Raw genomic sequence first — 57,671 nt, forward strand, 5'->3', positions numbered from 1 at the left:
GCCCCTCATGCAAAACAGAACGCCATTGATTTGCCAATTCACGGGCTTGTTTTAAAGAGACATGTCTTAAAGCACCCAATCCCATTTCACGACGGCGCCCGTGAAGGGTATACCGTAAAATCCATTGAGCACCTCCATCTTTACGCTTATGAAGTAACAAGCCGGCACCATCATTATATTTGCCAGCCCCCAATGTTGCGACAGATCTTGCATTAAGACGGTTCATAAGAGCCATTTTTAATCCTTTCTTATACAAATTTGATCCACACACTCATCTCACTTGTTATGTGCAAATGAGTGGTTTTGATTGATTCAAGATAAGCAGGTTTGAAATGAGAGAATCTTACGTTATTCGAGACTCTCATTCAATATGAATAACGCTAGATTATCATTATAAATCAATATTTTGCCTACAAATGTAGGCGCAACAATTTATAAAAATATCTATTTCAATTGTAATCAAAATATTGAGAATAATTATAAGCATAACATTGATAATATATGATTTTAGTAGTAATTTTGCTGTATTTTTTATACACTGCCGAATGGCATAATCATCGGGAAAAGGTAAATGATATAAAGATTGATAATGTCCATTATTGTTTTGGAAATGAAAAACAGCATGAAAATAATTTATAGATTGTTTCGTAATATCAAAATTATTCAAGGATAGGAAAATGAAGCAGATTTTAAAATTATTAAGCGGCATAGCTCTATTTGTTATTGCTGGATGTTACCCAGAGCAGCCTTCTCGAGCAGCTGTAGATACATGGGAAAAGTCCGGTGCGGATCAACTTGAGGTCAAAAAAGCTCTGTTGGAATGCGGAATGCAACATCTTGATGGTCGTCTTGATACAGAAAAAAGTACAGATGAGAGATTCAATGCAGAGGAGTCTGTGAATGCATGCATGATACGAGCAGGTTTTCAGGACAAACTGGGAAGGGTGAAGTGGTGTGAGAAATATGAAAATCTTCCAATTTGTCAGCCTGATGCTATTATTCCTCAGCGAAGTGTAGAGAGGCGTTTGAATAGTCCTCATTGTGAAGAGCACAAAGAACAACCGGAATGTCAGCCTTAAGTGTTGAGGTTGCTGTAATCAAAAATCCTTACATTCTTGTTTTTGATGGGGGAATTGTTTTTTCAACGTCTATATGCTAGCCGAGGGCTTTCTTGCATGTGAGCCAATATTAGCAGGCTTATCAGTTTTTCTATTGTAAATATTGAAGGAGGGGGAAATGAAGAAAATATTGAAATTATTGAGTGCTATAATTTTATTAAGCTCTGCTGGATGTATTAGTAAACCTCCCCCATCGACTTTGGCATTATGGGAAAAGCCCGGTGTCAATAAGTCTGTGGTTCAACAAGCACTGTCGAAATGTGGCTGGAAACCAATCTACGCTTCTTCTGAAAATATGGATTCGCGTGCAAGTGAGTTTGCAGCAGTTTATGAGTGTATGACTAAAGCAGGTTATCGATACAAATTGCAAGATTCAAAGGGAATCTATTTTTCAGCAGCGCCGCGAAGTGATTCATTTTTAGTCAATTTAATGGTAGCAGGGTATCAGCAGGTTATGGACAATGATACTTTTGGTGTAACCAATTCGACAAAACAAGAGCGAGATTTGATGTTGCGTCTTGAGAATGATAAAAAACGCCAGAGAATAAAAAAAGCTTTGAAAAAGTGAAATATTCATTTTTAAAGCAATAATTGAATGAAAAATATTATGGAGGAATGGGAGAGAAATACAGCTCTTTTTCCTCCTGATAGACTGGTATTCATCGGCTCTAAGAATGCAATAATGTTATTGTCAGATGATAATATCGGGGAATGTTTATAAATTTATTCAATATAAAAAGTGGCAGAAAATAGCTTTGTTAAAATATCTAATTTAATGACAATAAGCAGATTACTTTCATAGAACTGATTTTGATGAAATTTGATTTTTGTGCTTTTCAATTTCAGGATAGTGAGTGTTTCACTGTATTTTAGTTTTTATCTGAAGATTAAAAATGTTATACAGGTGACTTTGATGTAAATAGCTTTTCATTTTATAATCTTTTTTGAGATGATATCTTCTAAAGTATTTCATTGATTCATTTAAACCCATTGATGATAGGGCTTAAGAGAAATTTTGTTTGTTTATTTAATTTTTTTGCTAGATAGCTGGCACCTTTAATGTAGGATTTTTTTTTACATTTAGCTTATATTTCAGTAAGTTTTTCTTCAGGGGTTTGTTGTGGGTGCAGAAATGATGCGGTTATAGATTTTACTGTATTTCATTGTGTGATATTTTTATTAACATATTTTGGTCGTTTGAATCTTAAAAATTATTCTCATTTTGTTGTATTTTTATTTTTGAGAAATGAGATAAATTAAATATTATATCTCTCCAAAATTTACATTTCTTTGCGTTTTTTTTGAGCCTAAATTTTCTGGTGCTTTATGTTTCACATTTTTGTGGATGAATCTTTAAAGAGATCGTCATCCTCAATGATATTTTTAAATTGTTTGTTCTTTCTTTACATAAAATACAAAACCTATTATTAAATGCTTTCATTTATCAGAAAAATAATAAAATAACTTTGTTTATTTTATTCTTATTGTATTTAATTTTCAGTTTATTGTTTTGCTAGCATTTTTTGTTTTTGTTGGAAAAAGAAAGTTTTGAAAAGCAATGATAATCAAAGTATCTAATAATCGCTTTTATTCGTGTGTTTTTACAGCAGCTATTTTTTCTTTTTCGTTAAACATAAATATTGAGGCACATTCTCGCTCATTTGTATCACTGTCATGTGATGAAAACAAATTACCCTATGAATGCAGTGATGGTGCAAAGCATACAATTAGTGATAAAATATATAAATTCCCGGCATCTGTTAAACCAAAGAATGAGGAGGGGAGTTTTCTCACTTTGCCTGCTGCTATAGGAGTACAGAAGCCAAATACAATTATTCAGGCAATGCGTATAGAGGTTGAAGGTACTGCGAGTATAGAAGATATTTATGGTGCTGTTGTATCAAAAGGGGGAAAAATTATCTTGAGTGATTCCGCTTTAAAAAATGTGTCAATAGGTCTTAAAGCTGATGGTGGAATAATTGAGGTCAATCGTGGAAAAATTGAAGCTACTCAGGTTGCTGCTTATGCAGAGAAGGTAGGAGCATCTGTTACGTTAACGAATACAAAAATTAAAGTGGAGGGTCAGGGTATTGGTCAAGAGAGCGCTCTTTTTGTTAATGCTGATGCGGATATTCAGATGAAAGGAGGATTTATTGATGTGAATGATGCCGCTGCGCTTTATGTGGGGAGAGGGGGGCGTGCAACTTTAGATAATGTTACCATTACTTCAAAACGTCAAAAAACAAAAGATAGAGAAAATACAAATGAAAAAACTGCATATACAGTTTTCAATGTAAAACAGCAGGGTTCTGTTTATTTAAAAAATACGAATATTGTTTCTACGGATGTTCATGTTTTAACAGTTGGACAAGATTTTAACACACAATCTGGGGACGGCTGGGAAGAAAATATTTTAATTTCGCGGGTTAATATTGAAGATTCAACAATTAAGGCAACAGGTAATAAACATGGTATGCATTTTGAAATGGGAGAGGAAAATAATGTATACAAACAGGGACTTGTTTTTTTGAAAAAGACAGTTTTTGAGATTCCAGCTGGAACAGCTATTCATAGTCATAACAGTCGGAGTTATATTGGAGTAACAGAAGGCACAAAAATTTCTGGTGATTTATTATTAACAGCTGAAAAAGGGGGGAGTGTGGCAGTTTTGGCTGATTCTTCTTCATTGATAGGAGGGACTCGTGTTGATGATGATTCTATTGCTGAGCTTTATTTGACAAGAGGATCAAAGTGGTTTTTGACAAGAGGAAGAGAGATAGATTCGCACGTTGCAAATCGTACAAGTTCGTTTATTTCATTTATAAAACTTTCTGATAGTTTTATTGCTTTTGAAACGCCAATATTGCACGAGTATCAGACGCTTTATATTGGGAAGGGGGAAAAAGAAGTTTATAGTGCACAAGATAGGGCGGATATTTATCTCAATACACATCTCAGGAGTGATGGTTTGCTTGATCATACAAAGACCGATCGGCTTTTGATACAGGGTGATGTTTCTGGGAAAACGACAGTTTATGTGCAATTTGTTGTAGAAAATCAGGGGGAAATAGCAACGGGTGAAAATGCTCATAGTATTTCACTTATTCAGGTTTCTGGAAAAGCAGCAGAAGATTCTTTTCAGTTAAATCATGCTTATATTGCATTAGAGGGCTCGCCTTACCAGTATTATCTTAATGGCTATGGTCCAACTTCTTCTCTTGGACAAGCAAAAACTTCTCAAAGATTGGTTGAAGGAGAGGGAGATTTTTGGGATTTCCGCCTTGAAAGTAAATATATTCAGCCTGCTTTAGGGACGTCTGTTATTCCTCATTCTGAGTTAAAGATTAGGGAAGTTGTTCCACAAGTCCCGACCTATCTTCTGTTACAAAATGCTTTGTTTCATGTGGGGATCATCAATATCAGTAATCAACAAAAGCAGTTGCAAGCGAAGCATTCTATTTCTCGTAAGTTATTAGAAGCTGAAGGGAATTTTGCTTTATCTGTTCGTGGTTATGGTGGGAGTTATCGTTATGTCTCAGATCTTTCTGCCTTTGAATATGGGTATGATGGTAGTGTTGATTATAACGCTATAGAAACAGATATTTTACTCAAAACAATAGAGAGGGCACATAGTACGACATCTTTTGGGATTATGGGAACCTATGGAAAGCTTTCCTTACAACCTTGTGATGTAGAACAAAGTCAAAAAAGTTCGTTTAATAAATGGTCATTTACGACATACGGTAGTGTGGAACACAATACTGGTTTTTATGTAGACGGTCTTTTATCTTATGGTTTTTTTAAAGGGGATGTTCTTACGTATGCTAGGGGTAAGACGGCGACATTAAAAGCAAATCCTCTGAATGTTTCGTTATCTGCTGGTAAAGTGTTTATGACAGGACATGAGGATCTTATTTTTGATCCGCAGATTCAGATTATTTATCAACACCTTCAATTTGATAAGTTTCGTGATATTGATGGATTTGATGTTGAGATGAAAAAAGGGGATCAGTGGTTGATGCGTATTGGAGGATATTTAAGTAAAACATTTACAGCATCTGAAAAGGATCGTATCATTTCTTTTAAGGGCAATATTCATTTTGCACATCGTTTTGGTGAAAAACAATTTGCTCACCTAAAAGATGTTTTCCAGTTAGGTGCTTTTGGTTCTTCTTTAGAAACAGGTTTGGGTATTAATGCGCAATTTCCCTCTAAAGTTACACTTTACAGTGATCTTAGCTATCAGCATAAGCTAACCAAGGCAGGTTTTTCTGGCGTGCGTTTTTCTGGTGGATTACGTTATCATTTTTAATAATTTTTTATTAAAAATAATCCATGTGTTTTGATAAATATAAAAGGATCACGTTGTTTTGAATTTTTTGTCTCATTGATAAGGGGCTCGAATGCTTCGAAAAGAATGTGTCAATGAAACTCTAAATTTGTTTGTGTTGTTTTGGCTACCAAGATATTGATTTTTAATTGAGAGCTTTTGCTGTTAAGCAAAGGTGGATGATGCGTAAAATGCACCATTTCGTATTTTTTGTGAAGTGCACTTTTCTGCTTTGCATTATATTCTGTGAGGAATATCTTAAAAATATGTGAGAGTATATGTTTCTCTTTTTAGATGGAAAGTGTGCAGGGTTGTGGGTGAATTATCGCTATCAAATTCAATATCTTCAGTTTTTAAATCGAAATAAATTCTTTCAAAAACTAGAAGCTGTTGTTGAATATATGAACAAGATCATTGTTTTGTTTGTTAAATAGATAGAAATATAATTCTTAAATCAGGGGGGGGGGAGGGTCTTTTTTTTCTGTTGAAGCGTGGAGAGAAGAGGATGATCATGTCGAAAAAGCCGATTATAGGTCGTCATTGTTTCTAATATAGAAATATTAAAGAGTTTCTATTAAAATGCGCTGTAAAAATAGGTTATAGTTTTTCCAATCCTTTAGATTCTGAAATATGCATCTTTAATAAAAAAGTGTTTGCGAAATTTTAGAAAATCGCCTTGTGATTTCGTCTGTATCGATGGAATTTATATCAAAGTTGAGGGGCGGTAGAAATATCTTTATCGGACTATTGATAAACATAGTGTTTCCATAGGATGCTTAAGGTGTCATCGAGCCATTTATGGTAATTGCGTGCTTCTTCGTTTGAGTTATGAACAGAGAAAATAAAACCAGGATATCCACCAAATGCTGGTGGAGGTGGTGAAATATGATTAGGTTCAAAGAAAATTATAGTTTTGGTGGTTTGAGGATGCTGTGCAACCTTATCTAGACCTAAAAATCCAGAAAACCGTCCATGACCACGAAGAGGAATAATGTAATTTGCAGCCACTTTTTTAGCTGGGAGTATATCGGGAAGGTCTAAGTTTTTTTCAGCTAAAGCGGCATTCATACATAGTTTTGCAAATGAAATCCCTGTACCTTGCTCAACAATAAAATGGGAGACACCCGATCCACCTATACGAGCACCGATCTCAATTATATAAGGTAAATTATTAGCATCTAGACGTAGCTCTACATGGGCAGCACCCATATTTATGCCAAGAGCTTTAACTCCAGAGCATGCAGTTTGACATAAAGCAATAATTAAAGGATCATCTATATCACAGCGTTGACGATAAATTGTTTCTTCAAACCATGGTCCCTCGGGGCTTCCCTTGTCTCCAACGGCCAGAACGTGTACACCTGCTGTATCAACAAAGCATTCTACGACAAACTCTTTTCCTGGCAAATACTGTTCTACGACTAAACCTACAGGTTTATTTTTATCATTAAAACGTGCCATGTCTTTATGCTGAACATTCCATACGACTTTAATGAGATCAGGAAGTTCGGCGGAGTTTTTAGCTAACATTACGCCTGCACTGGCCCATCCAGAGACGGGTTTAATAACGAGTGGATAATCCAAGGCTTGTATTTGTGATAGGTCTTCTGGATTATCTATATAGAAGAATTTTGGTGTTCTTAAGCCTGCTTTAGCAAAAGCTTGACGCATGAGATATTTGTTTCTGGTTAATGCTGCTACTTCTGGTTCAATACTTGGAGTATTGATTTTTTTTGCAGCCAAAGCTGTCCACAGAATGGCTTCTTCGCGAAGGGTCATAACCCCACGAATATTGCGTTCTTTTACACCTGCTGAAAAAGTATCTAAAGCCGCCTCTGGATTATCAAAAACAGGAAGTTGCCAAGTTGAAGTTACTGCTTCGGGGTGTTGAGAGGGAACGCTTTCAGCGGTATCATAGATCATGACTAATTCAATATTAGCTGCTTGTGCTGCTTCAAATATAAATGGTAATTTTGCATTGCGCTGGCAAACTAACGCGAGTTTTTTCATTTTGGTTCCTCATTAAATTTGGAATTTTGAGAATGGCGTTTCTGTTGCCATGTAGATACCTTTGATGCATCTATAAATAGTAGTGTCATCCCTATAACAACTATAATCATAGCAATTATTTTGATAATATTAAGAGAAGGGTTAAAGCCAATTATCCATTCACATGCAACTACTGCAAAAGGGGATAATACGCCGATAGTATTGGCGTATAATACGCCTCCTTCGGCTAAAACTTTTTGATATAATACGTAAACTGGTGCCGAGCAAACAGTTCCTAAAATCAATATTTTAAATATATCTTCTAACTTAAGATAGAAGAGTGGGGCAGGATCAAAAATAAATAATGGTATAAATGATGCTGCAGAAATTGTCGTGATCCAAGCCAGTGAGGTGAGCAAAGGTAAATTTTTAAGATAACGTTTAGACAATAAACCATAAGCAGAGTAAGAAAGCGCTGCTGTTAAAGCAAGAGCTATTCCTATTAGGCTGTAATATCCACCCTCTGCACTGTTTATATTAAATGCTATAGCCGCTACACTGACAATGATCATACCGATAAGTTTTAACCATGAGAACGTAAGGCTATTCGTCAGTGCACCCAATATGTAGGTAATACCTGGAATAGTAGCGAGCACCATAGTTAAATCACTGGCTTTGAGTGATTTTAATGCACCAAAACTGCATACAAAATACAGCGAGAATCCTAACACTGAAAGAATTAAAAAAGAAGGTATCATGGAAAGCAATGGTAGGGATCTGAAAACAGCTTTCTCACGAAATACTGCAATCAGCCACAAGGTGGCAGCGGTGGCAAACAACCTAAGTCCAACCGCATGCATGACTGGTATATTGCTAACCAAATTTTTAGATAATAACCAACTTATGGAAAACAATGCTAGAATGGCAAAAGTAAATAGGAATAACCGTCCTTTTAAGAAACTCAATGATTTAATCCCCCAATAACTCGCTGTGCATAAGATGAAGTTGAAAAATTAAATCTTGACTGTGAAGTTTGCGGCTTTCCAAGATTATTTTGGATATAATCTTTAGCTCCTGCCAAATAAGCGTCATCATCTAATGTTTCAAGTGCTTCTATATCTGTAATTGCCAGTGATATTACTTGCTTAAGAGGCTCTAAGTCAAATTGAATATAACCTTGATCTCTTTCAATTAATGTTTTGTTACGTATCAATATTTCAAGAAGCAAGATATGAGAAAAACAAATTCTTTAAAAAAATTATTCTAACAACTGTTTTTAGAATATATAGACAAAATCGTTGTTTTGTTTGTTCAATAAAGGATATATTTTAAAATCAAATTTGGATTTGTAAGCTTTTTTTCTTTCTTTAGGATAGGGAAAGAAGTCGATTTAACCTTAATCAGATATATAGAGCTTTGAAAAGCCGTCATTTTTTGAAATATCAGAGGTGAAACAATATGCGTGAAATTTTGAATCGTTTTGATAGACCCTTAAATGAAAATAGTTCTGTTCAGAAGACTCAAAATCTTTTACGCCAACCACACCCCAAACGGTTTTATAGGGAAGTGAAAATTTCTTGTGAGGAGGGTGGCTTTACGATTTTATTGGATGAACGTCCTGTTAAAACGCCTGCAAAGCGCCATTTTCTGGTGCCAACGGAAGTATTTGCTGAATTCATTGCTCACGAGTTTGAGAGCCAAAAGCACGTTGTTGATCCAACAAAAATGCCAATGACGCGTCTGGTGAATACTGTTATTGATGGTATCGCTGATGATATGCAGGTTGTTTTTGAAGATTTATTGCGTTTCGTTGCCTGTGATATGATCTTTTATCGTGCACAAACACCTAAAGAGTTGGTGCAAAAACAATCTGAACAATGGGATCCTTTATTGGATTGGGCAGAAGAAAAACTGGGTGCACGGTTTTATTTAACAGAAGGGCTGATGCATGTGGAACAATCACCAGAAGCACTTCAAGCTGTGAGTCATTATTTGCGTAGCGTTGAGTCTCCTTATATGCTTGCTGCACTTCATATGATGACAACCTTAACGGGATCTGCTCTTATTGCTCTTGCTGTTGCTGCGGGAAAAATTGATGCGGATCATGCTTGGTCTATTGCCCATTTAGATGAAGATTGGATGATGGAACAATGGGGAACGGATAAAGAGACAATAGCACGCCGTGCTCACAAAAAAGTTGAGTTTAAGGCTGCTGCTACAATTGTTACAACCTGTTTATAAGTTTTCTTTTTCCCCTACAGTATTTTCGTAATTTTTTGAGGATTGATTTTCACTTTTTCAAGTCCAGGAAATACTTCATCGATTATATTTAAGATTGCTTCGTCATTAGCTTGGATAAAATACCATTGGTTATTATGAAGAAGGGCAATAATTTCAGTTTGAATAGAGCATTTTTTTCCAGCATTTGTTGTGGTTACAAGCTCTACGGGTATAACAAAATAAGGAATGCCATTATCAAGTGTACCTTCACGTTTCTGTTTTTGGTCAATGTGGATACTTTCAATCTTATAATTTTCTGCCAACTGTTCGATTTGGCTTTTCATGATTTGCCGAAATTGTGATTGACTAAGATTTTTTTGGGCGGTTAAGCTGTTGATGATTTCGGGAGGGATAGCATTTAAGATGGCATTTGCATCAGCATTTTTAAGTGCTTCACTATAAGCAGATGTTGCTTTCTCAAGGGCAATGAGTTTGGGGTTTGTAATTGTATGTGCTTGCGTTGTTGATGTGATAAGGGCAATGCGTAAAAAAATGGAAACGAGAAAACAAATTCGCAGCATTAGAAACCTTGTTAATTCATTTGAAGAGATTCAAAATGATTATAAAGGAAAAGTAGATAAGCAAAAAGCCTCTTGCACTCTTGCATGAGAAGAATATCCACAAAAATGGAGGCTTTTACCTCCATTTTAAAAATCAAAAAAATGCATATGATTGTTTAAACAGAATAGTACATATCAAATTCAACAGGATGGGGCGTTGTTTCGTAACGCAAGACTTCTTGCATCTTTACTTGAATGAAGGAATTAATCTGATCATCATCAAAAACATCGCCAGCTTTAAGAAAGCCACGATCTTTGTCGAGTGCTTCAAGTGCTTCACGTAGATTTCCTGAAACGGTAGGGATTTCTTTGAGTTCTTTTAAGGGAAGATCATAAAGATCTTTATCCATAGCATGTCCAGGGTGAATTTTGTTTTTGATTCCATCAAGACCAGCCATTAAGAGGGCTGCAAATGCCAAATAGGGATTTGCTGTTGGGTCTGGAAAACGAACTTCTACGCGTTTTGAATTTGGCGAAGAACTCATTGGAATACGGCAAGATGCAGAACGATTACGTGCCGAATAAGCAAGAAGAACAGGCGCTTCATAACCAGGAACCAAACGCTTATAGGAGTTTGTGGATGGATTGGTAAAGGCGTTAATTGCTTTTGCGTGCTTAATGACACCACCGATAAAAAATAAACAGGTTTCTGAGAGTCCGGCATATTCATTTCCCGCAAAAATTGGTTTGCCATCTTTCCAAATAGACATGTGAACATGCATACCTGAGCCATTGTCCCCAAAAACCGGTTTTGGCATGAAAGTTGCTGTTTTTCCATAGCTATTTGCTATTTGATGCACAACATATTTAAAAATTTGCATCTTATCAGCTTCACGAACGAGCGTATCAAAACGAATACCTAATTCATGTTGACCCGCTGCCACTTCGTGATGGTGTTTTTCCACTTGTACGCCCATATCTTTGAGTGCTGTGAGCATTTCAGAACGCATATCTTGGCAGGAATCAATCGGCGGGACGGGAAGATAGCCTCCCTTTATTCGTGGGCGATGTCCGAGATTACCTGTTTCATATTCCGTATCATCATTGGAGGGAAGTTCACTTGAATCGAGTTTAAACCCGGTGTTGTAAGGGTCCGTTTTATAGCGCACATCATCAAAGATAAAAAACTCTGCTTCTGGGCCTACATTGATTGTATCTCCAATACCTAGAGATTTCATATAAACCTCAGCTCTTTTGGCGATAGAACGAGGATCTCTACGATAAAACTCACCAGAGACAGGATCAAGGATATCACAAAATATGACCAAAGTAGACTGAGCAAAAAAAGGATCAATATGCGCTGTTTGGGGATCAGGCATTAAAACCATGTCAGATTCATTAATTGTTTTCCAACCAGCAATTGAAGAACCATCAAACATAACACCATCACTAAAGGTATCCTCGCTGATCTCCGCGATATCCATTGTAATGTGATGCAATTTTCCTCGTGGATCAGTAAAACGTAAATCAACAAAACGGATTTCGTTGTCTGCAATCTGTTTGATAATATCTGATGCGGTTGTCATATTCAATTTCCTTAATATGGCTTTGAGGGTGATAAAAGGTGAATTTTTCGTTGTTTATTCAAAGAGCATCGATCCCGGTTTCGTCAGTGCCTATACGAATGGCATCATCAATGGAAAAGACAAATATCTTTCCATCTCCTATATGCTTTGTTTGCGCTGCTTTACGTATTGCATCAACAGTTTGTTCCAGTTTTTCATCGGATACAACAATTTCAATTTTCACTTTAGGTAGAAAGTCAACAACATATTTCGTACCACGATAAAGTTCTGTATGTTCCCTTTGACGACCAAAACCTTTTGCTTCTGTTACTGTAATACCATGTAGTCCAATTTTTTGAAGCGCTTCTTTTACTTCATCAAGTTTGAAAGGTTTTATAATGGCTTCAATTTTTTTCATGCTGAAATTATCTCCAACGTTATTTTGTCTTTTTAGACTGCATCACATTATATTGACAACTGTAAGATGTCCAACAGATACTTTGTGCACAAAAAGTCGAAAACAATAATATTCTATACTCTTGGACGAGAGTTTTTTGTAGAATAAAGTGCAATGCTGTTGTTTTGGAAAAAAATCTTACACTTCTTGTACAGAATTAAAATAATATAATAAGAGAGTTTTGTTTCTTTTTTTTGAATAATATGTTGATTTATAAGGATAATTATACTTTTATCATATTAAATAAGAAACTCTAATAGCGTGAGATTTTCTCATTTTAGATTTTTTTATCGTCAATCAATCAAAACGATACCTTTGTATATCCTAATCGTACGAATGTGTGGATAAAAATGGTGAAGAGAGATATAAAAAATGCCTATAATAGATGGCTTTTCAAAGGCAAGGGCTTTGGGGTAGCAATGGGGACTGGCAAATATTGGCCAATATCATGATAGTGGGATTTTCTCCATCACTAAGTATAGAGATGCTGGTGTACAATAATGGATATACCATTCACGGGGGATGTCATGAAATGGGCTTGGAAGCATTGAGAAATAAAACAAGCGTCTGGAATTAGCAACGCAAATATATTCCGTTTGGGACGTTCTGTCCCTTCATGAGAGGAGGTAATCTTATTCAAAGAACGCTATAAACAAAAGCGTGAAGCAATGCGCAATCTTTATTATAAGATCTTATTGCGCTTTATTATAAGATCTTATTGCGGATGCTTTTGAAAGTCATCAAGATAAGAATTAAAAGGAGCTGGTAAAGATGGAATTTTTTATACCTTTAAAACTTTGTATTCTTCCCAAATTAAACTGTCTGATCGTTTCAGATATAAGTCAAACAGAGAAGAGATATACAATTATGCGTGCGTTCCTATTTGGCAATACGAAAACTGAAACAGCTTATTAAAGTGCGAAATCGTTTCAGTCTTGTCTCAAACGTGCTGCTGCACTGGAATGAGAGGTTAATTTACAGACAACAATAAAAGTACAGGCTTTGTTCGTATTGCTGTATTTTACAAGGGTTCGTCTTTTTAAGAGTTAGAATTGTAGAGAGATTGGCGCAGTAAAACATCTTTTAGAAATTTTCCCGTATAGGACGCGGGAACTTTAATAATATCTTCAGGGCGTCCAATTGCAACGATTTCACCACCGCGATCTCCACCTTCTGGACCTAAATCAATAATCCAGTCGGCTGTCTTGATGACGTCAAGGTTATGTTCAATGACGATAACGGTGTTGCCTTGCTCGACCAGTTCATGGAGCACTTCAAGAAGTTTGGAAATGTCATGAAAATGTAAACCTGTTGTCGGTTCATCCAAAATATAAAGTGTACGTCCCGTTGTTTTACGTGAAAGTTCTTTTGCAAGTTTTACACGTTGCGCTTCACCACCAGAAAGCGTGGTTGCTTGCTGTCCTACTTTTATGTATCCCAATCCCACTTTAATGAGGGTCTCCATTTTATTACGAATAGCGGGAACAGCGTGGAAAAATTCCTCTGCTTTTTCGATTGTCATATCCAAAATATCGGCGATAGACTGCTCTTTGAATTTTATTTCTAGTGTTTCTCGATTATAGCGTTTTCCTTTACAGACATCACAAGTCACATAGACATCTGGTAAAAAGTGCATTTCAATTTTGATGACTCCATCACCTTGACAGGCTTCGCAGCGCCCTCCTTTAACATTAAATGAAAAACGCCCTGCTTTATAACCACGGGCTTTTGATTCTGGAAGTTCGGCAAACCAGTCACGAATTGGTGTAAACGTGCCCGTATAGGTTGCGGGATTAGAGCGTGGGGTGCGTCCAATGGGGGACTGGTTGATATCGATGACTTTATCAAGAAATTCTAATCCTTCGATTTTATCATAGCTGGCAGGGCTGTGATGACTGCCCATGATCTGATGTGATGCTGCTTTGAAAAGCGTTTCAATAAGAAATGTTGATTTTCCTCCTCCGGAAACACCGGTTATACATGTGAAGGTTCCAAGAGGAATATTCGCACTGATATTTTTAAGGTTATTGCCTTTGGCACCGATGACCTTAAGAGTTTTCGATTTTGATATTTTGCGTCGCTCAGTCGGTATTCTAACAGCCATTTTTCCTGAAAGATATTGTCCTGTGAGAGAGGCTGGATTTTCTATAATTTCTTGCGGTGTTCCTTGCGCTATGATTTTACCACCATGAACACCTGCAGCAGGGCCCATATCGACAACATGGTCTGCCGTGAGAATAGCGTCTTCATCATGTTCAACGACAATGACTGTATTGCCAAGATCGCGCAAATGGCGTAGCATTTCCAAAAGACGTTCATTATCACGTTGATGTAAACCGATGGATGGTTCATCTAAAATATAAAGGACGCCTGTAAGACCAGAACCAATCTGGGAGGCTAATCGAATGCGTTGGCTTTCTCCCCCTGAAAGGGTCCCTGAATTTCGAGATAAGGTAAGATATTCCAATCCTACATGATTTAAAAAAGCGAGGCGTTCGCGAATTTCTTTTAAAATACGTACTGCGATATTACGTTGTTTTTCTGTGAGATATTGATGGATATTGGCAAACCAATCATCTGCTTTTAGAATAGAAAGGTCTGATATTTGCCCAATATGCATCTCATGGATTTTTACAGCAAGTGCCTCTGGTTTTAAACGATAACCTTGACAGGCTGAGCAAGGTGAAGAAGACATATAACGCTCAATTTCTTCACGGGACCAAGCAGAATCTGTTTCTTTCCAGCGCCTCTCCATATTGGGGATGATTCCTTCAAAAGGTTGAGTCATTTTATGTGAACGAGAATCATTTGTGTAGATAAAGGAGATTTCATTTTTTTTTGTACCGTAGAGAATAGCTTGTTGTGCTTCATCAGAGAGTTCACACCACTGGTTTGTGAGTTTGAAACCGTAAGCTTTTCCTAATGCTTCTAAGGTTTGGCTATAATAAAGTGAATCTGATTTAGCCCAAGGTGCAATAGCTCCCTCTTTTAAGGTAAGATTTTTATTGGGCACAATTTTCAGTGGATCCATTGCCTTTTTGATGCCCAGCCCATCGCAAAGAGGACAGGCTCCAAAAGGATTATTGAACGAAAAAAGGCGTGGTTCAATTTCAGGGATAGAGAAACCCGAGACAGGGCAGGAAAACTTTTCTGAAAAAAGAAGCCGTTTGTGTGTGTCATTTTTTGACTTATGAGCAGATTCTTTTGTTGTTTCTTTTTGTGCCAAGGGTTGGTCTGCCATTTCAACAATGGCAAGTCCATTTGCCAGCTGTAAACAGGTTTCTATACTATCAGCCAAGCGAGAGGAGATATCCTTTTGTACAACAATGCGGTCTACCACAACATCGATGTCGTGTTTATACTTTTTATCAAGAGGTGGAATATCAGGGATCTCATAGAATTTCCCATCAACTTTAGCGCGTTGAAAACCTTTTTTTAAAAGCTCGGTTAGCTCTCTTTTATATTCACCCTTTCGTCCTCGCACAAGAGGTGCCATAATAAAAATTCGTGTACCTTCTTGTAAGGACATAATTTGATCCACCATTTGGCTTACCGTTTGGCTTTCGATAGGGAGGCCTGTAGCAGGGGAATGAGGAATACCAATACGTGCAAAAAGGAGACGCATATAGTCGTGGATTTCAGTGACAGTGCCGACCGTTGAACGAGGATTGCGGCTGGTTGTTTTTTGTTCAATGGAGATGGCTGGGGAAAGGCCATCGATACGGTCTACATCGGGTTTTTGCATGACTTCGAGAAATTGGCGTGCATAAGCCGAGAGGCTTTCGACATAGCGGCGTTGTCCTTCAGCGTAAATTGTATCAAAAGCTAAAGATGATTTCCCTGATCCAGAAAGTCCTGTGATAACAATGAGTTTATCACGAGGTAGATCGAGATCAATATTTTTAAGGTTATGCTCACGTGCACCGCGAATGGAGATATATTTTTGATGAGTCATATTTTATCCTTGGCATATGTGACAAAAATTGAACCTATAAAATGGAATAAAACTGTTTTTTTAGAATTACAATGTGCTTAACTACTTTAACGCAGAAAGAAGGTATAAGTTTTGTGGAAAGAAAAATACAAATGAGTAGCTTTTTATTCTCTACTGATGGAATAAACTATGCGTTGTTATCATATTTTGTTATAATTACGCAGATCCAATATTGGGAAAGGATAACAATATCCATATTGAAGATCAATTACAGATGTGTAAATTGAAGGTCAAGATGGTTATAACTGTTATATAACAGACTATTTTACGAATTAAAATTTTGGAGTTTATGCGATGGCTGGTAGCCTTAATAAAGTTATTTTGATTGGTAATCTCGGGTCAGATCCTGAAATCCGCCGTTTGAATTCTGGAGATCAAGTAGCAAATTTGCGTATTGCTACTTCGGAAAGTTGGCGTGATCGGAATACAAATGAGCGAAAAGAGCGCACCGAGTGGCATAATATTGTTATTTTCAATGAGAACCTTGTCAAAGTTGCAGAGCAATATTTAAAAAAGGGGAGCAAAATTTATATTGAGGGGCAGTTACAGACACGGAAATGGCAAGATCAAAATGGAAATGATCGTTATACAACAGAGGTTGTTTTGCAAAAATACCGTGGTGAATTACAAATGCTTGATGGGCGTGGGGGAGCTAGTGGGGAGCACGGAGCAGGTCAAGGGGGCAGTTACAGTGGTGGTTTTGCGGATAGTAGCTCAAATCAGAGAAGTACTTTTGGTCAAAATAATAGCCAAGTGGGAGAAAGTTTTTCTCACAAATTAGATGATGACGTACCTTTCTAAGAGTCTTTAAATTTACAGTATTACGATTTCTTTATGGTTTGTTTGTTTCAGATTTTTGAAGTTTAGCGGAGTGGAAACTGTTTATTATTATTGGTAATTTTTAATATAAATTAATAACATCTTGAAAAATATTGTTAAATTTCTTTTTTGTTATAGGAGAGAAATTAGCATTTTGGTGTATTTTTCGATATAAACAAAGTAAAATGATTCTTTTTTGAAAGTTTTGAAATTGTGACCGATCTTACTCCACAACCAGAACGTGATGTGCTGACCGGTATTGAACCAATCAGTATTATTGATGAAATGCAACGCTCTTATCTCGATTATGCGATGAGTGTAATTGTTTCACGTGCACTCCCTGATGTCCGTGATGGTCTTAAACCTGTTCATCGGCGTATTCTTCATGCTATGAATGAGATGGGGCTCGTTTTTAATAAGCCGTATCGTAAATCTGCTGGTGTTGTTGGGGAGGTTATGGGGAAATTTCATCCTCATGGTGATGCTTCGATTTATGATGCTTTGGTGCGTATGGCGCAGGATTTTTCTTTGAGAAATCCATTGATTGATGGACAAGGGAATTTTGGTTCCGTTGATGGTGATCCCCCCGCGGCAATGCGCTATACAGAGTGTCGTTTAGAAAAAGTTTCAGAAGAGCTTTTAGCTGATATTGATAAAGATACTGTTGATTTTCAGGATAATTATGATGGGCGTGAACGTGAACCGGTTGTCTTACCAGCGCGTTTTCCCAATCTTTTGGTTAACGGATCGGGGGGCATTGCTGTGGGAATGGCAACCAATATTCCGCCTCATAATCTTGGTGAAGTTGTTGATGGTTGTATCGCTCTAATTGATAATCCCAATATCACCCTCGATCAAATAATTGAAATTATTCCTGGTCCAGATTTCCCTACAGGAGGGATTATCCTCGGTCATTCTGGTGTTCGTTCAGCTTATGAAACAGGGCGTGGCTCAGTCATTATGCGTGCTAAAGTTGATATTGAAGAAATTCGCAGTGGTCGACAGGCAATTATTGTCAGTGAAATTCCTTATCAGGTTAATAAGGCAACGATGATTGAGAAAATGGCCGAATTGGTGCGTGATAAGCGCATTGAAGGAATCTCTGATTTGCGTGACGAATCTGATCGTGATGGATATCGTGTCGTTATTGAGTTGAAGAAAGATGTTGTTGCGGAAGTTGTTTTAAACCAATTATATCGTTATACGCCGCTGCAAACTTCTTTTGGTTGTAATATGGTTGCGTTGAACGGGGGAAAACCTGAACAAATGACGTTGCTTGATATGCTTCGTGCATTTGTTTCTTTCCGTGAAGAGGTTGTTAGTCGGCGAACAAAATATCTTTTACGTAAAGCGCGTGAGCGGGCCCATGTTTTGGTTGGTCTTGCCCTTGCAGTTGCTAATATTGATGAAATTATAGCACTTATTCGCAAAGCTCCTGATCCGCAGACAGCACGTACCCAATTAATGGAGCGTCGCTGGCCAGCGATGGATGTCGCACCTTTGATTAAACTTATTGATGATCCCCGTCATATTATTCATGAGGATGGTACTTATAATCTCTCTGAAGAACAGGCGCGTGCTATTTTAGAATTGCGTTTGCAACGGTTGACAGCTCTTGGGCGTGATGAAATCGCTGATGAATTGAATAAAATTGGCGTGGATATTGCTGATTATCTTGATATCTTGGCATCGCGTGTACGCATTATGTGTATTGTTAAGGATGAGTTGGGTGCTCTTCGTGAGGAATTTGCAACGCCGCGACGTACCGTCTTTGGTTTTGGTAGCGCTGAGATGGAGAGTGAAGATCTGATCGCGCCAGAGGATATGGTCGTAACGGTGAGCCATAGTGGCTATATTAAGCGCGTCCCTCTTAATACCTACCGTGCACAGCGCCGTGGCGGGAAGGGGCGTTCTGGTATGTCCACGAAGGATGAGGATTTTGTAACGCGTTTGTTTGTCGCCAATACGCATACTCCGGTTCTTTTCTTTTCATCACGTGGAATTGTTTATAAGGAAAAAGTTTGGCGACTACCGCTGGGGACACCGCAATCGCGTGGGCGGGCTTTGATCAATATGCTTCCCTTACAACAGGGCGAACGCATTACAACGATTATGCCTTTGCCTGAAGATGAAGCAAGCTGGAGTGCATTGGATATCATGTTTGCGACAACACGTGGAACAGTGCGTCGTAATAAGTTATCAGATTTCGTTCAGGTTAATCGTAATGGTAAAATTGCCATGAAACTTGATGAAGAAGATGAAATTCTTTCGGTTGAAACCTGTACAGAATATGATGATGTCGTTCTCACAACAGCCAATGGACAATGTATTCGTTTTCCAGTTGTGGATGTTCGTGTCTTTGCAGGGCGTAATTCTGTGGGGGTTCGTGGTATCAATTTGGCTAAAGGCGATAAAGTCATTTCGATGACAATCTTAGAGCATGTTGAGGCGACGTCTATTGAGCGTTCTGCTTATATTAAACGTGTGATGAATGAACGGCGTGCTGCTGGTGCAGATGCTGATGTTGAAGATATTCTCACTCTTGATGAGGAAGATGGGAGCGCTGAAACAGAGTTAACAGATGAACGTTATGCAGAACTCCATGCACGTGAACAAATGCTTTTGACAGTGAGTGAATTTGGTTATGGTAAACGCACTTCTTCCTATGAGTTTCGTATTTCGGGGCGGGGTGGAAAAGGGATTCGTGCAACAGATCCATCTAAAACAGCTGAAATTGGTAAATTAGTGGCGGCTTTTCCTGTGAAGGCGCAAGATCAAATTATGTTGGTATCAGATGGGGGGCAGCTTATTCGCGTCCCTGTTGAGGGAATTCGTACTGCTGGGCGCTCAACTAAGGGGGTGACAATTTTTAATACAGCCGAAGGTGAAAAAGTCGTATCGGTTGAGCGTATTTCTGAACCTGAAGATGATACGCGTTCATTAGAGGATGAAGGTGAAAAGCATTCTGATACAGTTGATATGAGCGAAGAAAAATAATTTTGAAGAGGGTAGAATCAAATCATGAAAATTGCTCTTTATGCAGGTTCCTTTGATCCTCTCACAAATGGTCATCTTGATGTTTTGAAAGGGTGTTTTGTGTTAGCTGATAAAGTGGTCATCGCTATAGGTATACACGCTAATAAAAAGACACTCTTTAGCTTTGAAGAGCGTGTTGGTTTCATTACGCAGGTAGGGAAAGACGTGCTTGGTGCAGATTTTAATCGTTTGCAGGTTCTTTCATTTAATAACCTTCTCATTGAGAAGGCACGTGAAGTTGGTGCTTCATTTCTCATTCGTGGGTTGCGTGATGGGACTGATCTTGATTATGAAATGCAAATGGCAGGGATGAATGGCATTATGGCTCCTGAATTGCAAACTGTTTTTTTGCCAGCAAGCGTTTCTGGACGTGCGATAACGTCTACATTGGTCCGTCAAATTGCCTCTATGGGAGGGGATGTGACACCATTTGTGCCGCCCAATATTGCACAAGCTTTGCGTTTGAAATTTCAGTCTTTTAGGGAAGAATAATTGTGTCTCGTAGATTTTTTGCTGTTTTGATATGTGTTTTTTGCTTTTTTTCATTGTCCGCTGTTGCTGATAATTCTAACTCAGCAACTGATGCAGGCCTGCTTGTTTTATCTCTCAAAGATGGTGATGTTATTATTCGTCTGCGTCCTGATTTAGCGCCAAAACATGTTGCGCAAATCAAAAAGCTAACAGAGGAGGGGGCTTATAATAATGTTGTGTTTCATCGCGTTATTCCTGGCTTTATGGCACAAACTGGTGATGTAAAGTTTGGAAAAAAAGGCAGTAGAGATTTTGATCTGAAAAGCGTTGGTATGGGAGGTTCAAATTATCCCAATATCCCGGCTGAGTTTTCAAAGCAGCCATTTAAACGCGGTACTGTTGGGATGGCACGTTCACAAGATCCAAATTCGGCTAATTCTCAATTCTTCATTTGTTTTGATGATGCTCCTTTTTTAAATGGTCAGTATACGGTTGTTGGAGAGGTTATAAAGGGAATGGATGTCGTTGATAAAATTAAAAAAGGCACCGCAAGTAATAATGGATCTGTAACAAATCCTGATGTCATTTATGCCGCCACTTTACAAACTGAGAGATAAATCAAAGGAGTTTCCCTATGGCTGAGAATAAAAATCTAGAGAATACTTTGATCCTTGAAACAACGAAGGGCAGAGTTGTTATTGAGCTTTTTTCTGATTTAGCGCCTTGTCATGTTGCACGTATTAAAGAACTGGTCCGTGAAGGTGCTTATGATAATGTTATTTTCCATCGCGTTATTGATGGTTTTATGGCACAGACTGGTGATGTGCAATTTGGAAAGAAGGATGGTGAAAAATTTAATTTATCACGTGCGGGGATGGGTGGTTCAGAAAAACCAAATTTAACAGCAGAGTTTTCAAATCTTTCTCATAAGCGTGGTACGGTTTCTATGGCACGGAGTCAGAATCCAAATTCTGCTAATTCGCAGTTTTTTATTTGTTTTGCAGATGCTCCGTGGCTTGATCGTCAATATTCCATATGGGGGCAGGTTGTTGAGGGGATGGAAAATGTTGATAAAATTAAGCGCGGTGAACCTGTTATCGATCCTGATGCAATTACCAAAGCCGTTATTGCTGCGGATGCAGAATAGTATAAATCGTACGCGTTTCAATTGTAAATTGCTAAAAGGAAAACTTCTTTTCTGATCAATAAAGGCATAGGAAACTCTTTTGTAGTATCACACTTATCTGTCATATTCTCGCGCCAAGAATTCTCCATTATTCTTTTCAGTCTGATCTTCACGAATATGGTGCTAAGGATTTGTGCATACAGTTGCAGGATAAGAAAACGCAAAGCCAGTTGTGTTAGAGGGGGCGAAGTGTTTTATAAAAAAGCCGATACTTCTCTTCGATCCATTGCTGGTCTCTTAATGGTTTTTATGATGTTACTTTCCTGAAAAAAGCACGTGCCTTTGTTGCTGCTTGTATATCAACATCCAATCTTAATGCAGCAGCATGTTTGAAATACATATTGAGACAGATAAGAGCCTAGCTGCTCCAGTGTTCATATGCAAGGTGGAAGTGCGAGCGTATTGTGTATATCCTTATTGGCGTAATCTCTACAACAGGAAGACTGCATAATTTGGAAAGAGTATAAAGGTGTAAAGGTAAAAACAAAAAGTTAGTCTTGTTATTTCCTTTTTAATTCAGCTTTACTTTTTTCAAAACCATTAAAGTAATATCTTTTAAATAACAACGATTATGCATGGCTTGACGAATCTTGTTTTTCTCGTTTTTTATGGAAGAACATCCATCACGTGGAATAAAACGCCGCGAACAGAATTGCATATTTACGCGCTTATTAAGAAACATCTCTGAGTACACATCAATATTCATTTCACGATGGCATTCATGATGTGTATAATTTAAAGTCGTAAATAGTATAGATCTATTATGAAACACTATCTTTAAGCTTGTGAAGGAGCAAGGGACGCGCCATCATACAATTTGCCAGCTTCCAATATTAATAGAGCCTTTGGTATTTGAGACGCGTCATAAAAAGCATTTTTATTCCTTTTTTAAGTGTTTTATTTACATGTTAATCTCTTTTATAATGTGCAAAAAAAATGATTTTTGTTGATTAAACGCACACAGATTTGAAATAAGAGAATTTTACGCTATTCGGTCTCTCACTCAATATACAAAAAGTGAATTATCTTTATAAACTAATCTTTTGCCCAATAGATAAAAAATTTATTTTTCAAAGTGGATAATATCGGAAGCGAATGTGTTCAAAATTTTCTTCTATTCGTACAAACTTATTGCTTATGAAAGTACGTAAAGATGAGATTATTGAGATAATAATTTCACAGTTCTATTAAGGATTTGGTGCGTTAAGCATCGATATTCTAAGGTATGACATTTTTGCTATTTTCTGAACTCAGATTATTTCTTTATTGTGGTGATTTCTTAACAACAAATGTTCTTTTATCTCGTTTAATTTTTTATGCCGGTTACAATATCGAGCGAATCAACAATTAATTCATAAAGCTTATGACAATGCGCGTAAGGGAGATCTCTTTTTTCTTTCTATAGAGATATGCATTGATGGAATCAAAAAGACGAAAGTGATGATAAAGACATTTCATTATAGAAAAATTGCTCAAGATGGGTATGCACGTCGAGGTGAAATTATTACTGGACGGGGTTGTGTTCGTACACCTGCTTTTATGCCTGTTGGGACAGCAGGAACCGTTAAGGCTATGTATATGGACCAAATACGTGATCTTGGAGCAGATATCATTTTGGGGAATACTTATCATTTAATGTTACGTCCAGGGGCTGAACGTGTTGCACGTTTGGGGGGATTACATGAATTTTCACGCTGGAATGGACCTATTTTAACGGATTCTGGTGGTTTTCAGGTTATGTCATTGGCAGGAATCCGAAAAATTACCGAACAAGGTGTGACTTTTCGCTCTTACATTAATGGAGCCTACTATGAAATGAGTCCAGAGCGTTCTATCGAAATTCAAGGACTTCTTGATGCGGATATCCAGATGCAGTTGGATCAATGTATTGCATTACCGGCTACTGAAAAAGAGATGGAAGAAGCTATGGAACTTTCATTGCGGTGGGCACAACGTTGTAAAACAGCTTTTGGGGATCAGCCAGATAAAGCGTTGTTTGGGATTGTTCAAGGGGGTGATAATATGAAACTGCGTGAACGTTCTGCTCAAGCATTAAAAGAAATGGATTTAAAAGGTTATGCGATTGGAGGGCTTGCTGTTGGTGAGCCACAGAGTGTTATGACAGCAGTGTTGGATACGACTTGTCCAATCTTGCCAGAGGATAAACCGCGCTACCTTATGGGAGTGGGGACACCTGATGATATTTTACAAAGTGTTGCGCGGGGTGTTGATATGTTTGATTGTGTTATGCCGACGCGTGCAGGGCGTCATGGCTTAGCTTTTACGCGCTTTGGTAGAATTAATTTACGTAATGCGCGTTATGCAGAAGATCCCCATCCTCTTGATCCACAGTCACTTTGTCCGGCGGCAAATGATTATAGTTGTGCTTATTTGCATCATTTGATCAAATCTGGTGAGTCTCTGGGTGGTATGTTATTGACTTGGAATAATCTCTTTTATTACCAACAACTGATGCAGGGAATCCGTGATGCCATTGAAGAAGGCTGTTATGCTGATTTTTGCACTGAAACGCGTGCTCTATGGGCACAAGGACGCTAAAACATTACTCATCTAATAGTGTGCTTTATTTTTTTACTTACAAATTTTACTAAAAAAATGAAATTATAAATACTTTCCAAAAAAAATATAAAATTGCATTATCTTAAAATGTAAAGGTGCTGTTTTATGGGGCACTTGTTCTTTTCATAATGATTACACAAAACAGAAACTGTTACTCCGGTACGCGCTACCTGATCCGGAGAAAAACAGTTTATTTCTGTTTCTGATGACTGTTTAAAGCAACAATGTTAATGAGGCGTTAGCGAACTCTTAAAGAAGTATGAAAATTGTATTTTTATGCGTTTCTTTGTGTTTTTTATCGATTAAGGTAAAAAATGTATTACATGAAGCAGAACAGATAAATTTTTATAAAATGAAAAGAAGAATGAAATTATATACTCTTTAAAATGTATAATTTTATGTATTTATTATTTACAATAATAACTTCACTCATATAAAATATTGATTAAATTTTTTAATCAAAAAATACTTATATTATTATTTATATAATTTAAATGAAAAAATTTAATAAATTGCGTGAATATTTCAAATTTTCAAGGAGTGCGTTAGATAAAAACTGTCTTATGCTATTTCTCTATGAGATAGAGGGGAATATCTCTAGAATAGGATTATTTAATCAATGGAGAAATTAAACATTATTATCATGAGAATTAAAAAAAACTCTGCAATAACGCATAAAGATAAGGTACGTTTTGAAATTATCGTTTATCGACTTTGAGGGTGTGCATTAACAAAAAAACAATAAAGTGGAGAGAAGTTTTATACTTATATCAAGATAATGATGAGATACCGTTCACCTGTTTGGAATGCATTCTTCGATAAATTTTAGAGTTGTTTATAGTGTATGGTACATCGTCTCAAATAAAGATTTTAGGGTAAAATTGAAGTTGCTGAAAAAAGGAGACAGAGTTTATTATCTGGTAGGGCTTATAAAAATAGTTGAATATTTCTATAACCGTTAGGTTTTTAACAGATCCTCCATTCAAGAATCTTACTTAAAACTCCATAACATGCTTATATATCAAACTGTTTCTAAAACTTTATTGGGGACGATTTGGCATGCGTGTAACAATGTTTTGAATTTTTATTTTTACGTATTACAGATATTTACAGCTAAAACTCTTATCCAGAAGTAATGATATGAAGGATTCTCATAAACAAAACATTCTTGCAGTGGGGATTGATTCGAGAATACGGCGTTTAGCAATTTTAGCTCTTGCCGTAGGGAGTTTTGCTATTGGGACTGCAGAGTTTGTTGCAATGGGGCTCTTGCCAGAGATGGCACAAAGTTCATATGTTGATATTCCTACTGCGGGTCAATATATTTCTGCTTATGCATTAGGGGTTGTGGTTGGAGCGCCTCTTTTAGCTGTTGCGACAGCTCAGGTATCACGCAAAATTGTTTTGATAGGGTTAATGTTTTTTTATGCCTTAGCAAATATTGCGAGTGCTTTTTTTTCTGATTTTAGCATATTAGTCGCATTACGCTTTCTCAGTGGTCTTCCCCATGGAATCTATTTCGGACTTGCGGCTATGGTTGCCTCTTCAATGGTGGAAATGAAGGAACGTTCTAAAGCTGTTGGGTCTGTGATGCTTGGCTTAACCATTGCAACCGTTTTAGGAGCACCAGGAGCTACTTGGATTGGTCAACTTATTGGTTGGCAGATTGCTTTTATCCTTGTGGGTATGATTGCTTTATTGTGTTGTTTACTTATTTGGAATTTTTTGCCTTGCGATTCAATGCCCCCAAGAACGAGCCCTTTACGCGAAATGGGGGCATTAAAGCAAAAGCAGGTATGGCTTCTTTTGGCAATGGTTTCGGTGGGAGCGTCAGGATTATTTTCTGTTTTCACGTATATTAAGTCAACATTAATGCATATTTCTGGTGTTTCGCTTGAGTGGGTGCCATTTATCATGCCCTTAGTTGGATTGGGGATGGTGGTAGGAAATCTCTTGGGGCCTAAATTGGCTGTTAAAATAGGCATTTCGCCGATGATATTTTTTTCTATGCTTTGGAGCGTATTTGTTTTTTTTTGTTTTTTTCTTTTTATCCTATGCTCCCTTAACAGCAGCAATAGGATGCTTTTTTGTTGGGACTTCTTTTGCTGCTATGCCTTCTATACAAACAAAAATTATGGATGTTGCACTACAGGGACAGATTTTGGCAGGAGCATTAATGCAATCTGCTTTTAATATTGCCAACGCTCTTGGTGCAGAAGCTGGAGCATTGGTTTTAAAATTGGGCTATAGTTATGAATATACAGCTGTTTTAGGGAGTGTGCTAACTTTGTGTGGATTAATGATTTTTTGCGTCTCATGGTCTATGGAGAAGCATGCTTAATATTTTTCTTTTTTGAGTGAAGAAGGAATTTTTATATTTATTTTTAGTTATTGGAATGTCCTGTTGGATTTTTTAATATGCAGTAAGAAATGCGCAGCGCTAATGGAATAGCAAGACAAAATAAAAGCCCCATGAGCACTATAAGAAGAGTTTTTGCTGCTAAGATCATTCCTATTGTTCCTCCAGGATTAAAGAGGCCAGCAAGATTGGTGATGACTCCCGCTAGAGTTGCACTTAATGCTGCTGAAAATAGTTGTACAGAAGTAAGGGATTCACTGGCGCGGAGAGCATCTTCATCATTTGCACATTGTAAGATCCTTGTGAGCAAATGTGGCCACGCTATGCCCGCACTGATCCCAATAGAAAATAGTGCTAAGCAAATAATAAAAATATATTCAAGTGTGGAAACTTCTGTTGGAATAAACCATAAAAGAATAGTGATGCCTAACAGTTTTAATAAGGGGGAGTATACAATGAGGTTGCGAATTTTTTTTGCGGAGACACCAGCACTTGTGAGGGCTCCACATGTCCACCCTAGGCTCATAAGTGCTGCTATATAACCAGCAATAAGTGGAGCTTGCCCATGAAGCTCTTGAAGAAAAAGTGGAAAATAAAGTTCTATACTGTATACGACTGTTGTCATAACGAAGATCAATGCGTAAACAGGAAAAATTTCAGAAGAAAAAGAAAAGGATTTGCGCGGTAACATAGGATGAAGGGACGATGATTCGATTTTTGCTAGAATAAAGAGAAGACTAAGTCCAATAATTAATCCCCACACTTTTGCCATTGTTGACTCCATAGCCCCTCCAACAGAAATGATAAAAATTAATAAGATCAGTGTGAGAAGCTGGAGAAAAGGAAGAGGGGATGTTGGAACATCGTTTTCATTCTTTTTGGGTAAAAATTTAAAGGCGATAAGTGAGAAGAATATAGCTAATACACCAATGGTCCAAAAGGATGCTCGCCATAGTCCATAATATACAGAAAGCCCCCCGATCGCTGGTCCTAACAAGGTTGATATTCCCCACATTCCAGAAATAATACTTAATGCGTGTGACCATAAAGATGGGCTGAAAACAATACGCACCATGGAATAAGATAGGGATAACAAAGAGCCACTTCCAAATCCTTGAATAAAGCGTCCTATTAAAAATAATGGCATAGATGAAGAAATGCTGCATAGGAAAGCCCCTAGGGTAAAGATAAGTCCAGAGATAACATAAGTGTTGCGAGGACCTAATTTCCCTAATATTTTTGTTGCAAGCGAAGTCCCCACGAGTGAAGCTGTAATGAAGACAGTCGCCACCCAAGAATAATATATTTCACTGCCAATATGATTCATAAGAGAGGGTAAAATAGTAACAACAATATAAACGTTGGTGGCATGCAACACAACCCCACCTGTCAACGTTAAAAAGCAAAGACCATTTTTACCCAATAAAAGCGTAGACCAGCTTTGTTTTTTCACTGTTTTTGCTATTTAATAAAAATTTACTCTCTTTTTACTTATAAGGTAGTTCTTTAAATTTTCCAAGAAAAATTCAAAGCTCTAAATAGAGCTTTGAATTTTAATTAAATTATTTCTTAATTACCCATTGTTTTTTTGAGATTTTCATCAATTTTATCGAGGAAACCTGTTGTAGAGAGCCATTTTTGTTTAGGTCCGATTAAAAGTGCAAGGTCTTTGGTCATAAAACCTTCTTCGACAGTTTTAATACATACTTCTTCCAATGTTGAGGCAAAGTTTTTTAATTTCTCATTGTTATCTAGTTTGGCACGGTGCGCTAGTCCACGTGTCCATGCAAAAATAGAGGCAATAGAATTTGTTGAAGTTTCTTCACCTTTTTGATGCTGACGGTAATGGCGTGTTACTGTACCGTGGGCTGCTTCTGCTTCAACAATTTTACCGTCAGGTGTCATGAGAACGGAAGTCATAAGACCAAGAGAACCAAAGCCTTGAGCAACAATATCAGATTGGACATCACCATCATAGTTTTTACATGCCCATACGTATCCACCGGACCACTTTAATGCAGAAGCAACCATATCATCAATGAGACGGTGTTCGTAAGATAATTGACGGTTTTCAAATTCATCTTTAAATTCTGTATCGAATATTTCTTGAAAGATATCTTTAAAACGACCATCGTAAGTTTTTAGAATGGTATTTTTTGTTGAAAGATAAACCGGAACATTTCGCTGTAGTCCATAATTAAAAGATGCGCGGGCAAAATCACGAATTGACTCATCAAGATTATACATTGCCATGGCAACCCCTGCGCTTGGAGCATCAAAAATATCATGCTCAATAACTTGATTATCATCACCGACAAATTTAATAGTTAATTTCCCTTTGCTTGGAAATTTAAAATCTGTTGCCTTATACTGATCACCAAAAGCGTGACGTCCGATAATAATTGGCTTTGTCCAGTTAGGAACAAGGCGGGGGACATTTTTACAGATAATGGGTTCGCGAAAAATGACTCCACCTAAAATATTGCGGATAGTACCATTGGGTGATTTCCACATTTTTTTTAGGTTAAATTCTTTAACGCGTGCTTCATCAGGTGTGATGGTGGCACATTTTATACCAACCCCATATTTTTTGATAGCATTGGCAGAATCGATCGTTACCTGATCATTGGTTGCATCACGATTTTCGACGGAAAGATCATAATATTTAAGATCAATGTCGAGATAGGGATGGATTAGTTTATCTTTGATATATTTCCAGATGATACGGGTCATTTCATCCCCATCGAGTTCAACAACGGGGTTTTCTACTTTGATCTTTGCCATTAGAAGTCCTTTTTCTTTTAAGTGATATTACTTTATAGCACTTTCAGGTTTATAATGAAAAGTAAAAACAAGGGAAAAAGGGCGAGTAAATATGGGTGTTAGAATATATGATCAATAGAGCATAAAGTTTTATTGAAGAGTTTAATTTTTGAAAGAAGTGATGTGTTTGCAAACCTATAATCATTGTATAACTGATAGAAAATCTGTTTAATCGATAAAGTAAGTAGCTCACTAGGGAACAGAGGGGCGTTTTTATTATCAAAGTTTCCATTTAACTCTTTGATAATTTGATTATATTCTAAATTATGGTTTCTTGAGTTATTTTCTTGCGTGAGGAAGCATCTGTTTTTCTATCGCCATTTGTTTCTAAAATTACGGCCTTGTTTGTTTATAGAGAAATTTAATATGATACAAAGGCTCTGCAATGAGGAATAATTCATCTAAAATGCCGTTTTTAGGGCCAATTTCAGTTTTGAAGGTTGAAAAAGGTGGATAAAGATATAGCTTATGAATTCACTTTATAGAAAGCTAGAGCTTTCTAATTTATTTTATTGTTATTAATTGTACACAGTAAAAAAAACTATCCTTGAAATAGAACAAATAAATTAATCACAAGATGATTCTTGCACCCTTTTTACGAAGAGGTTCCTTTAAAATTCTATTCTCTCACTTTTATTTAGGAGTCGCTTAATTTTTAAAAATATGAATAAAATGAATATATTATATAGAAGAAAAAGAAGGATGGTACGCCCAAGGGGAATCGAACCCCTGTTTCCGCCGTGAAAGGGCGATGTCCTAACCGCTAGACGATGGGCGCAAACCAATGATGAGGCTTATAGAGAGGATCTTTTTACTTCGCAAGCCCTCTGGGGCATTTTTTTTGAAAAAAGTGTGCTTTATTGAATGATTTTTGAGTGTTTCTTGTTTGGATCGTTCTATTTTCTAAGATTTTTTGTAGAAAAAATATAGAGTTATCATGATTGATAGAAAGTTTTGGTGCGAACATCATATTTAGCGAATGATACTTTTTGTTTATTTTCAGTTTGAGGCATAGGTAACAATGATCACAATAGCATTTTAAAGATGTTTATTTTTTGCATATTTTATTCATTTTTGTCTCATGCTTGCACATGTGAATATTCTTTAACTTGCAGAGCTTTTATACAAGAAGGTTGCTTATTTAAGCTTATCATAAAGCAAAACCGTATAATTTATGAAGTAGGAAGACAATATTCATGAGTAAGTTAATAGTACGAATCACATAAAAGTTTTCTTTTGAAGCATAAGCCATAGATTCCTTTCAATTTCACAAAAAGAAAGCCTGTATGATAAAACTAAAAAATATTGTGGAAGTTTTTATAAAATATCTTAAAAATTGTTTTTTATCAATTTTACTTTTACATGATTGTAAGAAATTAAAACGCTTTTTATTTGTTCTCTTGCATCTTTAGAAAGTTCTTTCTTTGAAAATAAATTAGCGCAGATAAAGCGTTTATTTAGATTCTTGTTATTTTAATTCGTTCGTTTTTCAAAGGGGCAATAAGTTGAGGTAAAATATTCGAATTTTGCAAATTTATTCTCAATATTTATAACTTTATGATGTCTCGGAATTATGCTGTACATACATGAGTTTTTGTTTTTTATTTTAATGTAAGATTTTTTTTTGATACAGGAGAGCATTAAGAATTTTTTATTAAAGAACGATAGTTTAAGCTATATAATGGTAGGAAGGAATGTGGTATTATTTATTAATCTACTTTATTTTTTCCATTCTCTTTACGTATCATATGAGAGAGTGTTTTTTGTTTAATATTTGTTGATTTAGAAGATACGTGTGTGTTTTTTCTTACCAAGTTGTCAATACTCCTTCGCGTGTTATCGATTGTTTTTTTGAGAGATTTTTTCTATCCTTTGTTGATAGAGTTTAGTTTTTATGAAAAGGTTTTTGCTTTTTAAAAACAAGGCAATTTTTTATGGTGACTTGCATTTATTCGTTTTGCAGATTTTCATTCTGAAAAAGGTTATGAAATCTTTGAAGAAAATAAATATTTGTATTTTTAGGAATTTTGCTTGAATAAGCGGGGATAATTCTATTAAAAAAAGGGAGTGAGAGAGAGCAGGGGATTTCTTTTGTCCTGATGGATATCAGTGTTCTTTGTGTTGAGTGGCACATCATTTAAACGATTTTTCAATAAAGATTAAGGATCAGTGGTTAGATAATGGCAGAAGCTTTAAAAGTTGGCGTTGCGGGTCTTGGTACGGTTGGTACTTCAGTTGTTCAAGCTCTATGTGAAAAAGCGAATAGTTTAGCTTGTCAATGTGGACGATCCATCAAAGTCGTTGCTGTTAGTGCGCGCAATAAAGGCCGTAATCGTGGAATTGATCTCAGTAATATAAGGTGGTTTGATTCACCTATGGAGATGGCAGCTTCTGATGAGATTGATGTTTTTGTGGAGTTAATTGGTGGTGAATTGGATATTGTGTATACCGCGGTTAAAAGGGCGCTTGAGGCAGGACATCATGTTGTAACAGCCAATAAAGCTCTTCTTGCTCGACATGGAGTAGAGCTGGCTATAATTGCAGAGCAAAAGGGTGTTTTTCTTCATTTTGAAGCAGCTGTCGCAGGGGGAGTGCCTGTTATTAAAGCGATGAGAGAATCACTTGTTAGTAATCACATATCGCGGATTTATGGTATTCTCAATGGAACCTGTAACTATATATTAACACGCATGTTTACGGAAGGTCTTTCATTTAAAGATTGTTTAGCAGATGCACAGAGACTTGGTTATGCTGAAGCAGATCCAACTTTTGATATTGAGGGAAATGATACGGCTCATAAATTAGCTTTGTTGACAAGTTTGGCTTTTGGAACAGCTGTTTCATTAGATGATGTTTATGTTGAAGGAATTCATAATATTTCGCAAATTGATATCCGAGCGGCTGATGAATTGGGGTATCGAATTAAGCTTTTAGGGGTTGCATTAAAAACGGATTCTGGAATAGAGCAACGCGTTCATCCAACAATGGTCCCAACATCCTCAATGATTGCACAGATCAATGGTGTAACCAATGCTCTTTCTATTCAAAGTGATTTATTAGGTGAATTACTGTTTTCTGGCCCTGGCGCCGGAGGAATGGCAACAGCATCAGCCGTTATTGGTGATTTGGCTGATATAGCAAAAGCACGTTCTGGTTTTCATTATGCTCCTGTTTTAAGACGTCCAGCATTAGAACTTGCTCCTCATAAAAAAGCACGCATTTCACATCATGCAGGTGGTTATTTTATTCGTTTAAATGTTCATGATCGTGCTGGTGTTTTTGCCGCGGTTGCAAGGCACATGGCTGATAATCACATTTCATTAGAGTCGATTGTTCAAAGACCTTTTGTAGAAAATCAGATTGAAAAAACGATTATTTTAATCACGCATGAAACAACAGAAGTGAATGTACGGCAGGCACTTGCAGAAATTGAAAAAGATGGACATCTTGTTGCAAAATCTCAATTCATTCGTATTGAACGTATGGCAGGGAATTGATAACTTATCTTGATAAGACAAGCTTGAATACTTTTATCTCTTGTGGAAAGTTTTCATCTTTGCCAAAAGCTTATTCTTAGAGCTTAATAAGGACTCATATTTTGTCTGGTATTCATTCGGTAGGATTTTTTCATATGCCCACAACTCAGAAGATTTTAAATGGACTTGATCGTATTTTGACACTTGAATTGGTACGTGTCACTGAACGTGCTGCTGTTGCTGCTGCACGCTGGCGCGGACGTGGCGATGAAAAGGCTGCGGATCAAGCTGCTGTGGATGCAATGCGACGGGAACTTAATCGATTGCCGATTGAGGGTACTGTGGTGATTGGTGAAGGTGAGCGGGATGAAGCGCCTATGCTCTATATTGGAGAAAAAGTAGGCTTTCAAAATGGACTGGCGATCGATATTGCGCTTGATCCATTGGAAGGAACAACACTTTGTGCTAAAAATCTTGCTAATTCTTTGGCGGTGGTTGCAATTGCTGAAAAGGGTAACCTCCTTTATGCTCCTGATGTTTATATGAACAAAATTGCTATTGGCCCTGGTTATCCAAAGGGAGTGGTGGATATAGATGCTTGCCCTACCGATAATATTCATGCTCTTGCAAAGGCTAAAGGAGTGGCTGTTAATCAGATTACTGTTTGTATTATGGATAGACCTCGTCATGAAAAATTGATTGATCAAGTGCGAGCGACAGGGGCAGCAATTCGCTTGATTGGTGATGGAGATGTTGCTGCTGTTATTGATACAACTGATCCAGAAGAAACAGGTATTGATCTCTATATGGGGATTGGTGGAGCCCCAGAGGGCGTTTTAGCGTCTGCTGCTTTGCGCTGCATTGGAGGACAGATGCAAGGTCGTTTGTTGCTTGATGCAGAAGAGAAAATTGCTCGTGCAGCCAAAATGGGGATTAGTGATCCCAATAAGGTTTATACAATGGAAGAAATGGCAAAGGGTGATGTTTTGTTCTCAGCAACAGGGGTGACAGATGGTAATATGCTTTCTGGTGTTAAATTCACGTCTCGCTACATTCAAACGGAAACTCTTGTAATGCGTTCCCATACGGGTACAGTTCGTAATATTAAAGCACATCATAGAGATCATTCAAAATTTGATTAATGTTTTCTTTTTTGTCATCCCTAAAAAATAGAGAAATTACTGTAGTACGTGCGCTTCCATGAAGTTCTATATATATTCATGGAAGCGTTTATAGATATGAGAATATCGTCTTATTATGAGAGCTGGACAGAATGAACCCAGCCATTTTTATCTTCTATATTCCCTTTTTGAAGACCAACTAATTCTGTCCGAAGTTGCTTTGTGACTTCTCCAACTGTTTCATTTCCGATAATAAATTCTCCCCCTTTATATCTAAAACGGCCGATTGATGTGACAACGGCAGCTGTACCACAAGCAAAGACTTCTTTAAGATGTCCACTCTTTGCATCTTCTTGAAGCGTTGCAAAAGAATAAGGACGCTCTTCTATCGTTAACCCCATTTGTTTTGCCAACTGTAAAATTGAATGACGTGTTATTCCTGGAAGGATCGTTCCATTAAGGGGAGGGGTTAGGAGTGTATTATTGTCCATAATAAAGCAGACATTCATACCGCCAAGTTCTTCAATCCATTTACGTTCAACCATATCAAGGAAGAGTACTTGGCTACAATTGTTTTCAGTTGCACTTTTTTGTGCAAGTAAGCTTGCTGCATAGTTGCCACCACATTTGGCTGCACCTGTCCCTCCTGGACCAGCACGACTATACTCTGTTTCAATCCATACGCTGACAGATTTTTCTTCTCCTTTGAAATAGGATTCAACTGGAGAGGCTATGATACAAAAAAGATATTCTTGAGAGGGGCGAACACCCAAAAAGTTTTCATTGCCGAACATAAATGGACGAATATAGAGGCTAGCGTTGGGAAGATCAGAAACCCATTTCTGATCAATTTTTACTAATTGATGAACGGCATCCAGAAAAATATCTTTTGGTAATTCTGGCATGGCTAACCGTTTTGCTGACTCTATAAACCGTTGTGCATTGGCATCAGGACGGAAGAGCAATATGCGTCCATCTTTTGCACGATACGCTTTTAAGCCTTCAAAAATTTCCTGCCCATAATGCAAAACGGTACTTGCAGGGTTAATTTCTAAAGCTTTGTATTGAGAAATAACGGCGTTATGCCATCCTTTGTCTTCAATCCATTGAATAGTACACATATGGTCTGTAAAAAATTGACCAAAACCGGGACTTTTTAGAATTTCTTCACGTTTTTCTTCTGATAGGGGTGATGGGTGTTTTTCTATTTTAAAGGAAAGTGACGATATGGGAGATTTCATAAGAAAAACCTTTTGAGAATGTTTTATTTTTTATTAATAAAAATAATGAGATATTTTAATCGCAACTCTATTATTAGCAAATCCTTTGTGTCAATGTTTTATTGCAGAACTCGAAGGATTTTATTATAGTATTCAAAGGATATGGTAGATATTTTAATTCTATTCTCGGCTCTTTTTCCCAACTTTATGAAGCTATTTGGAACCTTTATCTTTCTTTATCGTTTTCTCAAAATAAGTATCTGAATAATTTCATATATGCATATTTTCTAGAAATTTAAAGGTAAGGGAATTGAGAAAAGGAATCCACTATGATTGATAAAAATTATCACACATATGAAGAACGTATGGCTACAGAAAGAAAAGATCGTGAACAGCGTGTTTCAATCGCTAAGGGTATTTTTGCTATTCTTCTTGGGCTGTTTATTATCTGGTTTATTTTTGGTTTTTTAGGATCTTTTTTTGCAAAGTCTCCTGAACATAGTGCACGTTATAATATTCCAGAAACAAGTCAGACGATAACAACGCCACAAAAAGATTTAAATTCATCCCCTCCTGTACCTTATACCTATAAGAGTACGCAGTGATTTTTTCGTAAACATAAGCTTTTAAATAAGGCGAAAGACGCAGATTAAAGAATAAAGTCAGCGTCAATACATAAGCGAAAAAGATTGAGACGATTTTAATTTCTGAAGTTTTCGATAAATCATTAAATGCTCTTGGAATAAATGGTCTTGAAATAAAACATGCAACGGTTTTAACAACCGTTGCATGATTGGTTTAGCGTGTGATGAAGCAACTTCCACCAGAACTTTTAATGGTTTCACAAAGGACTATGGCTTCATTACGGTCCTGCGTTTGAATACGAACACGGTAATAGGTTCCTTTTCCTGGTATAAAAGCCGGTTGAATATTTAAAGGTCGGGTGCCGATAAGGAATCCAAATTTGGATTTCATCTTTTTCAAAGAATCTCTTGCTAACTCATGCGTTGGTTGAGAGGCAAGTTGCACGTAATAACCCTCTGAGTTTTGGGGTGCAACTCTGTTTGGTGATGTGGGACGAGACGCGGCGTGCGTTTCGATTTCTGCATTTCTCTCTGCATGAGAAGGAATTGGAATAAATTTCTCTTCAATACTCGCGTTAGCAGTATTTTCAGCGATTATTTTATCAATATTATTTTTGAGATCATGATCACTTTCTTGGTCGTTTCTCTCGGAATCATGCGAAGAAACAACGGATGCTCCTTGAAACTCGTCAGGAATTTGATCAATGGTTTCTGCAGATTGAGCAGCAGGTTTGCTCTCTGTTTGATGCGCGGGAGCGAGTGTCACTGTACCATCTTGATTGACAATAACGGTTTGTACTTCTCGCGTTGGAATAGTATGATTGATGGCTTGTGTGACGGCATCTTCAACATCAGATTCAGTTGAAGAAGATGATGAAAAGTTTGGAGATTCTTCTGAGTTTAATTCCTCTAAATTTTCAGGTTGTTCAGAGTTATCAATAAGAAATTGTTGTGTATTTTCTTGTTTCTCATTTTGTCCAGTTGTTTGTTTATAGACATCTAAATTATGAGCAACATCGTTTTTTGTTTCAGTTGTTTCTGGTTTGAATTTAAAAGGTGTATTATCAGCGTGGATAATGACCGCTTCTTTATCTTTCTGTGATGGCATAAAAAAATGAGAATAACCAGCAAACCCCACGGCTATTAAAATAAGAAGAAAAATACCTTTGATGAAAATTTTACCCAAAATAGGACTTTTTAAGGGAGGAGGCGCTGAGGGATGCGCGAGGATTTCATCTGAGCTTGTGTAGGGTGAATTCTCACTAAAAGAGGGAGAATTATATTCCATATTGGCAGCAGAAAAATAGTCAGCATTTTGTTCTTTAGAGTTTATATACCCCCCTTCTTTTGAACTTTGCATAGTTTGATGAAAAATTTCATTGAAAGATTCATTTTTCGGCTGTTTTTGAGAAAAATCATCTTTTGGAACATTGCCTACATTGAGTACATCCGCAAATTCTTCTTCCAGGACACCTGTTGGTACATCGTATTCTGGGGCTTCATATGGGACTTCTGGAACCATAATAGGACCAGTTTTTTCTACGATTTCTTCGGAAAACTTATAAGTATCAACATTAGGAGGGGGAGTATCTCTGTGTGTATAGTTATGGGCAAAAAAGCTCTCTGTTTGTTTTGTATTAAGAGGTTCTGATGAGGAAAGAAACGCATCTAAATTATTTTGGTTATATGAAATTTCTCTGTTTGGGTTAGAGAGATTTTCAGCCTTATTGATGTATGGGGGGTGAGCTTCATTATATGTTGGAACTTTTTCGCTATACGTTTCTTGTTGTGAGGGATTTTCTTCAAAAAAATAGGGATAATTGGTTGTATGATGTTCTTGTAAAGATTCCTTTAAATAAGATTGTCTGTCAACGTGTGGAGAATCCAAAGGAGAAGAGAAATCACTCGTTGTTTGATTTCTTGTCGTGTTTTGTCTTTCTGACACAAGGTTAGAAGATGAGAAAAACTCATTTTCTTCCAGAGAAGATGAGATATCCGTATGATCTTTTGGGATCCAATTTTCTTGATCCGCTGAAATTTTATAGGGATGGTTTATGGAAGTATCATAGAAATTTTGATTGTCATCATAAGTTTTTTGTATATTCGCAGTCTTAGGCTGTGGTGAGATTGTTTGTGAAAAATGATTAGTTCGTTCAACAGTTTCTGTTTCGTCTCTCTTATTCTCGCGTCTTTCAGATTCATCAAAAAAGAAATTCTCTGATTCTGATTGTGAGGTAAAATTACTTTTTTCAAAAAAAGGATTAGCATTGGTTGCTGTCTTTTTCTGTTGAGGTAATTGATTCTTTTGGATTGGTAATGGAGAAAGCGCGTCTAAAATTTGTTCTTCATCATGACTGGTTGGTGAAGAATATCTCTCTTCATATAAATTATTTTGTTTTGAATGGTTGAAAGAATCAGTTTGCGCAATATCTGAGGCTGTTGCGTTGCTGGTTGCATGCAAGTTCCATTGATTTTTTTGATCATCAAACGGTAAGTCGTGTGTTAAATTATTTTCAAGTTGTTCTTCTAGAAAAGACAAATCAAAACCCTCATCATGGGATGATGTTTTGGAATGAGATGTTGAACGATCTGTCTCTAAAGAGTGCTCATTTTGGTTTCCGCTTTGTTTGGTCGGATTAAAAATGCGCGTAAGTCTTTCTAAAGGATCATGGTGTTCATGATCTTGTCTTGTTTCGTGCGGATTTTTGCGATCATTATCGCTCATAGCTTTTCTCACATAATGATTTGCACTTGCGTGCAATCAATGGTTGATTTTGATTTGTTATATTAAAATTATAAATTTTCCCCCTCTCATGCAAGGATACATGAAAAAGTTTACCAATAAAGTACCTATTACCTATTGTATGTATTTATAGAACTTTTTCAACGCATTTCTATTGGGGCTTCGACTCCTATGATACTAAGTCCTGATGATAAAATATTGATAACGGCTTGTATCAATCCCAATCTTGCAAAGGATAACTCTTTATCATTAGGCTGAATAAAGCGTAAATTGAGATTTTCACTTCCTTTATTCCAATGGGTATGAAAGCAGGAGGCAAGGTCATAAAGATAAAACGCTAATCGATGGGGTTCTTTATGAAAGACGGCTTGTTCAATGATACGCGGATACTCAGAAAGTTTGCGTATTAATAATATTTCATTGTCATCTATTAGTCGATGAAGATGGCTGATCAATATGTCATTTGAAAAACTTTCAATATGAAGCACTTCTTGTGCTTGACGAAAGACTGAGTGACAACGTGCATTTGCATATTGTACGTAAAAGATGGGGTTATCTTTTGATTGTTCTGTTACTCTTGCAAAATCAAAATCAAGAGGCGCTTCACATTTGCGGTATAGCATCATAAAACGCACTGGATCACGACCAACTTCCTCGACAACATCTCTTAGAGTGACAAATGACCCTGCTCTTTTTGACATGCGTACAGGTTGACCATTGCGAAAGAGTTTTACCAATTGACATAAGAAAACACTTAATTTGGCTTTATCCCCAGAAATTGCTTTTGCCATGGCTTCTAGCCGCTTTACATATCCTGCATGGTCTGCTCCTAGAATATAAATCATCTCATCAAACTGACGATTAAATTTATCCCGAAAATAAGCAACATCAGCAGCAAAATAAGTGTAAGAACCATCAGATTTGATCAAAACACGGTCTTGGTCATCACCAACATTTGTTGAACGAAACAAAGTTTGCTCGCTTGGTTCCCAATCTTCTATATTTTGTCCTTTGGGAGGGGGGAGTTTTCCTTTGTAGATATAACCATTTAAAGTGAGGTCGTTAATGGTGTTACGAATAGCGCGTGCATTATCCGCATAAAGCATTCGCTCAGAGAAAAAGATATCATGATAAATATTAAGAGCCGCCAAATCCTCGCGAATCATGGACATCATTGCATGAATTGCGCGCTCTTTCACGATAGATAAGGCTTCATCTTTATCCATGTTGAGGAGTTGGTCACCAAACTCTTGAGTCAGCGATTGACCCAATGGTATCAAGTATTCTCCAGGATAGAGTCCCTCTGGAATTTCATTAATTTTTTGTCCAAGCGCTTCACGATAGCGCAACAATACGGAGTGAGCGAGGACTTCGATTTGTTGACCAGCATCATTGATGTAATATTCTTTCGTAATGTTATAGCCCGTAAATTGCAGTAAATTGGAAAGAACATCTCCAACAACGGCTCCGCGACAGTGTCCTACATGCATGGGGCCTGTCGGATTTGCTGAGACATATTCAACATTGACGCGTTTTCCTTGTCCCATTGGGATACGACCATAAGAAAGGCCTAATTCAAGCATGGATTTTATAGCATCTTGCCAAAATAATTTTGTAAGCTGGATGTTAATAAAACCGGGACCGGCAACATCAATATTTTCAATGGAGGAATCATTTGTAAGCAGTTCTATGATTTTATCGGCAAGTGCACGGGGGCTGAGCCCAATCGATTTTGCAAGCACCATAGCTGCATTGGTTGATAAATGACCATGAGAGGAATCACGTGGGGGATCAACGGTGATTTTTGATAAATCTAGATCTTCTCCATTTTTTCCTTTTATATCAGATAATTCAATTGATCTTTTAATTTTTTTTTCGAAGTTTTTAAAGATATTCATATTGAGCTTCCATGATGATTCCAAAAGCCATTAAACGAAATGATCTGTATGGTCAAATAAACGGTGATATTCACGTAGAGCATAGTGATCAGTCATGCCTGAAAGAAAGTCAGCAATCAGACGTGCTAACTCTTGATTTTTTAAGTGCACTGCTTTTTTGCACCAACTTTCAGGCATTGTATCTGGATTTTCATAATAACAATTGAATAATTTTTGTACAATGCATTTTGCTGCATTGCGACGACTAAGAACTTGTTCATGGTAATAAAGATTTTTAAATAAAAAGTTTTTTAGTTCTTTTTCGTAAACGGTCATTGACGGTGAAAAGGTAACAATGGTTTGTTTTGCTTGGTGAATATCGTTTATGCTGGTTGGTTTGATATGTGCTAAGTTTTCTTGTGATTGTTTGATAACATCTTCAACCATGGTTGTTATTTGTCTTCGTACAAGTGTGTAACCGCATCGTGCTTGGTCGAGGTGGGGATGCTCATCTGTTATATCTTTTAATATTGCTGCTGTTAGTGAAACGTTTTCAAATTGATCAAGTGTTAAAAATTGTGACCGTAAACCATCATCAATATCATGGGCATTGTATGCGATATCATCTGCAATTGCGGCACATTGCGCTTCTAGTCCTGCAAAACAATCGAGTGCAAGATCATGCTTTGCATTGTATTGTAAAATATCGCTAGGAACCTCTTTATTTTTAGCATAAGAACCTAAAAGGGGACCATTATGCTTGACAAGTCCTTCGAGAGTTTCCCATGTAAGGTTCAGTCCATCAAAATTTGCATAGCGCTGTTCTAGTTTTGTAACAATGCGCAAGGCTTGTGCATTATGGTCGAAGCCACCATAATGAGCCATGGCTTCATTGAGAGCCTCTTCTCCTGCATGACCAAAAGGCGTGTGTCCAAAGTCGTGAACAAGGGCAATGGCTTCGGCAAGATCTTCATCAACACATAGGGCACGGGCTAATGTTCGTGCAATTTGAGAAACCTCTATGGAATGGGTGAGGCGGGTACGATAATGGTCGCTTTCATCAGCAATAAACACTTGCGTTTTATGTTTAAGACGTCGAAATGCATTAGAGTGGATAATACGATCTCTATCTCGTTGAAAGGGTGAGCGTGTAGAGCCCATCGTTTCATGGAATAATCGACCACGGCTTGTTTGCGGATGAGCACTGTAGACGGCTCGAGATTGGTAATTGAAGTTGATCGTGCCTATATCCATTGCAAGCTGTCCATTATCATCTTAAAATTGAGGGTGGTTTATGATGAATAAACTTCTCTTTATAATAATGGGATACTCTTTCTTGATGGCTTAATGCAAGGATATATAAAATGAAAGTGAAAATTTCAGATGCTGCTGCTAAGCAAATTGTACAGATACTTTTGTGTGAACCCGATAAAATCGCATTACGTATTTCTGTCGAAGGCGGTGGATGTTCTGGTTTTTCTTATAAATATGATTTGGTTTCTGAAATGTGTAAAGATGACCTCGTTCTCAAAAAAGATGGGGCAACTGTACTTATTGATTCACTCTCACTTCCTTTCATGGAAGGAGCTGAGATTGATTTTGTTGATGATCTTATGGAGCAGTCTTTTCAAATCCATAATCCCAATGCTGTTTCATCGTGTGGTTGTGGTGTAAGTTTTTCAATTTGAGAGTGGGGGCATTGTGATATTGTTTCTTGAAAAAAATATCATGTTGGTCAACAATGTAAAAATGGATAGTCTTATAAAAATAATGCGTCGATGTGTGCGGTTATGCGTGGTGCTCACTTTATTGATCTGGAGCCACTGTGCTTTTTGTGAAGAAGGAGTAGATCAGCAGCAAGGACAATCACGGAGTTTTATTATAAAGTCAAAAGAGCAGGAAAAAGAGAACTTAGCATCTCAGGCACAACTTATTTTGAATGCTCGATTAACAAATAGCCGTCAAGATATTGATAAGGGGCTTGTCTGGCGGGTTTATGCCCCTATTTTAGGGATTGATAATAAATTACCATTAGTGGCAACCTATAAGGGGGGAAGTGCACATTTTGATTTAGAGCCAGGAAGTTATCTTGTTCATGTCTCATTTGGTCATATGAGTGTTGTGCGTCATATTCGTCTGGAAAATGGGCAAAGTCTTGTGAAAAACTTTTACCTTGAGGCTGGTGGTCTTATTTTAAATGCGACGCTGCTCAATGGTATCATCAATGAAAAGGAACTCCGTTTCACGATCTATGAGGATGAAAAAGAAAATGATGATACGGGGGTGATTTTATCAAATGTTAAACCTCAATCAGTTGTGCGTTTAAAGGCGGGCCGCTACCATGTTGCTTCCCATTATGGTTCCATTAATGCGACGGCACGTTCGGATATTCAAGTGGAGGCTGGTAAAATAACGGAAGTTACCCTTGAACATCAGGCAGCTCAGATTGTTTTAAAGCTGGTACGACAAGAAGGAGGGGAAGCGCTTGCAGATACAAGTTGGTCTCTTGCCAATGATTCTGGTGATATCGTTTATGAAACTGTTGGTGCTTATGTTTCACTCGTGTTAGCAGAGGGAGAGTATATTGCAATTGCTAAAAATAAAGATAGAATTTATCAAAAGGTTTTTTCTGTCGTTTCTGGTCATGATGAAGATATAAGTGTGGTGGCGAATGAACAAAATCTGCAACGAATTGATGAAGATATGGATTGATCGTTGTTCGTGGATCTAAACCATGATGAGAGACGGGGTGTGCGTTTTGATTGAAATTTCAACAGTTGGTGTGTTTTTTGCTGGGGCGCTCTCTTTTTTGTCGCCATGTGTTTTGCCATTAGTTCCCCCTTATTTATGCTATATGGCAGGGATTGGTATTGATGACTTTCGTTCAGAAAAACGTGATGAGAAAGTCTTTATACGGTGGGCTTTATTGTCTTCTGTTATTGCTTTTGTTCTAGGGTTTACCACTGTTTTTGTTGCTTTAGGTGCGAGTGCAAGTACAATTGGTAAGTTCATCGGTTATTATCGTGATTGGTTTGCACTTGCTGCTGGAATTATCATTATTATTTTTGGTTTAAATTTTTTAGGTTTTTTCAAGCTCTCTTTTTTATTTCGTGAGGCGCGTTTTCAGACGGATAAAACACCTGCTGGTCCTTTAGGGGCCTATGTTATTGGTTTAGCTTTTGCCTTTGGTTGGACACCATGTATTGGTCCCATTTTAGGGCCTATTATAACGCTTGCTGGAACAAAGGAAACTGTGGGCGAGGGGGCTATTCTATTAGCAGTTTATGCGTTAGGTCTTGCTATTCCTTTTGTGTTGGCAGCTTTATTTTCCAGTTGTTTTATGCGGTTTTTAGCAGCTTTTCGTATTCATTTAGGAAAAGTTGAAAAAATTATTGGTGTTTTTCTTATTCTTACAGGGATTTTATTTTTAACAGGCTCTATGCAGGATCTTTCATTTTGGCTTTTAGAACATTATCCTTCATTGAGTTATGTTGAAGATATTCGTTGGCACAATATTATGAACTTTTTTGGATTTTCTCGTTAGTCTTGTGTGTTTTTATGGTTAGAAGTTGTCTTTCTATTATTCTTGCTGCAGGTGAGGGGACGCGTATGAAATCGTCTCTGCCTAAGGTGCTTCATAAAATTGCTGGATTGCCTCTTATATGCCACGTTCTAAAACAAATAGAATTGGCAGGCTCTTCACAATTAGCCGTCGTCGTGGGATTTGGTGCTCAAGAGGTTGCGCATGTTGTTCAGTCATTTGTCAAAGATGTGATGATTTTTGAACAAAAAGAGCGTTTAGGAACGGCACACGCTGTTTTATCTGCTCGTTTAGCTTTGCAAAAGGGAGAGGATGATGTTCTCATTGTTTTTGGGGATACGCCTCTCATTCAGCAGGATTCACTGCACCAAATGCGTGCACAGCTTGCTGATGGGGCTGATGTTGTTTTTGCAGGCTTTCATACCCAAGATCCAACAGGTTATGGGCGCCTTCTTGAGAAAAATAGTCAATTGATTGCAATTGTAGAAGAAAAAGACGCGAGCAAGGAAGAAAAAAAGATTTCCTTTTGTAATGGGGGAATACTCGCTATGCGTGGAAAACATGCACTTTCTCTTTTAGAGAAGGTTGATAATAACAATATAAAAAAAGAATATTACTTAACAGATATTGCTTCTCTTGCTTCGCGTGAAGGATTAGATGTGCGTGTTGTTGAAATCCCTTTTGAAAATATTGTAGGAATTAATAACTGTTTTGAGCTATCGAGGGCTGATTCTTTGTGGCAAAAGCGTAAAGCGCGCGATTTAATGTTATCGGGTGTTACACTCTTAAAACCAGAAACAGTCTATTTTTCTTATGACACAGAAATTGAACCAGGTGTGGTGATAGAACCAAATGTTTATTTTGGATTAGGTGTGAAAGTACAATCTGGTGCTGTTATTCGTGCTTTTAGTTATCTCGAAGGTGCTGTGGTGGGTCAAGATGCACAGATTGGTCCCTATGCACGTTTGCGTCCTGGAACAGAGTTGGCTAAATCCGTAAAGGTTGGAAATTTTTGTGAAGTCAAACAAGCTAAGGTAGGAGAATCTTCTAAAATCAATCATTTAAGTTATATTGGTGATGCCGAAATTGGTGCTCATACCAATATTGGAGCCGGTACAATTACGTGCAATTATGATGGATTTAACAAATATAAAACCATGATTGGTGATCATGCTTTTGTTGGGTCTAATACGGCACTTGTTTCCCCATTGGTGATAGGGGATGGCTCTTATGTTGCTTCAGGAAGTGTTATTACTGAAAATATTCCTATGAACAGTATGGCTTTTGGGCGTGCACGACAGGTTATAAAAGAGGGCTATGCAACAAAATTTCGGGCGCGCTTGTTAGAGAATAACTCGACAGAAAATAAACAAAAAAAATGATCATTTTCAGTCTATTCATTTGTTTTGTGTCGATTTAACGATGGATAGGAGGTTTATTCTTAAAGATTGCCATATTCCATGTTTGAATTATTTATTATTTATCGTTTTAAATAAAAGCTGTTGGATTGTTTTATAAGATTTAAATCTTAAGATGTGGGTTGGAGCTTTTTAATGTGTGGAATTATTGGAATTCTTGGAAAGAGGTGTGTTACGTCTTCTTTGGTTGAGGGGTTAAAACGTCTTGAATATAGAGGGTATGATTCATCTGGGGTGGCAACAGTCTATAATGGACATCTTTATCGTGTACGTGCTGAGGGGAAGCTTGTTCATTTAGAAGAAAAATTAAAAAAAACACCTCTAGAGGGAAGTTTAGGGATTGGTCATACCCGTTGGGCGACGCATGGCGTTGCAGTTGAACGCAATGCACATCCCCATGTGACTGAAAAGCTTGCGGTTGTTCATAATGGTATTATTGAAAATTTTGTAGAATTGCAAAAGGAACTCATCGAGGATGGTTATATCTTTGAAACAGAGACAGATACGGAAGTTATTGCGCATTTAATAACGCGTGCATTAAAAAGTGGTCTTTCTCCGCAAGAAGCCATGCGGACCAGCTGGAAAAGGTTACAGGGGGCTTTTGCACTTGCTCTTATTTTCGAAGGTGAAGATAATCTTATGATTGCGGCGCGTTCTGGTCCACCGTTGGCAATTGGTTATGGAAAAGATGAATTTTTTGTGGGATCAGATGCTATTGCTTTGGCACCATTCGTTGATCATATTAGCTATTTGGAAGATGGGGATTGGGCTGTTCTTACACGGGAAGGCGTCACAATTTACGATGGAAACAATCAACCGGTAAAACGTTCTGTGACAACATTACTTGAAGAAGCATTGTTGATTTCTAAGGGGAATCATCGTCATTTTATGCACAAGGAAATGTTTGAACAACCTGAAGTGATTTCTCATAATTTGGCGCATTATCTTGATCTTGGAAATTATACCGTTCGCGCTTTTGAGAATTTGATTGATTGGAAAAATATTCATCGTCTCCTTTTTGCGAGTTGTGGAACGGCTTATTATTCAACCTTAGTTGCGCGCTATTGGTTTGAGAAATTTGCCGCTTTAAGTGTTGATAATGATGTTGCTTCGGAATTTCGTTATCGTGAACCTCCTATAACATCTGATGTGTTATCGCTGTTTGTTTCTCAATCTGGTGAAACAGCTGATACATTGGCTTCTTTGCGTTATTGTCGTGAGCGGGGTGTAAAAACAGCAACAATTGTGAATGTTGAGCAATCAACAATGGCAAGGGAGGCTGATTTTATTCTTCCAACACTTGCCGGACCGGAAATTGGTGTTGCTTCAACAAAAGCTTTTACCTGTCAATTGGCAACGCTTGCTTCACTTGCCCTTAGTGCTGCGAAACAACGTGACTACCTCTCAGTTCAAATGGAACAGCAATTGGTTCAACAGTTGGCAGAAGTTCCCCGTATTTTAAATGAGGTTTTAAAATTAGAAGGTAAAATTGAATCTATTTGTCGTGATTTGGTGAATGCAAAAAGTGTTCTTTATCTGGGACGTGGAACTTCTTATCCGATTGCTTTGGAGGGAGCCCTTAAACTGAAAGAGCTTTCTTATATTCATGCTGAAGGTTATGCAGCGGGGGAGTTGAAGCATGGACCAATTGCGCTGGTCGATGAGACAATCCCCGTTATTGTTGTGGCTCCTTATGATCGGTGGTTTGAAAAAACTTTTTCTAATATGCAAGAAGTGGTAGCGCGCAATGGTCGTATTATTTTGATAACCGATAAAAAAGGAGAAGAAGTAGCTTCTCTTAAGACTTTATCAACGATTACTTTGCCCGTTGTTCCAGAATTTATTGCTCCTATTATTTATGCTCTCCCCATTCAGTTAATTGCTTATCATACGGCTGTTTTATTAGGAACAGATGTTGATCAACCGCGTAATTTAGCAAAATCAGTCACAGTTGAATAAAAATAGATTGTGTAATTCTGAATTTGTCGAAAATAATCAAATGTAACAAATTGATTTATAGTGATGGTTTAGTTTTCTATTTTTCTCAGTTGCATGAGAATATCGAAGACAGGACTTTTCGTTTCAAATTCTTGATGACAGAATAAAAAATGTTTCCTTAGCGATCAAAAAATGGATCAGATGTATGAATATAAAAGTAAAAAGACGCAATAATATGCTTCTCCTCCTTTAATGTAAGCGTAATCCAGATTGGGAGAGAAGATGGGGCTGTTGGTTTGCTATTCTTTCATGAAGCATAATGGTGTAGGGATTATGTTAGATCATTTATGAGTGATATCAAGAAAGAAGAGCCTATTTGCATAGGGGGAGTATTTTTATTTTTTATCAGAGGTTCTTTTCTATTATTATCCTGCTCGTAAGAGGCGTGCGGCGTCATCGTGTCCGAAAAGATAAAGAAGCAACCGTAAGGCTTGTCCTTGTTCAGAGGAAAGATGAGGATCGCGTTGTAAAAATAGGCGTGCATCTTTTCTTGCTATGGATAAAAGATCACTGTGAACAGCAAGGTTTGCTATATGAAATTCAGGAACTCCAGATTGTTTTGTGCCTAAAAGTTCTCCTTCACCTCGCAAGCGCCAATCTTCTTCAGCAATTTCAAAACCGTCTTCTGTATGACGGATAATATTCAGACGTGTTGCTGCTGTTTTGGTTAGTGGCTCTTTATAGAGCAAAATGCAGGAAGATTTTTTATCGCCTCGTCCTACACGTCCACGCAATTGGTGCAATTGTGAAAGACCAAAATGTTCTGCGTGTTCGATGATAATAATCGAAGCGTCTGGAATATCCACGCCTACTTCAATGACGGTGGTTGCAACTAAAATACGTGTATTTCCGCATTTAAAAGATGCCATAGCGGCTTCTTTTTCTGCTGTAGACATTTTGCCATGGATCATTCCAATGTGAGCTCCAAAGCGCTCATAGAGAAACGCAAAGCGGTTTTCAATTGAAGTGAGATCAAGAGCTTTTGATTCCTCTACTAAAGGACAAATCCAATAGAGTTTTTCTCCTTTTTCTAATGCAATGGCGATTCGTTCTATAAGCTCATGCATACGTTTCAAAGAAAGCGTTGCTGTTGTAATGGGGTGTCGTCCCATTGGTTTTTCTGTAATTTTAGAGACATCCATATCCCCAAAAGCTGTTAAAACAAGAGTGCGAGGAATGGGTGTGGCGGTCATGACTAGCATATCAGGCTTATTGCCTTTTTCTGTAAGAGCGATACGTTGGTGCACACCAAAACGGTGTTGTTCATCGATAATGGTTAAGGCAAGATTGTTATAAGTAACGCTGTCTTGTATAAGAGCATGGGTCCCGATGACAATAGAAACTTGACCTGATAAAATATCATTCAAGATATTTGTCCGCAACTTGCCTTTTTCTCGTCCTGTTAAAAGCGTTGTTTTTAAGCCTATCTTTTCGGCAAGAGGGGTAATAGTGGCAAAATGTTGACGAGCAAGTACTTCTGTGGGGGCCATTAAAGCTGATTGACCTGAATTTTCAGCAATTTGTGCCATTGCCATCAGTGCAACGACGGTTTTTCCTGCGCCTACATCACCTTGGAGCAGTCTTAGCATCGGTTCTGGTGAAGCAAGATCATTGGCGATATCTTCTACCGCTTTTATTTGTCCCGTTGTGAGTTGAAAGGGGAGAACATTGAGCAGTTTTTTCGTATAAATTCCTGTTGATGGTCGAGAAGTCCCAACAAGAGATTTGGTTTTCAAACGCACAAGGCCTAACGCTAATTGACAAGCGAGCAGTTCATCATAGGCAAGACGTTTGCGTGCTGTACTTTCTAAGGATAGATCATCAGGATTAATGGGAGCATGGATACGGCGTAAAGCAACAGAAAAAGAAGAAAAATTTTGCTGCTTTTTAACATTTTCATCTATCCATTCTGGGAGGAGAGGAATAAAATCAAGAGCGTTTTGTATGGCGCGTCTTAATGTCTTTGCTGCTAGTCCGGCAGTAGAGGGATAAACAGGTTCGATGAGAGGAATCTGATTTGATTGTTCGCTTGAGGCAATATGGTCGGGATGCGCCATTGAAAGTTGCCCATTAAACCATTCAACTTTTCCTGATACAATGACCTTTTTTCCTTCAGGGAGTTGTTTTTTGAGCCAAAGAGGTTGAGCATGAAAAAAAACTAAATGTATTTTTCCTGTTTGATCATGGGCGATAACACGATAGGGGATTTTGTTATGACCACGGGGTGGGGGGTGATGTTGATCGATGATAATTTCGAGCGTAACCGTCTCTCCTTCTTTTGCATAAGCAATGCTGGGACGCATTCTGCGGTCTATAACAGAATGGGGCATTAATTGAAGAAGATCAATAAGGGTTGCTTCATGTTGTGCAGGATTAACATTTAAAAGTTTTGTCAGTAAGCCATAGACTTTAGGGGTAATACCAGAAAGGGTTCGAATAGAATTAAAAAGAGGGGTAAGTAGACTTGGAGGCATGAGGAAATTTAACCTGCTCTTTTTGTTTTTTCTAGACCTTTAGAAGAGCTTTTTGGGGATAAAGCCATAAAGGGGGAATTGTTTTATTAACACATTGCGTTTTAGGAAGACAAATGAATACTTAAAGAGAAATACAATCTAGAGAATGCTAAAATTAAAGTGCTCATATGAAGTATATTTTTCTTCTTTTTATTTTAGGCGTTTATTTGCTGTGAATAGAAGCATTTTCTTGATAGAACTCTCTTATAAAGATCAATAAAATTGAGATATTTTTCTCATGTGGGATATGACAAATTTATAGCTTTAAAGTTATGCTAGCGTAGAATTTTTTTTCTTTAAGGGGTGCTGTTTGGCATCTAGTTTTTAATAGGAAATTGTGAGAGTGGCCAAAGATAAAAATAAACTGCAAGAGTATAAAAATTCTCTTCCTCGCTTTATTCATTTGAGAGTGCATTCAGCTTATTCTTTGCTCGAAGGGGCTTTAAAAATTCCTCAAATTATTCAACAGGCGATTGCAGATCAGGCACCCGCGGTTGCTATTACCGATACCAATAATTTATTTGGGGCTTTGGAATTTTCGCAGTATTGTCTTTCTCATGGGGTTCAACCTATTATTGGTTGTCAGCTTGCTGTTGATTTTTGTGTTGAAAATGATCATTCACGTTTGGTTAAAGGACGTCATGCTTCTGATTTCTGCTCTTTCGTTCTGTTCGCTGCTAGCGAAACCGGTTATGCTCATTTAGTTCGTCTTGTGAGCCGTGCTTATCTTGATAAATGTGATACTGATCCTCCTCATATTAAAGCTGATTGGTTATCAGAACACAGTGAAGGCATAATCGCTTTGACAGGCGGCAAGGAAGGACCTATTAATCTTGCTTTGGCAGAAGAAAAAAAAGAACGCGCCGTTGAGCGCCTAATTTATTTGAAAAAAACTTTTGCTGATCGTCTTTATGTGGAATTACAACGGCATGGCTCTTATGATCGAAGAGTAGAAGCAGATCTTATTGAATTGGCTTATGCACATGAAATTCCTCTTGTTGCAACGAATGAAGCCTTTTTTCTGAAGAGAGAAGGGTATGAAGCGCACGATGCGTTAATGGCTGTTTCAGAAGGACAAATCGTCTCTAATCCAGATCGAAAAAGGGTGACGCCAGATCATTACTTGAAGTCACAAGATGAAATGGTTGCACTGTTTTCTGATCTTCCAGAAGCTTTAGAAAATAGTGTTGAAATTGCATTGCGTTGTCATATTGCCACACCTCTTCGAAAACCGATATTGCCTCGTTTTATAGAACAATCTGCTCATTCAGAAAATACTTTAGAAGCAGAAGATAGTGAGTTGTTAAATCAAGCTAAAGCTGGTTTAAAGATGCGGATTGAAACAATTGGATTGGCTGAAGGGTATACGATTGCAGATTATGAGCAGCGGCTTGATTATGAGGTTTCAGTTATTACGCGTATGCAATTTTCTGGATATTTTCTTATCGTTTCAGATTTCATAAAATGGGCAAAGGTTCATGATATCCCTGTTGGTCCAGGGAGGGGTTCTGGTGCTGGTTCACTTGTTGCTTATGCATTGACGATCACCGATGTTGATCCATTGCGTTTTTCTCTTCTCTTTGAACGTTTTCTCAATCCAGATCGTGTTTCGATGCCAGATTTTGATATCGATTTTTGTCAAGAGCGGCGTGAAGAAGTTATTCAATATGTTCAAAAAAAATATGGACGTGATCAAGTTGCTCAAATTATTACCTTTGGTAAGTTACAGGCACGTGCAGTTTTGCGTGATGTGGGGCGTGTTTTAGAAGTTCCTTATCGACAGGTGGATTATCTTACGAAATTAGTTCCTGCTACACCAGGAAGTCAGGTGGAATTAGCGGATGCTATTAAGGATGAACCTAAATTTGAAGAGGAAAAGCAAAAAGATCCCGTCGTTGGACGCGCATTAGATATAGCACTTCAGTTGGAGGGACTTTATCGTCACGCTTCGACTCATGCCGCTGGGATTGTTATCGGAGATCGTCCGCTTTGGGAGCTTGTCCCGATGTATCGTGATCCTCGTTCTGATATGCCTGTTACACAATTTAACATGAAATATGTTGAACAGGCAGGGTTGGTAAAATTTGATTTTCTTGGATTAAAAACGCTTACTGTTTTGAAAATGGCCGTTGATTTTGTTGCTAGACAAGGGGACAAAATAGATTTGTCAAATATTCCTCTGAATGATGAAGCAACCTACGCTATGATGGCACGTGGTGAAACGGTTGGCGTGTTTCAGGTGGAAAGTTCTGGTATGCGCAAGGCGCTGATTGGAATGAAGCCAGACCGTATTGAAGATATTATTGCGCTGGTTGCGCTTTACCGTCCTGGTCCAATGGAGAATATTCCAACCTATAATGCACGCAAACACGGGGAAGAGGAAATTGCTTCTATTCATCCTAAAATAGATCATCTGATTAAAGAAACACAAGGTGTTATCGTCTATCAAGAACAGGTGATGCAGATTGCTCAGGTACTGGCTGGTTATTCACTTGGGGAAGCTGATTTATTACGTCGTGCTATGGGGAAAAAAATTCATGCAGAAATGCAAAAACAGCGCACGCGTTTTGTCGATGGAGCCGTTGCTGGTGGTGTTGATAAAGAGCAAGCTGATATTATCTTCGATCTTTTAGCAAAATTTGCCGATTACGGATTTAATAAATCACACGCTGCTGCTTATGCAATTGTTTCTTATCAAACCGCTTATATGAAGGCTAATTATCCCGTTGAGTTTTTAGCTGCTTCAATGACGTATGATATGACGAATACGGATAAACTCAATGATTTTCGGCGTGAGGCATTAAGGCTGGGTATTGAAGTTATTGCGCCTTCTATACAAACATCTCATCGCGTTTTTGAGGTTGGTGATAACTGTATTTATTATTCCCTTTCTGCCATTAAAGGGGTGGGAGAAACGGTTGTCGATCATATTGTTGCTTGTCGTGGGAATAAGATTTTTAAGGATCTGGAAGATTTTTGTGCGCGTGTTGATCCTCGTATTGTCAATAAGCGTGCGATGGAAAGTTTAGTTTGTGCTGGCGCTTTTGATTGTTTTAATATTGCACGTGAAGTTTTATTAGCCAATCTTGGAACGCTTCATGCACGGGCGCTTCGTATTCTCGATGACAATTCTAGTGGGCAGGTTGATATCTTTGGAATGGCAGGCGGATTAAAAGAGCCATTGATTTTATCCCAAACGACTCCTTGGTTGTTGGCTGAAAAACTTTATCGAGAATTTCAAGCAATAGGCTTTTACTTTTCTGCTCATCCATTGGATGAGTATCAAGCTATTCTTGCTAAAAAACGTGTTCAGACTTGGAGTAATTTTGCCAATGCTGTTAAAGGGGGAGCAACGGCTGCGCGGCTTGCTGGAACCGTTGTGGCAAAAAATGTGCGCAAAACAAAATCTGGTAAAAAAATGGGAATTATTCATTTTTCTGATACAAGTGGACAGTATGAGGCTATCCTCTTTTCTGAAGCACTTTCGGATTATGAGGAGATGCTAGAACCTGGAAAATCTTTTATTATTACGGTGAGCGCAGAAAATCGCTCTGAAGGGGTTAGTTTGCGAATTGAGACAATTCAGTCTTTGGAAAAGGAAGCATTACAGCAGCATAAAATGATGCGTCTTTTTATCAAAACAGTTGATATGCTTCCACAAATTGAACAAAATTTAAATCTGGGGGGACATGGAGAGGTTGGGCTTATTTTAATTCAAGAAGATGGATTGCGAGAAGTCGAAATTGCACTTCCAAAGCGATATAAGGTCAATTCACATGTCGCAAATGCTATGAAATTAATTCAGGGTGTTGTTGATGTAGAATTGAGTTAAAACAAGATTAAAAATAGGGGCTATTTGGGGAGATTTTTACTTTGGGAAAAGTTAAAAGTTGAGCTTTGAAAACCAGATAGGTGATTTCGAAAGATCTGGCTTTTATTTGAGTAAATTATAATGGACTTTTAGTGTCATAAAGTCAAAAAATCTCTTTCCTTGGTAATATTCAAAGTATTGGAAGAGTTTTATAAGTTTTTATCACAATTTTTTATGGAACTTATCGCATCATACATATAAAGCCAATGGAGGCTTGACATAATGCTCTCTGGTGTACGAATTTTCATCATGAGATTACGGGCTATTGCTATAGGCCCGGTTGCATGATAAGCTAATCTGTTGAAACTCCCACGTTTTTTTACGGCTGCAATACGGGGAATGCGTGTTTTTTCGTAAAGCGAAAGTGCTTTCGTTAATGAAAGATCTTTCAATGAAAGTGCTTCCGCTAATGTGGCAGCGTCTTCGATTGCCATAGCGGCACCTTGTGCTGCAAAAGGTAAAGCTGCATGTGCACAATCGCCAACAAACACTTGTCTCTCTAGGCCTAAAAAACGATCTTGTTTCATGTGAAAGAGTGGCCAATATCGCCATTCATCAATATGGTCAAAGATTTGTAAAATTTTTGAATTCCACCCCTTAAAAAGAGATTTGAGTTTTTCTTTATCTCCTTTATGGGCCCATCCTTCTTTCGAACTTTCCCCATTTGTGATGGCAACAAAATTAAAATTTTTTTCTGACGATTGAATGGGATAGACAACAAGATGATTGTTGGGGCCCATCCAAGCTGTGATTGTCTTCATATTGTGCAACGAAGAACGAAAGTTTTGAGGAAGATTATCCAATGCTGTTGTTGCACGCCAAGCAATAAAGCCACTAAAATTTGCTTTTTCATGAAAAGGAGCTTGTTGTCGTAATGTTGACCAAACGCCATCACATCCGATCAGGAGGGGCGTTGAATAAAGCTGTTCTGTTGTTGCATCTGTTTTTATTGTTGTTATTTTAATGTTGGTTGCAGAGTGGGTAGAAGATACAATTGTTTCGCCTGCTTTGTATTGAATCAGAGGATTTTCGATCACTGCATTATATAAAATTTTTTGTAAAGCCGCACGATGAATTGTCATATAAGGGGCTTTCCAATATTTTTCTGTTAGATTGATAAGATGAGCACGTAGACGTGTTTTTAAAGATATTCCATCTTTTAACTCAAGAAAATGTGGGATTGTTGCAACTTCAGTGAGTTTGTTAAGAAGATCAAAGCGAGCAAGAATAGATGTTGCATTTGGAGTCAATTGAATACCCGCGCCTATCGTTTCAAGTTGCTTACACTTTTCGATAACGGTGCTTGCAATTCCTTTATGAGCGAGTGCTAAAGCGGTACTTAAACCAGCAATTCCTCCTCCAACGATGATGGGCGATTGTTCCACAAATGATTTCATATTAAATAAGCAGAACTAAAAGAGTGGTAGAGGGTCCCAGAACGCATTATAGTGGCTCATCTGGATGATATAAACAGCCTGTTGGATTTGTTTGATCGCACAATAGTGAGGGAACATAACGATAAAGGGTTGAGCAATAAGGGCAGATTTTCTCATCGGCTGCTCCCATGTCTATAAAGATATGAGGATGATCAAATGGTTGCGTAGCGCCTACGCACATAAATTCTTTCACACCAATTTCGATTGTTTTATATCCAAGATCATTTTGAAAATGGGGAATATTATGATCAGCCATGGTGTAAAAACTCCAGAATAAATTATCATCATCAGCTGTGATGAGGCTCTTCTATTTTATAAGCGTGAGTTTGTAACAATGCTTATCATAATGCAAGATGCTTTTTAAGACAAAGTGCTCTTCTTTTATGCTATATGGAATAATCGTCATGTTTTTAGTACTTTGCAGATGGAACTTGTTTCTAAGTATTTTTAAATATTCAATGGAAACATGATAATAAAAATTAGACATTGATGTATTATAAGTATGATAACATATTATAGAATATTATGTGAGGTGTTTCTTCAAGGATTTTAGAAAGTATAAAAGAATATTAATGAGAATATATGGAACAGAGGGTGGCAGATAAAATTTCTATATCGGATATAACGATGGAAAATCCGGCACGGTTTATTAATCGAGAGTTTTCATGGCTACAATTTAATAATCGTGTTTTGATGGAAGCGGCTAATTCGAAACATCCTTTATTAGAGCGGCTACAATTTCTTTCGATTTCAGCAACAAATCTTGATGAGTTTTTTATGGTTCGTGTTGCTGGTCTTGCAGCTCAAATTCGTGTTCATGTTACAACGTGCAGTGCAGATGGGTATACCCCACAGGAACAACTTGATATTGTGCTCGCTGAGATTTCCAAATTGCAGGCTCATCAACTCCAGGAATTGAATGTTTTACGTGATGAATTAAAAAAGAATGATATTGAAATTATTTGTTCTGATGATCTTTCAGAAGCCGAAAAATCATGGCTTGAAAAATATTTTCTTGATAAAATTTTTCCTGTTCTAAAACCTTTGCCGGTTGATTCTACGCATCCCTTTCCCTTTATCCCTAATTTAGGGCTTTCTTTAGCACTTCAATTGTCTGAAGGAACAGACCAACATGCACGTACAGTGTTGTTGTCCATTTCAATGCTTCTGAGGCGTTTTATTCTTCTTCCTCAAGAGGGTAATCATTTTCGTTTTATTGCATCTGAAGATGTTATTTATCTTTTTATCAAATATCTATTTCCTCACGATGAGGTTAATGGAATGGGTACATTTAGAGTGATTCGGGATAGCGATATTGAAGTAGAAGAAGAAGCTGAGGATCTTGTTCATTTTTTTGAAAAGGCTCTTAAAAGGCGGCGGCGTGGGCAGGTTATTCGCGTTGAATTTGATGCAAAAATGCCAGAGAATTTGCGCCAATTTATAGTGAATTGTCTTGCTGTTCCTGATAACTGTATTAATGTTCTTGATGGATTTTTGGCACTTAATATGGTCTCAGAGATTGTTTCTATTCCCCGTGATGATCTCAAATTTATTCCTTATATTCCTCGTGTTCCAGAATCTATTCGTAAACATAATGGGGATTGTTTTACAGCTATTCGTGAAAATGATCTCGTGATTCATCACCCCTATGAGACATTTGATGTTGTTGTCCAATTTTTACGTCAAGCTGCTGGCGATCCTGATGTTGTGAAAATCAAACAAACACTTTATCGTACATCAAATGATAGCCCAATTGTTAGCGCTTTGATTGAAGCCGCTAAAGGGGGAAAGTCTGTGACTGCTTTGGTAGAACTTAAAGCACGTTTTGATGAGGAAGCAAATATTCGTTGGGCAAAGGATCTTGAATGTGCTGGAGTTCAAGTTATCTTTGGTTTTATTACCTTAAAAACACATGCCAAGATGTCTCTGGTTGTGAGACGTGAAGGAAAACGTCTTTGTTCTTATGTTCATCTTGGAACAGGAAATTATCACCCCGTGAACGCTAAAACTTATACGGATCTTTCTTTTTTTTCCACGGATGATGATATCGCTCATGATGTTGCGTTATTGTTCAATTATATTGCGCAATATGAGCGTCCACGTGAAACAATGAAGATCGCTTTTTCGCCTTTGACATTGCGTGGTCGTATTTTAGAGCATATTGAAGGAGAAATTGCTCATGCACAACGAGGAAAGTTTGCTGCTATTTGGATAAAAGTGAATGCATTGGTTGATCCTGAAATTATTGATGCTTTATATCGTGCTAGTCAAGCAGGGGTACAGATTGATCTGGTTGTGCGAGGGATATGTTGTTTACGTCCTTGTATTCCAGGAATTTCGGATAATATTCGTGTAAAATCAATTGT

The 57,671-nt window shown here is 37.6% G+C and carries 39 protein-coding genes and 1 tRNA gene (1 of these 40 running past the window's edge); 22 read left to right on the forward strand and 18 right to left on the reverse strand.

Features of this window, described 5'->3' with window-relative positions:
* Nucleotides 1-235: Arm DNA-binding domain-containing protein (locus PVV66_RS04780; protein WP_273760959.1), on the reverse strand; the 235-nt coding region annotated here is incomplete at its 3' end.
* A 442-nt stretch (nt 236-677) separates the two neighbouring features.
* Between PVV66_RS04780 and PVV66_RS04785 the strand changes: the two genes are divergently transcribed.
* The 3 genes from PVV66_RS04785 to PVV66_RS04795 all read left to right on the forward strand — a co-directional run bounded on the left by PVV66_RS04785 (nt 678) and on the right by PVV66_RS04795 (nt 5,430).
* On the forward strand, nt 678-1,079 hold the full coding sequence (locus PVV66_RS04785; RefSeq protein ID WP_273717930.1) for a hypothetical protein: 402 nt from the start codon (nt 678-680) through the stop codon (nt 1,077-1,079).
* A gap of 157 nt (nt 1,080-1,236) precedes the next feature.
* Nucleotides 1,237-1,686: a hypothetical protein gene (locus PVV66_RS04790; RefSeq protein ID WP_273717931.1), complete on the forward strand. Its 450-nt coding sequence runs from the start codon at nt 1,237-1,239 to the stop codon at nt 1,684-1,686.
* 990 nt (nt 1,687-2,676) lie between these two features.
* Nucleotides 2,677-5,430: an autotransporter outer membrane beta-barrel domain-containing protein gene (locus tag PVV66_RS04795; RefSeq protein ID WP_273717933.1), complete on the forward strand. Its 2,754-nt coding sequence runs from the start codon at nt 2,677-2,679 to the stop codon at nt 5,428-5,430.
* 762 nt (nt 5,431-6,192) lie between these two features.
* Here the strand turns inward: PVV66_RS04795 and PVV66_RS04800 are convergent.
* Genes PVV66_RS04800 through PVV66_RS04810 form a run of 3 tightly spaced genes read right to left on the reverse strand, consistent with a single transcriptional unit; the run spans nt 6,193 to nt 8,650 of the window.
* Nucleotides 6,193-7,458 (reverse strand): acetyl-CoA carboxylase biotin carboxylase subunit family protein, encoded by a 1,266-nt coding sequence (locus PVV66_RS04800; RefSeq protein ID WP_273717935.1) that lies wholly within the window; start codon nt 7,456-7,458, stop codon nt 6,193-6,195.
* Nucleotides 7,455-8,402, reverse strand: a complete 948-nt coding sequence (locus PVV66_RS04805) for a DMT family transporter (protein ID WP_273717937.1) — start codon at nt 8,400-8,402, stop codon at nt 7,455-7,457. Before PVV66_RS04805 ends, PVV66_RS04800 begins: the two co-directional genes overlap by 4 nt.
* Entirely contained in the window at nt 8,399-8,650 is a 252-nt protein-coding gene (locus PVV66_RS04810) for a hypothetical protein (protein ID WP_273717939.1), read from the reverse strand. Before PVV66_RS04810 ends, PVV66_RS04805 begins: the two co-directional genes overlap by 4 nt.
* Nucleotides 8,651-8,895: 245 nt before the next feature.
* Here PVV66_RS04810 and PVV66_RS04815 point away from each other — a divergent pair, with 245 nt between their 5' ends.
* A complete protein-coding gene (locus tag PVV66_RS04815; RefSeq protein ID WP_273717940.1) occupies nt 8,896-9,678 on the forward strand; it encodes an ATP12 family chaperone protein in 783 nt (260 codons plus the stop codon).
* Nucleotides 9,679-9,692: 14 nt separating this feature from the next.
* On the opposite strand, the gene PVV66_RS04820 is transcribed toward PVV66_RS04815, so the two are convergent.
* From PVV66_RS04820 to uvrA, 4 genes are all read right to left on the reverse strand, one after another.
* Nucleotides 9,693-10,238, reverse strand: coding sequence for a hypothetical protein (locus PVV66_RS04820; RefSeq protein ID WP_273717942.1), 546 nt, complete (start codon nt 10,236-10,238; stop codon nt 9,693-9,695).
* A gap of 155 nt (nt 10,239-10,393) precedes the next feature.
* Nucleotides 10,394-11,803, reverse strand: a complete 1,410-nt coding sequence (glnA, locus tag PVV66_RS04825) for a type I glutamate--ammonia ligase (RefSeq protein ID WP_273717943.1) — start codon at nt 11,801-11,803, stop codon at nt 10,394-10,396.
* A gap of 58 nt (nt 11,804-11,861) precedes the next feature.
* The gene (locus PVV66_RS04830; RefSeq protein ID WP_015856528.1) at nt 11,862-12,200 is read right to left on the reverse strand and encodes a P-II family nitrogen regulator; all 339 of its coding nucleotides are present in this window, start codon (nt 12,198-12,200) and stop codon (nt 11,862-11,864) included.
* A gap of 1,078 nt (nt 12,201-13,278) precedes the next feature.
* Nucleotides 13,279-16,194: an excinuclease ABC subunit UvrA gene (gene uvrA, locus PVV66_RS04835; protein WP_273717950.1), complete on the reverse strand. Its 2,916-nt coding sequence runs from the start codon at nt 16,192-16,194 to the stop codon at nt 13,279-13,281.
* Between the two features lie 333 nt (nt 16,195-16,527).
* Between uvrA and ssb the strand changes: the two genes are divergently transcribed.
* The 8 genes from ssb (at nt 16,528) to PVV66_RS04875 (ending at nt 26,666) form a co-directional block, all read left to right on the forward strand.
* Entirely contained in the window at nt 16,528-17,034 is a 507-nt protein-coding gene (ssb, locus tag PVV66_RS04840; RefSeq protein WP_273717951.1) for a single-stranded DNA-binding protein, read from the forward strand.
* A gap of 231 nt (nt 17,035-17,265) precedes the next feature.
* Nucleotides 17,266-20,049 (forward strand): DNA gyrase subunit A, encoded by a 2,784-nt coding sequence (gene gyrA / locus PVV66_RS04845; protein WP_273717953.1) that lies wholly within the window; start codon nt 17,266-17,268, stop codon nt 20,047-20,049.
* A gap of 24 nt (nt 20,050-20,073) precedes the next feature.
* On the forward strand, nt 20,074-20,580 hold the full coding sequence (coaD, locus tag PVV66_RS04850; RefSeq protein ID WP_273717955.1) for a pantetheine-phosphate adenylyltransferase: 507 nt from the start codon (nt 20,074-20,076) through the stop codon (nt 20,578-20,580).
* A 2-nt stretch (nt 20,581-20,582) separates the two neighbouring features.
* Nucleotides 20,583-21,176, forward strand: a complete 594-nt coding sequence (locus PVV66_RS04855) for a peptidylprolyl isomerase (RefSeq protein ID WP_273717956.1) — start codon at nt 20,583-20,585, stop codon at nt 21,174-21,176.
* A 17-nt stretch (nt 21,177-21,193) separates the two neighbouring features.
* Nucleotides 21,194-21,706 carry a peptidylprolyl isomerase gene (locus PVV66_RS04860; RefSeq protein WP_273717958.1) on the forward strand — a complete coding sequence of 171 codons (513 nt, stop codon included), beginning with the start codon at nt 21,194-21,196 and terminating at the stop codon, nt 21,704-21,706.
* Nucleotides 21,707-23,185: 1,479 nt separating this feature from the next.
* The gene (gene tgt, locus PVV66_RS04865; protein WP_273717960.1) at nt 23,186-24,304 is read left to right on the forward strand and encodes a tRNA guanosine(34) transglycosylase Tgt; all 1,119 of its coding nucleotides are present in this window, start codon (nt 23,186-23,188) and stop codon (nt 24,302-24,304) included.
* Between the two features lie 1,161 nt (nt 24,305-25,465).
* Nucleotides 25,466-26,518: an MFS transporter gene (locus PVV66_RS04870; RefSeq protein WP_273717961.1), complete on the forward strand. Its 1,053-nt coding sequence runs from the start codon at nt 25,466-25,468 to the stop codon at nt 26,516-26,518.
* Nucleotides 26,502-26,666: a hypothetical protein gene (locus PVV66_RS04875; protein WP_273717962.1), complete on the forward strand. Its 165-nt coding sequence runs from the start codon at nt 26,502-26,504 to the stop codon at nt 26,664-26,666. The genes PVV66_RS04870 and PVV66_RS04875 overlap by 17 nt, the downstream gene beginning before the upstream one ends.
* A 43-nt stretch (nt 26,667-26,709) precedes the next feature.
* On the opposite strand, the gene PVV66_RS04880 is transcribed toward PVV66_RS04875, so the two are convergent.
* From PVV66_RS04880 to PVV66_RS04890, 3 genes are all read right to left on the reverse strand, one after another.
* The gene (locus PVV66_RS04880) at nt 26,710-28,137 is read right to left on the reverse strand and encodes an MFS transporter (protein ID WP_273717964.1); all 1,428 of its coding nucleotides are present in this window, start codon (nt 28,135-28,137) and stop codon (nt 26,710-26,712) included.
* A 116-nt stretch (nt 28,138-28,253) separates the two neighbouring features.
* On the reverse strand, nt 28,254-29,468 hold the full coding sequence (locus PVV66_RS04885) for an NADP-dependent isocitrate dehydrogenase (protein ID WP_273717966.1): 1,215 nt from the start codon (nt 29,466-29,468) through the stop codon (nt 28,254-28,256).
* A 742-nt stretch (nt 29,469-30,210) separates the two neighbouring features.
* Nucleotides 30,211-30,285: transfer RNA gene (locus PVV66_RS04890), tRNA-Glu, on the reverse strand.
* Nucleotides 30,286-31,687: 1,402 nt separating this feature from the next.
* Between PVV66_RS04890 and PVV66_RS04895 the strand changes: the two genes are divergently transcribed.
* Nucleotides 31,688-33,004, forward strand: coding sequence for a homoserine dehydrogenase (locus PVV66_RS04895; RefSeq protein WP_273717968.1), 1,317 nt, complete (start codon nt 31,688-31,690; stop codon nt 33,002-33,004).
* 134 nt (nt 33,005-33,138) lie between these two features.
* Nucleotides 33,139-34,125, forward strand: coding sequence for a class II fructose-bisphosphatase (glpX, locus tag PVV66_RS04900; protein WP_273718104.1), 987 nt, complete (start codon nt 33,139-33,141; stop codon nt 34,123-34,125).
* A gap of 113 nt (nt 34,126-34,238) precedes the next feature.
* Here the strand turns inward: glpX and PVV66_RS04905 are convergent, their stop codons facing one another.
* Complete coding sequence (locus PVV66_RS04905) at nt 34,239-35,345, reverse strand: branched-chain amino acid aminotransferase (protein ID WP_273717970.1); 1,107 nt, start codon at nt 35,343-35,345, stop codon at nt 34,239-34,241.
* A 308-nt stretch (nt 35,346-35,653) separates the two neighbouring features.
* Here PVV66_RS04905 and PVV66_RS04910 point away from each other — a divergent pair, with 308 nt between their 5' ends.
* Nucleotides 35,654-35,929: a hypothetical protein gene (locus tag PVV66_RS04910; protein WP_273717972.1), complete on the forward strand. Its 276-nt coding sequence runs from the start codon at nt 35,654-35,656 to the stop codon at nt 35,927-35,929.
* Between the two features lie 193 nt (nt 35,930-36,122).
* Here the strand turns inward: PVV66_RS04910 and PVV66_RS04915 are convergent, their stop codons facing one another.
* The 3 genes from PVV66_RS04915 to PVV66_RS04925 all read right to left on the reverse strand — a co-directional run bounded on the left by PVV66_RS04915 (nt 36,123) and on the right by PVV66_RS04925 (nt 41,782).
* Nucleotides 36,123-38,633: an SPOR domain-containing protein gene (locus PVV66_RS04915; RefSeq protein ID WP_273717973.1), complete on the reverse strand. Its 2,511-nt coding sequence runs from the start codon at nt 38,631-38,633 to the stop codon at nt 36,123-36,125.
* A gap of 158 nt (nt 38,634-38,791) precedes the next feature.
* On the reverse strand, nt 38,792-40,549 hold the full coding sequence (argS, locus tag PVV66_RS04920; RefSeq protein WP_273717974.1) for an arginine--tRNA ligase: 1,758 nt from the start codon (nt 40,547-40,549) through the stop codon (nt 38,792-38,794).
* Between the two features lie 30 nt (nt 40,550-40,579).
* Nucleotides 40,580-41,782: a deoxyguanosinetriphosphate triphosphohydrolase gene (locus PVV66_RS04925; protein ID WP_273717976.1), complete on the reverse strand. Its 1,203-nt coding sequence runs from the start codon at nt 41,780-41,782 to the stop codon at nt 40,580-40,582.
* Nucleotides 41,783-41,892: 110 nt separating this feature from the next.
* Here PVV66_RS04925 and PVV66_RS04930 point away from each other — a divergent pair, with 110 nt between their 5' ends.
* The 5 genes from PVV66_RS04930 (at nt 41,893) to glmS (ending at nt 47,446) form a co-directional block, all read left to right on the forward strand.
* Nucleotides 41,893-42,216, forward strand: coding sequence for an iron-sulfur cluster assembly accessory protein (locus tag PVV66_RS04930; RefSeq protein WP_273717977.1), 324 nt, complete (start codon nt 41,893-41,895; stop codon nt 42,214-42,216).
* Nucleotides 42,217-42,256: 40 nt separating this feature from the next.
* The gene (locus tag PVV66_RS04935; protein ID WP_273718105.1) at nt 42,257-43,240 is read left to right on the forward strand and encodes a carboxypeptidase regulatory-like domain-containing protein; all 984 of its coding nucleotides are present in this window, start codon (nt 42,257-42,259) and stop codon (nt 43,238-43,240) included.
* 25 nt (nt 43,241-43,265) lie between these two features.
* Complete coding sequence (locus PVV66_RS04940) at nt 43,266-44,072, forward strand: cytochrome c biogenesis CcdA family protein (RefSeq protein WP_273718107.1); 807 nt, start codon at nt 43,266-43,268, stop codon at nt 44,070-44,072.
* A 14-nt stretch (nt 44,073-44,086) separates the two neighbouring features.
* Nucleotides 44,087-45,451 carry a bifunctional UDP-N-acetylglucosamine diphosphorylase/glucosamine-1-phosphate N-acetyltransferase GlmU gene (gene glmU / locus PVV66_RS04945; protein ID WP_273717978.1) on the forward strand — a complete coding sequence of 455 codons (1,365 nt, stop codon included), beginning with the start codon at nt 44,087-44,089 and terminating at the stop codon, nt 45,449-45,451.
* A 171-nt stretch (nt 45,452-45,622) separates the two neighbouring features.
* On the forward strand, nt 45,623-47,446 hold the full coding sequence (gene glmS / locus PVV66_RS04950; RefSeq protein WP_273717979.1) for a glutamine--fructose-6-phosphate transaminase (isomerizing): 1,824 nt from the start codon (nt 45,623-45,625) through the stop codon (nt 47,444-47,446).
* A 404-nt stretch (nt 47,447-47,850) separates the two neighbouring features.
* On the opposite strand, the gene recG is transcribed toward glmS, so the two are convergent.
* Entirely contained in the window at nt 47,851-49,959 is a 2,109-nt protein-coding gene (recG, locus tag PVV66_RS04955; RefSeq protein WP_273717980.1) for an ATP-dependent DNA helicase RecG, read from the reverse strand.
* Nucleotides 49,960-50,341: 382 nt separating this feature from the next.
* Here recG and dnaE point away from each other — a divergent pair, with 382 nt between their 5' ends.
* Nucleotides 50,342-53,830 (forward strand): DNA polymerase III subunit alpha, encoded by a 3,489-nt coding sequence (gene dnaE / locus PVV66_RS04960; RefSeq protein ID WP_273717982.1) that lies wholly within the window; start codon nt 50,342-50,344, stop codon nt 53,828-53,830.
* A gap of 188 nt (nt 53,831-54,018) precedes the next feature.
* On the opposite strand, the gene PVV66_RS04965 is transcribed toward dnaE, so the two are convergent.
* Together PVV66_RS04965 and PVV66_RS04970 are read right to left on the reverse strand one after the other, a co-directional pair.
* Entirely contained in the window at nt 54,019-55,266 is a 1,248-nt protein-coding gene (locus tag PVV66_RS04965; protein ID WP_273717985.1) for an FAD-binding protein, read from the reverse strand.
* Between the two features lie 46 nt (nt 55,267-55,312).
* The gene (locus tag PVV66_RS04970; RefSeq protein ID WP_273717986.1) at nt 55,313-55,561 is read right to left on the reverse strand and encodes a zinc-finger domain-containing protein; all 249 of its coding nucleotides are present in this window, start codon (nt 55,559-55,561) and stop codon (nt 55,313-55,315) included.
* 326 nt (nt 55,562-55,887) lie between these two features.
* Between PVV66_RS04970 and PVV66_RS04975 the strand changes: the two genes are divergently transcribed.
* Nucleotides 55,888-57,671, forward strand: partial view of an RNA degradosome polyphosphate kinase gene (locus tag PVV66_RS04975; RefSeq protein WP_273717989.1) — the 5' portion only. The gene runs 397 nt beyond the window's last position; 1,784 of the gene's 2,181 nt are visible here — the first part of the coding sequence; it begins with the start codon at nt 55,888-55,890; the stop codon falls past the right edge of the window.

Origin of the sequence: Bartonella sp. AU16XJBT, from assembly GCF_028618665.1 — a bacterium.
GTDB lineage: Bacteria > Pseudomonadota > Alphaproteobacteria > Rhizobiales > Rhizobiaceae > Bartonella.

Excerpts from the sequence above, each read along its gene's own strand:
- PVV66_RS04815 (WP_273717940.1), top strand. The coding sequence starts at position 8,896 with ATGCGTGAAATTTTGAATCGTTTTGATAGACCCTTAAATGAAAATAGT.
- PVV66_RS04895 (WP_273717968.1), top strand. The coding sequence starts at position 31,688 with ATGGCAGAAGCTTTAAAAGTTGGCGTTGCGGGTCTTGGTACGGTTGGT.
- PVV66_RS04970 (WP_273717986.1), bottom strand. The coding sequence starts at position 55,561 with ATGGCTGATCATAATATTCCCCATTTTCAAAATGATCTTGGATATAAA.
- PVV66_RS04915 (WP_273717973.1), bottom strand. The coding sequence starts at position 38,633 with ATGAGCGATAATGATCGCAAAAATCCGCACGAAACAAGACAAGATCAT.
- PVV66_RS04860 (WP_273717958.1), top strand. The coding sequence starts at position 21,194 with ATGGCTGAGAATAAAAATCTAGAGAATACTTTGATCCTTGAAACAACG.
- glnA (WP_273717943.1), bottom strand. The coding sequence starts at position 11,803 with ATGACAACCGCATCAGATATTATCAAACAGATTGCAGACAACGAAATC.
- ssb (WP_273717951.1), top strand. The coding sequence starts at position 16,528 with ATGGCTGGTAGCCTTAATAAAGTTATTTTGATTGGTAATCTCGGGTCA.
- uvrA (WP_273717950.1), bottom strand. The coding sequence starts at position 16,194 with ATGACTCATCAAAAATATATCTCCATTCGCGGTGCACGTGAGCATAAC.
- PVV66_RS04795 (WP_273717933.1), top strand. The coding sequence starts at position 2,677 with ATGATAATCAAAGTATCTAATAATCGCTTTTATTCGTGTGTTTTTACA.
- PVV66_RS04790 (WP_273717931.1), top strand. The coding sequence starts at position 1,237 with ATGAAGAAAATATTGAAATTATTGAGTGCTATAATTTTATTAAGCTCT.
- coaD (WP_273717955.1), top strand. The coding sequence starts at position 20,074 with ATGAAAATTGCTCTTTATGCAGGTTCCTTTGATCCTCTCACAAATGGT.
- PVV66_RS04785 (WP_273717930.1), top strand. The coding sequence starts at position 678 with ATGAAGCAGATTTTAAAATTATTAAGCGGCATAGCTCTATTTGTTATT.
- PVV66_RS04925 (WP_273717976.1), bottom strand. The coding sequence starts at position 41,782 with ATGGATATAGGCACGATCAACTTCAATTACCAATCTCGAGCCGTCTAC.
- PVV66_RS04870 (WP_273717961.1), top strand. The coding sequence starts at position 25,466 with ATGAAGGATTCTCATAAACAAAACATTCTTGCAGTGGGGATTGATTCG.
- PVV66_RS04940 (WP_273718107.1), top strand. The coding sequence starts at position 43,266 with ATGAGAGACGGGGTGTGCGTTTTGATTGAAATTTCAACAGTTGGTGTG.
- tgt (WP_273717960.1), top strand. The coding sequence starts at position 23,186 with ATGATAAAGACATTTCATTATAGAAAAATTGCTCAAGATGGGTATGCA.
- PVV66_RS04830 (WP_015856528.1), bottom strand. The coding sequence starts at position 12,200 with ATGAAAAAAATTGAAGCCATTATAAAACCTTTCAAACTTGATGAAGTA.
- argS (WP_273717974.1), bottom strand. The coding sequence starts at position 40,549 with ATGAATATCTTTAAAAACTTCGAAAAAAAAATTAAAAGATCAATTGAA.
- glpX (WP_273718104.1), top strand. The coding sequence starts at position 33,139 with ATGCCCACAACTCAGAAGATTTTAAATGGACTTGATCGTATTTTGACA.
- PVV66_RS04935 (WP_273718105.1), top strand. The coding sequence starts at position 42,257 with ATGTTGGTCAACAATGTAAAAATGGATAGTCTTATAAAAATAATGCGT.
- PVV66_RS04930 (WP_273717977.1), top strand. The coding sequence starts at position 41,893 with ATGAAAGTGAAAATTTCAGATGCTGCTGCTAAGCAAATTGTACAGATA.
- glmU (WP_273717978.1), top strand. The coding sequence starts at position 44,087 with ATGGTTAGAAGTTGTCTTTCTATTATTCTTGCTGCAGGTGAGGGGACG.
- recG (WP_273717980.1), bottom strand. The coding sequence starts at position 49,959 with ATGCCTCCAAGTCTACTTACCCCTCTTTTTAATTCTATTCGAACCCTT.
- PVV66_RS04875 (WP_273717962.1), top strand. The coding sequence starts at position 26,502 with ATGCAATCTGCTTTTAATATTGCCAACGCTCTTGGTGCAGAAGCTGGA.
- PVV66_RS04885 (WP_273717966.1), bottom strand. The coding sequence starts at position 29,468 with ATGGCAAAGATCAAAGTAGAAAACCCCGTTGTTGAACTCGATGGGGAT.
- PVV66_RS04800 (WP_273717935.1), bottom strand. The coding sequence starts at position 7,458 with ATGAAAAAACTCGCGTTAGTTTGCCAGCGCAATGCAAAATTACCATTT.
- PVV66_RS04905 (WP_273717970.1), bottom strand. The coding sequence starts at position 35,345 with ATGAAATCTCCCATATCGTCACTTTCCTTTAAAATAGAAAAACACCCA.
- PVV66_RS04820 (WP_273717942.1), bottom strand. The coding sequence starts at position 10,238 with ATGCTGCGAATTTGTTTTCTCGTTTCCATTTTTTTACGCATTGCCCTT.
- glmS (WP_273717979.1), top strand. The coding sequence starts at position 45,623 with ATGTGTGGAATTATTGGAATTCTTGGAAAGAGGTGTGTTACGTCTTCT.
- PVV66_RS04965 (WP_273717985.1), bottom strand. The coding sequence starts at position 55,266 with ATGAAATCATTTGTGGAACAATCGCCCATCATCGTTGGAGGAGGAATT.
- PVV66_RS04910 (WP_273717972.1), top strand. The coding sequence starts at position 35,654 with ATGATTGATAAAAATTATCACACATATGAAGAACGTATGGCTACAGAA.